The 56,736-nt window shown below is 52.9% G+C and carries 57 protein-coding genes; 8 read left to right on the top strand and 49 right to left on the bottom strand.

Annotation, left to right across the window (positions count from 1 at the left end; all coding sequences use genetic code 11):
* Positions 1 to 255 precede the first annotated feature (255 nt).
* Both RAC65_RS20330 and RAC65_RS20325 read left to right on the top strand, forming a co-directional pair.
* Positions 256 to 1,149 carry a RepB family plasmid replication initiator protein gene (locus RAC65_RS20330; protein ID WP_116585305.1) on the top strand — a complete coding sequence of 298 codons (894 nt, stop codon included), beginning with the start codon at positions 256 to 258 and terminating at the stop codon, positions 1,147 to 1,149.
* Between the two features lie 269 nt (positions 1,150 to 1,418).
* The gene (locus tag RAC65_RS20325; protein ID WP_375097162.1) at positions 1,419 to 2,084 is read left to right on the top strand and encodes an SOS response-associated peptidase family protein; all 666 of its coding nucleotides are present in this window, start codon (positions 1,419 to 1,421) and stop codon (positions 2,082 to 2,084) included.
* 225 nt (positions 2,085 to 2,309) lie between these two features.
* On the opposite strand, the gene RAC65_RS20320 is transcribed toward RAC65_RS20325, so the two are convergent.
* The gene (locus RAC65_RS20320; protein WP_375097141.1) at positions 2,310 to 3,002 is read right to left on the bottom strand and encodes a hypothetical protein; all 693 of its coding nucleotides are present in this window, start codon (positions 3,000 to 3,002) and stop codon (positions 2,310 to 2,312) included.
* 231 nt (positions 3,003 to 3,233) lie between these two features.
* On the opposite strand from RAC65_RS20320, the gene RAC65_RS20315 reads away from it, so the two are divergent.
* Positions 3,234 to 4,058 carry a Zygote formation protein zyg1 gene (locus tag RAC65_RS20315; protein WP_375097140.1) on the top strand — a complete coding sequence of 275 codons (825 nt, stop codon included), beginning with the start codon at positions 3,234 to 3,236 and terminating at the stop codon, positions 4,056 to 4,058.
* Between the two features lie 28 nt (positions 4,059 to 4,086).
* A complete protein-coding gene (locus RAC65_RS20310) occupies positions 4,087 to 4,458 on the top strand; it encodes a hypothetical protein (protein ID WP_375097139.1) in 372 nt (123 codons plus the stop codon).
* Positions 4,459 to 5,828: 1,370 nt separating this feature from the next.
* Here the strand turns inward: RAC65_RS20310 and repA are convergent.
* Entirely contained in the window at positions 5,829 to 6,764 is a 936-nt protein-coding gene (gene repA, locus RAC65_RS20305; protein WP_375097138.1) for a plasmid replication initiator RepA, read from the bottom strand.
* A 641-nt stretch (positions 6,765 to 7,405) separates the two neighbouring features.
* Positions 7,406 to 7,957, bottom strand: coding sequence for a hypothetical protein (locus RAC65_RS20300; RefSeq protein ID WP_375097137.1), 552 nt, complete (start codon positions 7,955 to 7,957; stop codon positions 7,406 to 7,408).
* A gap of 216 nt (positions 7,958 to 8,173) precedes the next feature.
* On the opposite strand from RAC65_RS20300, the gene RAC65_RS20295 reads away from it, so the two are divergent.
* Both RAC65_RS20295 and RAC65_RS20290 read left to right on the top strand, forming a co-directional pair.
* Complete coding sequence (locus tag RAC65_RS20295) at positions 8,174 to 8,551, top strand: Ltp family lipoprotein (protein ID WP_375097136.1); 378 nt, start codon at positions 8,174 to 8,176, stop codon at positions 8,549 to 8,551.
* A 274-nt stretch (positions 8,552 to 8,825) separates the two neighbouring features.
* On the top strand, positions 8,826 to 9,188 hold the full coding sequence (locus RAC65_RS20290) for a hypothetical protein (RefSeq protein WP_375097135.1): 363 nt from the start codon (positions 8,826 to 8,828) through the stop codon (positions 9,186 to 9,188).
* A gap of 205 nt (positions 9,189 to 9,393) precedes the next feature.
* Here the strand turns inward: RAC65_RS20290 and RAC65_RS20285 are convergent, their stop codons facing one another.
* From RAC65_RS20285 to RAC65_RS20075, 43 genes are all read right to left on the bottom strand, one after another.
* Positions 9,394 to 10,191, bottom strand: coding sequence for a DsbA family protein (locus RAC65_RS20285; RefSeq protein ID WP_375097134.1), 798 nt, complete (start codon positions 10,189 to 10,191; stop codon positions 9,394 to 9,396).
* 101 nt (positions 10,192 to 10,292) lie between these two features.
* Entirely contained in the window at positions 10,293 to 16,286 is a 5,994-nt protein-coding gene (gene mobF / locus RAC65_RS20280) for a MobF family relaxase (protein ID WP_375097133.1), read from the bottom strand.
* Positions 16,283 to 18,898, bottom strand: a complete 2,616-nt coding sequence (gene traD, locus RAC65_RS20275) for a type IV conjugative transfer system coupling protein TraD (RefSeq protein ID WP_375097132.1) — start codon at positions 18,896 to 18,898, stop codon at positions 16,283 to 16,285. The genes mobF and traD overlap by 4 nt, the downstream gene beginning before the upstream one ends.
* 136 nt (positions 18,899 to 19,034) lie before the next feature.
* Positions 19,035 to 21,068, bottom strand: a complete 2,034-nt coding sequence (locus RAC65_RS20270; RefSeq protein WP_375097131.1) for a YadA-like family protein — start codon at positions 21,066 to 21,068, stop codon at positions 19,035 to 19,037.
* 81 nt (positions 21,069 to 21,149) lie between these two features.
* Entirely contained in the window at positions 21,150 to 21,512 is a 363-nt protein-coding gene (locus tag RAC65_RS20265) for a hypothetical protein (RefSeq protein WP_375097130.1), read from the bottom strand.
* Between the two features lie 308 nt (positions 21,513 to 21,820).
* Positions 21,821 to 22,555, bottom strand: coding sequence for a complement resistance protein TraT (traT, locus tag RAC65_RS20260; RefSeq protein WP_375097129.1), 735 nt, complete (start codon positions 22,553 to 22,555; stop codon positions 21,821 to 21,823).
* 126 nt (positions 22,556 to 22,681) lie between these two features.
* A complete protein-coding gene (locus RAC65_RS20255) occupies positions 22,682 to 23,251 on the bottom strand; it encodes a hypothetical protein (protein WP_375097128.1) in 570 nt (189 codons plus the stop codon).
* 23 nt (positions 23,252 to 23,274) lie between these two features.
* Positions 23,275 to 26,313 (bottom strand): conjugal transfer mating-pair stabilization protein TraG, encoded by a 3,039-nt coding sequence (gene traG, locus RAC65_RS20250; protein WP_375097127.1) that lies wholly within the window; start codon positions 26,311 to 26,313, stop codon positions 23,275 to 23,277.
* A complete protein-coding gene (gene traH / locus RAC65_RS20245; protein ID WP_375097126.1) occupies positions 26,306 to 27,673 on the bottom strand; it encodes a conjugal transfer pilus assembly protein TraH in 1,368 nt (455 codons plus the stop codon). The genes traG and traH overlap by 8 nt, the downstream gene beginning before the upstream one ends.
* Positions 27,670 to 28,212, bottom strand: coding sequence for a hypothetical protein (locus tag RAC65_RS20240; RefSeq protein ID WP_375097125.1), 543 nt, complete (start codon positions 28,210 to 28,212; stop codon positions 27,670 to 27,672). Before RAC65_RS20240 ends, traH begins: the two co-directional genes overlap by 4 nt.
* Before the next feature lie 297 nt (positions 28,213 to 28,509).
* A complete protein-coding gene (locus tag RAC65_RS20235; protein WP_375097124.1) occupies positions 28,510 to 28,950 on the bottom strand; it encodes a hypothetical protein in 441 nt (146 codons plus the stop codon).
* A 27-nt stretch (positions 28,951 to 28,977) separates the two neighbouring features.
* The gene (locus tag RAC65_RS20230; RefSeq protein WP_375097123.1) at positions 28,978 to 29,472 is read right to left on the bottom strand and encodes an AAA family ATPase; all 495 of its coding nucleotides are present in this window, start codon (positions 29,470 to 29,472) and stop codon (positions 28,978 to 28,980) included.
* A gap of 45 nt (positions 29,473 to 29,517) precedes the next feature.
* A complete protein-coding gene (locus RAC65_RS20225; RefSeq protein WP_375097122.1) occupies positions 29,518 to 29,799 on the bottom strand; it encodes a hypothetical protein in 282 nt (93 codons plus the stop codon).
* A gap of 31 nt (positions 29,800 to 29,830) precedes the next feature.
* Entirely contained in the window at positions 29,831 to 30,460 is a 630-nt protein-coding gene (locus tag RAC65_RS20220; RefSeq protein WP_375097121.1) for a conjugal transfer protein TrbB, read from the bottom strand.
* A complete protein-coding gene (locus RAC65_RS20215) occupies positions 30,457 to 30,666 on the bottom strand; it encodes a hypothetical protein (protein ID WP_375097120.1) in 210 nt (69 codons plus the stop codon). Before RAC65_RS20215 ends, RAC65_RS20220 begins: the two co-directional genes overlap by 4 nt.
* Entirely contained in the window at positions 30,663 to 31,127 is a 465-nt protein-coding gene (locus RAC65_RS20210) for a hypothetical protein (protein ID WP_375097119.1), read from the bottom strand. The genes RAC65_RS20215 and RAC65_RS20210 overlap by 4 nt, the downstream gene beginning before the upstream one ends.
* Positions 31,128 to 31,137: 10 nt before the next feature.
* Complete coding sequence (gene traF, locus RAC65_RS20205; RefSeq protein WP_375097118.1) at positions 31,138 to 31,938, bottom strand: type-F conjugative transfer system pilin assembly protein TraF; 801 nt, start codon at positions 31,936 to 31,938, stop codon at positions 31,138 to 31,140.
* Positions 31,935 to 33,800: a type-F conjugative transfer system mating-pair stabilization protein TraN gene (gene traN, locus RAC65_RS20200; RefSeq protein ID WP_375097117.1), complete on the bottom strand. Its 1,866-nt coding sequence runs from the start codon at positions 33,798 to 33,800 to the stop codon at positions 31,935 to 31,937. Before traN ends, traF begins: the two co-directional genes overlap by 4 nt.
* On the bottom strand, positions 33,797 to 34,417 hold the full coding sequence (gene trbC / locus RAC65_RS20195; RefSeq protein WP_375097116.1) for a type-F conjugative transfer system pilin assembly protein TrbC: 621 nt from the start codon (positions 34,415 to 34,417) through the stop codon (positions 33,797 to 33,799). Before trbC ends, traN begins: the two co-directional genes overlap by 4 nt.
* 43 nt (positions 34,418 to 34,460) lie before the next feature.
* Positions 34,461 to 34,898, bottom strand: a complete 438-nt coding sequence (locus RAC65_RS20190) for an HNH endonuclease (RefSeq protein WP_375097115.1) — start codon at positions 34,896 to 34,898, stop codon at positions 34,461 to 34,463.
* A gap of 20 nt (positions 34,899 to 34,918) precedes the next feature.
* Complete coding sequence (gene traU / locus RAC65_RS20185; RefSeq protein ID WP_375097114.1) at positions 34,919 to 35,911, bottom strand: conjugal transfer pilus assembly protein TraU; 993 nt, start codon at positions 35,909 to 35,911, stop codon at positions 34,919 to 34,921.
* The gene (locus RAC65_RS20180) at positions 35,908 to 36,249 is read right to left on the bottom strand and encodes a hypothetical protein (protein WP_375097113.1); all 342 of its coding nucleotides are present in this window, start codon (positions 36,247 to 36,249) and stop codon (positions 35,908 to 35,910) included. The genes traU and RAC65_RS20180 overlap by 4 nt, the downstream gene beginning before the upstream one ends.
* Before the next feature lie 216 nt (positions 36,250 to 36,465).
* Entirely contained in the window at positions 36,466 to 37,608 is a 1,143-nt protein-coding gene (locus RAC65_RS20175) for a hypothetical protein (protein ID WP_375097112.1), read from the bottom strand.
* A gap of 327 nt (positions 37,609 to 37,935) precedes the next feature.
* Entirely contained in the window at positions 37,936 to 38,193 is a 258-nt protein-coding gene (locus tag RAC65_RS20170; RefSeq protein WP_375097111.1) for a hypothetical protein, read from the bottom strand.
* A gap of 44 nt (positions 38,194 to 38,237) precedes the next feature.
* Positions 38,238 to 38,531 (bottom strand): hypothetical protein, encoded by a 294-nt coding sequence (locus tag RAC65_RS20165; protein ID WP_375097110.1) that lies wholly within the window; start codon positions 38,529 to 38,531, stop codon positions 38,238 to 38,240.
* A 416-nt stretch (positions 38,532 to 38,947) separates the two neighbouring features.
* Entirely contained in the window at positions 38,948 to 39,679 is a 732-nt protein-coding gene (locus RAC65_RS20160; RefSeq protein WP_375097109.1) for a hypothetical protein, read from the bottom strand.
* A gap of 39 nt (positions 39,680 to 39,718) precedes the next feature.
* Positions 39,719 to 40,411 (bottom strand): hypothetical protein, encoded by a 693-nt coding sequence (locus RAC65_RS20155; RefSeq protein WP_375097108.1) that lies wholly within the window; start codon positions 40,409 to 40,411, stop codon positions 39,719 to 39,721.
* Positions 40,404 to 40,691, bottom strand: coding sequence for a hypothetical protein (locus RAC65_RS20150; protein ID WP_375097107.1), 288 nt, complete (start codon positions 40,689 to 40,691; stop codon positions 40,404 to 40,406). Before RAC65_RS20150 ends, RAC65_RS20155 begins: the two co-directional genes overlap by 8 nt.
* Positions 40,688 to 41,308, bottom strand: coding sequence for a type-F conjugative transfer system protein TraW (gene traW, locus RAC65_RS20145; RefSeq protein ID WP_375097106.1), 621 nt, complete (start codon positions 41,306 to 41,308; stop codon positions 40,688 to 40,690). The genes RAC65_RS20150 and traW overlap by 4 nt, the downstream gene beginning before the upstream one ends.
* Positions 41,305 to 41,757 carry a type-F conjugative transfer system protein TrbI gene (trbI, locus tag RAC65_RS20140; RefSeq protein WP_375097105.1) on the bottom strand — a complete coding sequence of 151 codons (453 nt, stop codon included), beginning with the start codon at positions 41,755 to 41,757 and terminating at the stop codon, positions 41,305 to 41,307. Before trbI ends, traW begins: the two co-directional genes overlap by 4 nt.
* Positions 41,750 to 44,422 (bottom strand): type IV secretion system protein TraC, encoded by a 2,673-nt coding sequence (gene traC, locus RAC65_RS20135; RefSeq protein ID WP_375097104.1) that lies wholly within the window; start codon positions 44,420 to 44,422, stop codon positions 41,750 to 41,752. Before traC ends, trbI begins: the two co-directional genes overlap by 8 nt.
* A 2-nt stretch (positions 44,423 to 44,424) precedes the next feature.
* Positions 44,425 to 44,973 carry a type IV conjugative transfer system lipoprotein TraV gene (gene traV / locus RAC65_RS20130; protein WP_375097103.1) on the bottom strand — a complete coding sequence of 183 codons (549 nt, stop codon included), beginning with the start codon at positions 44,971 to 44,973 and terminating at the stop codon, positions 44,425 to 44,427.
* A 298-nt stretch (positions 44,974 to 45,271) separates the two neighbouring features.
* Positions 45,272 to 45,670, bottom strand: a complete 399-nt coding sequence (locus tag RAC65_RS20125) for a hypothetical protein (protein ID WP_375097102.1) — start codon at positions 45,668 to 45,670, stop codon at positions 45,272 to 45,274.
* A gap of 253 nt (positions 45,671 to 45,923) precedes the next feature.
* The gene (locus RAC65_RS20120; protein ID WP_375097101.1) at positions 45,924 to 46,412 is read right to left on the bottom strand and encodes a hypothetical protein; all 489 of its coding nucleotides are present in this window, start codon (positions 46,410 to 46,412) and stop codon (positions 45,924 to 45,926) included.
* On the bottom strand, positions 46,381 to 47,172 hold the full coding sequence (locus RAC65_RS20115) for a hypothetical protein (RefSeq protein ID WP_375097100.1): 792 nt from the start codon (positions 47,170 to 47,172) through the stop codon (positions 46,381 to 46,383). Before RAC65_RS20115 ends, RAC65_RS20120 begins: the two co-directional genes overlap by 32 nt.
* A complete protein-coding gene (locus RAC65_RS20110; protein ID WP_375097099.1) occupies positions 47,169 to 47,912 on the bottom strand; it encodes a hypothetical protein in 744 nt (247 codons plus the stop codon). Before RAC65_RS20110 ends, RAC65_RS20115 begins: the two co-directional genes overlap by 4 nt.
* Before the next feature lie 13 nt (positions 47,913 to 47,925).
* Positions 47,926 to 48,303 (bottom strand): hypothetical protein, encoded by a 378-nt coding sequence (locus RAC65_RS20105; protein ID WP_375097098.1) that lies wholly within the window; start codon positions 48,301 to 48,303, stop codon positions 47,926 to 47,928.
* Positions 48,300 to 48,830 (bottom strand): transcription/translation regulatory transformer protein RfaH, encoded by a 531-nt coding sequence (rfaH, locus tag RAC65_RS20100; RefSeq protein WP_375097097.1) that lies wholly within the window; start codon positions 48,828 to 48,830, stop codon positions 48,300 to 48,302. Before rfaH ends, RAC65_RS20105 begins: the two co-directional genes overlap by 4 nt.
* Positions 48,831 to 48,841: 11 nt before the next feature.
* Positions 48,842 to 50,233: an F-type conjugal transfer pilus assembly protein TraB gene (gene traB / locus RAC65_RS20095; RefSeq protein ID WP_375097096.1), complete on the bottom strand. Its 1,392-nt coding sequence runs from the start codon at positions 50,231 to 50,233 to the stop codon at positions 48,842 to 48,844.
* Positions 50,230 to 50,961, bottom strand: coding sequence for an F-type conjugal transfer protein TraK (traK, locus tag RAC65_RS20090; protein WP_375097095.1), 732 nt, complete (start codon positions 50,959 to 50,961; stop codon positions 50,230 to 50,232). Before traK ends, traB begins: the two co-directional genes overlap by 4 nt.
* Positions 50,958 to 51,617: a TraE/TraK family type IV conjugative transfer system protein gene (locus tag RAC65_RS20085; protein WP_375097094.1), complete on the bottom strand. Its 660-nt coding sequence runs from the start codon at positions 51,615 to 51,617 to the stop codon at positions 50,958 to 50,960. Before RAC65_RS20085 ends, traK begins: the two co-directional genes overlap by 4 nt.
* Before the next feature lie 50 nt (positions 51,618 to 51,667).
* Complete coding sequence (gene traL, locus RAC65_RS20080; protein ID WP_375097093.1) at positions 51,668 to 51,973, bottom strand: type IV conjugative transfer system protein TraL; 306 nt, start codon at positions 51,971 to 51,973, stop codon at positions 51,668 to 51,670.
* A gap of 3 nt (positions 51,974 to 51,976) precedes the next feature.
* The gene (locus RAC65_RS20075; protein WP_375097092.1) at positions 51,977 to 52,402 is read right to left on the bottom strand and encodes a conjugal transfer protein; all 426 of its coding nucleotides are present in this window, start codon (positions 52,400 to 52,402) and stop codon (positions 51,977 to 51,979) included.
* A 210-nt stretch (positions 52,403 to 52,612) separates the two neighbouring features.
* Here RAC65_RS20075 and RAC65_RS20070 point away from each other — a divergent pair, with 210 nt between their 5' ends.
* Entirely contained in the window at positions 52,613 to 53,206 is a 594-nt protein-coding gene (locus tag RAC65_RS20070; protein ID WP_039343344.1) for a hypothetical protein, read from the top strand.
* A 515-nt stretch (positions 53,207 to 53,721) separates the two neighbouring features.
* On the opposite strand, the gene RAC65_RS20065 is transcribed toward RAC65_RS20070, so the two are convergent.
* Positions 53,722 to 54,111: a conjugal transfer protein gene (locus tag RAC65_RS20065; RefSeq protein ID WP_375097091.1), complete on the bottom strand. Its 390-nt coding sequence runs from the start codon at positions 54,109 to 54,111 to the stop codon at positions 53,722 to 53,724.
* A 916-nt stretch (positions 54,112 to 55,027) separates the two neighbouring features.
* On the opposite strand from RAC65_RS20065, the gene RAC65_RS20060 reads away from it, so the two are divergent.
* Entirely contained in the window at positions 55,028 to 55,558 is a 531-nt protein-coding gene (locus tag RAC65_RS20060; RefSeq protein WP_039343338.1) for a lytic transglycosylase domain-containing protein, read from the top strand.
* A gap of 62 nt (positions 55,559 to 55,620) precedes the next feature.
* Here RAC65_RS20060 and RAC65_RS20055 read toward each other — a convergent pair whose 3' ends face one another.
* Together RAC65_RS20055 and RAC65_RS20050 are read right to left on the bottom strand one after the other, a co-directional pair.
* Entirely contained in the window at positions 55,621 to 56,178 is a 558-nt protein-coding gene (locus RAC65_RS20055) for a RadC family protein (RefSeq protein ID WP_272843534.1), read from the bottom strand.
* Entirely contained in the window at positions 56,171 to 56,503 is a 333-nt protein-coding gene (locus tag RAC65_RS20050) for a hypothetical protein (RefSeq protein ID WP_272843533.1), read from the bottom strand. Before RAC65_RS20050 ends, RAC65_RS20055 begins: the two co-directional genes overlap by 8 nt.
* Between the last annotated feature and the right edge of the window lie 233 nt (positions 56,504 to 56,736).

The following is a 56,736-nucleotide window of genomic DNA, read 5'->3' as shown; positions in this document are numbered from 1 at the left end:
CTTATCCACATATCCACTGGATAGATCAATTCTTTAGTTCATATATAGATCACTTTAAGATCAAATAAGATCACAGAGTCTGTAAGTTACTGTCTTTAATGTCAAAATGTAACTTTTAGGCGGTCACTTTCATAAAAAAAGCGGTTATATTCATAAAAAAGGCGTTTACTTTCATAAGTAAGGCGGTTACTTTCATAAATCTGAGGCGGTCACTTTCATAAAACCGGATGTCATTATCATTTTAGGTGTGAGTAAATGGAAAAAGAACAGGAAAACATACACATAGACAGTCCTTTTTCTATTGTAAAAAAAGAATCAAACACAAGTTATGAACTGGTGCCCACCAGTAATAAATCAGTTCAGCCCGTTGCCCTCCTGCGTTTGAGCGTGTTTACACCGGTTGCTCCAAAAGAAAAGGGGAAACGCGACTTTTTAATAGATGCTTCAGAAGAACTCTCCAGCCTGGAAGTAGCACGGCAGGAAGGGTACACAGACATTAAAATTCAGGGTGCTAAGCTCAGTATGTCTACGGACTTCAAGACTTGGGTTGGAATAATTTCTGCCTTTTCTAAATACGGCTACAACAGTGAGAAGATTACATTACCGTTCTCAGAGTTTGCTCGCATGTGTGGTCTGAAGCCTACTGATATCAACGGCCGTGCCAGAGCACGTTTGCACGATTCACTTTTTAACCTATCCAGTGTAACCCTCTCTTTTCGTGGAAAAAATGCAAAGAAATCCCTCGTAACTCACCTTGTGCAGCGAGCTGTCCTCAACTATGAAACCGATCAGGTTGAGATAGTTGGCGACAGCAGTCTGTGGGAACTTTATCGGTATGACCATAAAGTTTTGCTTGGTTTGAAAGCTCTCTCAGAACTGTCAAGGAAAGAGGCTGCTCAGTCTCTCTACGTATATCTTGAAAGTATGCCTGGAGGTACGCTTTACATATCAATGAGAAGATTTCGCGAGCGCCTGGCGCTTGAATCTCAGATAAAAGATCAAAACGCTATCATACGGCGTGCTTTAGCCGATTTAGTCAGAATTGGATATCTTGATTTCAATGAGTACAAAAAAGGTCGTGAAATCATGTTTGTAATCAATAGCAGGTCACCAAAGCTACAGCGCCTGGCGTTAAACAGCGCAGATTAGGCGGTTACTTTCATAACCAGATTCATTCAGGCGTCTACTTTCATAAGTATCATCTTGCTGGATAGGGTTCTTTCATAAAATTACCCTGCTTTAAGACCCTGTAAGGTGCACTGATTATGAAAGTAGACGCTTTTTGCTCTGTCTTTATGAAAGCAGACTACCCTTACATGACATTTGAGCACTGGGTTATGAAAGTAGCCACCAGAGCTGAAGGATCTGGGCATGTGAATGCCATAAGTCTCTCTGGCCAGCTAACTGTGGAGGTTGTTATGTGCGGACGATTTGCCCAGTACAGTAGCAGAGATGAATATTTTGAGGCCGCGGGCATAACGGCCGATGAACTGCCGTTCGACAGTCTGCCTTTGGGGCGTTACAACGTCGCGCCGGGTACACGCGTTCTGACCCTTAATCAGCGTCAGCGAAAGTTGAAATTTGATCCGGTTTTCTGGGGATACAAGCCAGACTGGTGGCATAAAGCGATGCTCATCAATGCAAGAGTAGAAACGGCATCGAAGGGAAGAATGTTTAAGCCCCTGTGGCAGCACGGCAGGGTAGTTGTACCTGCTAATGGCTGGTTTGAATGGGCCAAAACGAAAGAAGGTAAACAGCCTTACTTTATTTACCACAAATCCCGACAACCGGTTTTCTTCGCAGCGATAGGCAAAACGCCGTTTGATAAAGATCATGGTCATGAAGGATTCGTGATTGTGACAGCCAACAGCAATCAGGGAATGATTGATATACATGACAGGAGGCCGGTCGTTTTACCTGCTGGAGTCTTGAGAGAATGGCTCAGTGAAGACACAACTTCCGAGAGGGCAGACGAGATAGTCCATGAGGCTGCACTTCCGGAGGACGACTTTAACTGGCATAAAGTCAGTAAGGCTGTAGGAGATATACACAACAAAGGGGCCGAGCTTATCGATATTGTATAATTCGGAATTATTAATCAGGGGAATCTTTTGTCGGTCAGTTCTTATCCCACAGAAGCCAGAAAGTAACGACTATGACTGTGACCGCAAATATTGCTGTTGAACCCCACGCGTAAGCAGGCCAGTAATTTACGGCAAGCACTCCGAAACCGAGGATGAGTATTGCCGGAATAAGCGTGCTTGCAAAGTATGTCAGCTGCGTGCGCAACCATTTTTTAAAAAAATTAATCATCTGATAATCCGTACAATGTCGTCAGCTATGTCCTTGTCTGTTCGCGAGGAATTTATCCTGTGCGCGTTTCGGCTGATAACGGGTTCAATAATAAAATACAGCATCTCCAGTTTTGCAGCGTAGAGACCGGAATAGTATCTTGGATTTTGGTATTTAAGTCGGTTTGCTGCGTCTGCAGCCAGCTGCACATATCCGTAATAGCTCACAAGGGTTACGCCTGCAGCGGAAACTTTTGCGAGGTTTGTAGTCACGCCCATTCTGATGCCAATACTGTAGCTGGCAGCCATCACGATAGAATAGGCCAGCGCCTGGTTTGTTAACGAACCCGAAGCTATCGTCACTCCCATACCGATGAGTATCTTCCTGATGCGGGTTATGCGTTCTGACGTCAATCCCTGAAGCAGCTGGTTGACGTAAATCTCAAGCATTTTTCTGACAACGTGGTGCTCTTTAACCAGCTGGCCAATGGCTTCCATAAACCTGACATCTTCGGTTTTCTGAGCAGTACATACGTCCTGATAGTTTTCAGTGAAGCAGGATGTATAAAACGCGAGACGTCTTGCTCCGAGCTGAATGCGGCTTGCCTGTGCCAGTACTTCATCTTTCACACCACTCAGAGCCTTATCGAGACGTACTCCGAAAAGACTGTCTGCCTGCATCCTGTTGATGATATCTGTGTTGCTGATCATTTGGTCTCAGGTCCGTGATTTGTCATGACAGGGGTCAGTTTAGATATAGAGAATCATTGTACGGTAAGCCTATTTTTTTTAACAGGCTTGCCTATAGCTATAGGCCGTACTCTCGCGCTATACTGCAAAAGTTCGATTTATTCAACAAAGCCAATTGAACGAACTATACTTCATTTCTCAACAACACAGTTATTTCCCTGCTTTTCATTTTACATTAAAGATGAGGTTTTTATGCGTGAAAACTTTATAGAGTCGGCAATAGATGCAGGTTATAGCACGCTAAAAGAATACGAAGCAGTATCAAAAAGCTCACGACCCAAACGACAATTAAATGCAGTCGATTTTTCTAATGCAGTCGCTGTTTCTGAAGAATCTGAAGGAGATGGCGAGCTGAGAGTAAATTACAGGCTTAACGCAACCGGTAATATTTGGTATTCCACAACCAGCAAAGCTGAATCTCTCAGCGACGAAACCAAAGCGTTATTTAACAGTGTTTCAGTACTTTTTGCGGCCATGACAAAAGCGATGGCCCAAGCGAATAAAAGCCTGTTTGATTTTGATGACTGGAGTAAACTTATTCGAAAGTCCGGGTATTTCATCGAGTCCGGGAAAGTACAAAAACACATATCAATCACGAACTCCACCGTCTCTGTTGATACCCAAATACTGTCTCAATTGCTGCCTGGCATCGACAAAGCGCCTTCTGCCATGCAAATTGGAAAAGATATATTGAGTGCCCTGAATGGTGAATACGGCGGCATGCAGAAAAAAGAAGATGCAAAGATGGCACACCTCCTTTTTATCTGCGAGGAAATATTAGGTGAAGCCTCAGTATCCATTCGTTTATTTTTCGCCGACAGCAAACAGATGGAATTGATGACTAAGTCACCGTGCCATAAAAGCTCCACTGAGTCTTACGAGCAAGAACAGAGAATTGACACATTCCGCTTCGTATCCCCCGAGCAAATTTCAAAATATGCAAAGGACTTCGAGAATGATGACCCGGCATATGTTGCACTTATCAAAAAGCTAACAGACTCCTTAGCAGAGGAATAGCTTAAACCGAATATAAAAGGGTACCATTATGTCTGGTAAAATTATTAAATATGATCTCGACGTTTTCACAAATGATGGTCAGTCAACTGTAGTGGATTTCGCCGGTAAATTAATAAAGGTTGCTGATGACATCAAAAAGGCTGGAGCAATAACTGTTTACTATGGCTTTCATGGTGATGAAAATGGTTATTTACTGAAAGCTTTCTCAGATGACGAACTAAAACAGTCACTCAAAATATCAGAAGCATTCCCGGAAGTTAAAATGGTTAAAGTTCTCGCGCCGAATGATAAAAATATCGACTATGAGAAGCATAACATTGAAGGGAAGGCTCTGTTTACATGGTGTGATAGTGAAAAATACATCAGAAATAATAAATGCTTACCTGATATTGTAAAATAAAATAACAGTACAAAAAGACATTTTATCCGGAATTGCATCAGATATGATGCAATTCTTTTTTCTTTCAGCACCTCATCTACAGGATTGGTTTATTCAGGCTGACGGGCAGGAAGACTTCTTGATCCTACCCACGTATTGTGGACACACCCTATCGCGACAGGCAAACATGTTCAAACAATAGGCTTGCCGTACAATAATTCTCTATATCCAAACTCAACCCTGACATAACGCTATTAAATCGTATTATAACCGCGAGGAAAAATCCGGCTCAGGGCGGAGGGTCCATTAACTGCTCAATCGCAAACATGAGAGCCGGTTCAACCTTATCACTTCGTTCCAGACGTGCCCTCAGCAAAAGGATAAGATCACGTTTGATCTCTTCGCGGCTGATTACGTCACCTTCACTCGCTTTCCTCAGACAGACCATGCCGGCCAGTCTGCACGCTTCCCAGTAAGTTGATCTGGTTTCGTCGTCGTCAACGTGCTGCATGAGGTTATCTCCTGCACTGAATCAGGTTTATGCGCGATAGCGCATGAAGGCGCCAGCTTATGCCCGCCAGGGTGAACTGGCCACATGGCGCCGGTAGCCCGGCGAAGCCGGTTACGGTTTGATAGATTCTGCCTGTCGGGCACTTCGCCCTGATAAGCCAGACCCGCTTACCGCCGCACGACAGCCACTGTACGCCGTCGGAGTGGTCACGACAAGGCGTAGCCGCAGTCGGGGCGTATCTCCGCGTCAGCGGGCCGTCAGGGCCGCTTACGGGCGTGTTCACTGTACCCTGAAGCAACTCCACTCACAGCAATACCAGAGCTATTAGTTACAACACCCATTAATCAGCCACTCCTGTTCCGGCCCGAAGGGCCGGGCGGGGGCGGCTGGTCAGTGGGGGCGATGGGTTTTCAGGTCCGGCTCCGGTCCCTGCCTGGAGGGGCACTCGGGTTGCAGGACTGCGCCGGTGCTGTTTACAGTGAATGAATGTATGCTGTAACTAAAATGACTGGTTTCGGGGCCCGCGTGAGCGGGAGCTACTTCCCGTTCTGAGCGGCGCGGACGCCTGCGGCCGCTGCAAGCGAAGGCCTTATTTATCCACACACGATGCCTGCATGAACACCTTATTTTACTTATGAATATTTCTTTCTGACGTAAGTCAGGAATGTTTTGCGGGTATCTCATGAGTCATGTGCGGCTAACATATTTTTCACGATTGCGGGTAAATGTGGATGAAAATTCCTACGGTCGTGTTTCTGGCCAGCGCCGCTGAATTCGGCGATAAAAACGGGGAGTAGAGTGCGCGAACGTTGCCGGTTTTGCGGCCGGCACAAACGACTTTACCGCCAGTCAAGGCGGTTAAAAGTAGGGGGAGTGTCAGTCAGTGTACGACGTCGGGCGGCGCCGGTTCATAGCCGAGTCCCAGCTCCAGCTGGTTGAGGCTCTGCCAAACCAGACGGTCGAAGCCGTCAGCATCGAGGTTAAAAAGCTCGTGGTTCGGACGGGAACGGATCAGCCAGCTGGCCATCGTCTGCCGGCGTTCGTCCAGCGGCAGACGACTGAGGCGTTTTCTGCGCTTCTCTTTCACGGCCTTTTCACGCCGGTGAAGCAGCGTGGCCATACGCATATTTTCGTACCAGCGCTTACGCGCTGCGCGCACCGATTCATGCGTGCCCGGCTCGATGATGCCTTCCGCCTGGGCCTCAAGGCGAACGTTACGCTGCTGAAGCAGCTTATCCATGTTGACGCCGGAGAGCTTCCAGAAGCGATCGGTGAGGATGATATGCCGGGGCATCCAGTATTTCTCAACCGGGTCCCACTCCAGGCAAGGAAGCTCTATCAGGCCAAAACGTGCAAGTTCCTGAAAAAGCCTGGACAGTCGGCAGGGCTCAACCCGCGTTTCCGGAATGACATTGCCGTTTTCATCTTTCGGGCTCAGCTCTCTGGCCAGCCCGCTGCCGTGAACGGTGACTACCGACGTGGCCATGTCTGCCCGCTGGACAAGCAAAGGTGCGATCGCATCGATGAGGTTTCTGCGCTCCGGCCGGAAATCGCGTTCTCGGCCTGCGGCCTTACGGAGTTTCACAAAATAGGGGTGACGGGAAAGGCGCTGGCGCAGCCGCCACTGGCCGGTAACCTTGTCTTTAACGACATAGTTACGCATGGCGTGGCCATACTCGCCCGGCAACGGGCGGTAGTTTTCTGGAGCGAACCAGACGGGTTCAGGGCACTTGCAGGCAACAGAATGGTCGCCGCGACGACGTCTGTCTTCCTTTGGGGTCGGGCAGTTTAACCCGATTAAAATCTGATCATTCACCCTGTCCCGGACTTATGGCGGGCAGGGCTTGTCTTATGAAATGCATGCGTTATAATCCTTCACAGGCCAGCGCCTGCTTATGAACCCCCTGAATCTGAACCTTCCGCCAAGTTGAGACAGAATCAGGGGGTTTTTGCATTCAGAGTCCGGTGATGTGCCTCGCTCTGTACCCTGGACGTTTTTACGGATACGTCCTATCCGGAGAATTCTTTGCCCTCACCGCGCATGACCGGTTTGGGGTTATGCTTTACCTGCCTTTGACCACCACAGTACCCGGCAAGGATCACACTCGATCGCCGGAACCACCCGGCGAAGTCTGAAAATCATAACCGCAGCCAACCGCTAAATCCAGCACTGAATAATCACTAAGCGTACCGGATGGATAAAAAAAACTCATATTTAGTCGGTCTTTAAGGTTCAGGAAGTACGTATGTGTCCTGATAAATGATCCAACGCATGGCGGTGCGTTCAGACCACGTCCATTTTCGAAAGGCTGTATCTGTTAAGGAAAGGGGTGACGATCGCAATGGATCACACCTAACAGTGAGGGAAATCGTTTGAGTTAGTGCTGAACATATATGCTAACCCCCATTCACGGGGAACGGGGCTGTCTGGACTTTTGTTATAATCGAATAAAGTAATTAATATCGCTTAATTAACTCAATATATTTTCTTCGGATTAAAAGTGGAATCCGAGGATTGAATTCCATTGCTAGCGTATAACCGTCATCTTTTTCAAATTCGTTCAGATGCTGACCAGTCATAAAATTGTTCTGATGATAGTCATGCAGGTAGTTATGAAGCGAGATAAAAAAATCATTAAAATTTATATCGTAATAACATTCTGACATGACTTGCGACTCATAATGATAAGCGCGACGGTTTGGGAACATGTTGTCCAGATAGGCCAAAGCTCCCTCTTCAATTCTTTTAAGCTGCTCTCCCGTTGTGCCTACAAAACATTGAAATGCACAAAAAATGTGATAATTGGGATTGGCCGAGCTATATGAGCGGGATCTCAAATCACCCATGGTAAGCCCTACCTTTGCATAATTGGGGTCCCTTATATCAGCTCCCAGGTAAATCCAGATGTTGGGAGACTCAAAGTTTGCCTTATCACGCCCCTGGACGACGGCCATTTTGTAATCGTCGTCAGGAATATGAAGGTCGTATGTCTGCGTTGGCTTTCTCATAAATTCCTCTTCGTAACCGGCTTATGTCTGTGTTGAGCTTTGTAATACATTTTTCCATTTCTATATGCATTTCAAGCCCGAGCCAATAATATAAATATTTTTAAAGTTTTACCCAAAACTGACCGATAAAACCCGAAGACCTGACACCCTAAAATTTCGTCGCTGAAAGGCCTTCGGGTTCGTTAGAGGAGCCGTATAGATTATGGAGATAATTATATGAAATTTATGAAGATAGTTTTGACTACCTTTTTGTTTGTCTCAGCCCCCACGTGGGCGGGAGATCTGACCGGGCCTCAGAATAATGCCGCCAGAGCCGCGAAGCAGTATCTTTCGATGTCGGGCTTCTCACGAGATGGGCTTATACAACAACTCTCATCGGATGCAGGCGATGGTTTCGATATTTCTGACGCCACAGTAGCAGTAGACAGTCTTAATGTTGACTGGAACCATCAGGCTGTTAAATCGGCGAAGCAGTATCTCAGCATGATGGGCTTCTCGTGCAAAGGCCTCATTAATCAACTTTCTTCAAGTTCCGGAGACCAGTTCACCGTTGACCAGGCCACTTACGGTGCAAAACAATCAGGTGGCTGTTAAAAAACGGCGTGTTTCAAACTTCACCGTGAACGTGACTAAAAGCCAGGCACAAGCACGTCCAGTTCCGTAAACAGTAGTATGGCTTAACCCTGGCAGCACAATTACGACGCCGGGCAATTTTTACTTTCCGGCCGCTTTGTTGATGGCCGGCCGTATGAAGGTTTTACAGAGTAGTCTAGCTGCAATAAATTTTTTAAAAGTACTTAGCGTTAATAGTTATCTGCACAAAAAAAATCGACTTTTCCAACCCCGTAGAAACGACAAGGAGACGCCAATGAAAAGCACTGAAAAATTAGAACTTAACACAAATACGATTTATCACATTGTTAAAGCCTTTTATGGGAAAAACTTTCCCTATCCAACAGCTTTTTCAGCAATCGAAGCAATTAATCTTTCTTTTTCTCAAGGGGCATATGGCAGAGTAGTGCCAGGCAGGTTTGACGTTGATCCTCATGAACATCCGGTATATGTAGGCATGCATAATGAGTACACTCCCGTATTTAATGATCCAAAGAACTGTGCTGACTTGGTAGAAGATGTCAAACAGCTACAAAAATGGCTTCGTATTCATGGCTTTATTTCAGAAAATGTTGCTACAGAAAAACTCATCACAACCAAAGATTTGCCTTTCAGATAATTAACAAAAATCAAATTTCACTCGCTAAGAGTTGACCTTCTCAGTTCAATTCATACTGCAACCTTAAGAGAAGCAAAGCCCGGAAGCTGATTTAGCTTTTCGGGCTCTAAGTTCTGAAAACTTACCTATCCCCTGCAACGCCGGCACCTTTAATAATCCGGCACTGTTGTTTTCAGACAGTACAATCCACCCTGCCAGGAATTTCTTACTTTCCGGCCGCTTTGTTGATGGCCTGCAGCATGACCGCTTCGCTGACAACGCCCGGTATGACGGTTGTGTTCTCCGGGCTGGCATTTTCTGCCGGCATGACGATGATGCCCGGCGTACCCGTCAGCCCCAGCAGCTCTGCCAGAGAATCATTACTGGCAATGAGACTGTCTGATTTTGCATAGTCCTCAGGTTTCTCCGGTCCGGCCCCGGCTTTCTCTGCAGCGGACTGAATGTCTTCAGCCGTCAGCTTGCCCTCATTGTGCCCTGTCCGGTAGATGCCGTTGTGATAAGACATATAGGCCGCAGCGCCATTCTGCCGGAACACGTCAAGACCACGTCGGGAGGCCTGAGTGGACTCCGGAAAACGGGAGGCAAAGATAGTCCAGTCTCGGAATGCAAACCTGACATTCGGATTACTGGCCATAACTTTTTCCATCACTGGCGACATCATGCTGCAGGCAATGCATTCGTAATCAAAAAACTCCGTCACAATGACCTTTGAGTCAGCGGGACCTGTCACCGGCACGCCGTCGAGCTGCATCAGCAGCCGGTGGGCTTTAACGGCCGCACCGACGTAGGCCTTTTGCTTCATCTCTTCCTGCCGCGCCTGAAGCTTTTTACTGACTTCAATCAGGACATCCGGATGCGCAACCAGATAGTCAGCCGCAATTTCGCCGATACGGGCCTGCTGCGCAGGCGTAAAGTCCTCTGCTGCAGCCGTCGGTGCCGCCTGGACAGCACAGCTAATGCCAGTGGCCAGCATCACTGCCGCCAGTTTTACGTGTTTTTTCATAAGGTTCTGTTTTCTCTTTCAGGAATTCAGGTGGATTAACTTGCTGGCTGTTTCGCCAGATTTCGGGAGCTGCAGGGCCGTGATAATGCCCTGCATGCGTATCAGCGCTCTTTCTGAATGTTGCGGGTAATCTCAGGCACAGGTTCTTCACGCTCCCGGCCGCGTCCTTCTGCTGGCAGGGTAGGCTGACTCTGTCTTTCAAGCTCACGCGCCGCGCTGGCAATGGCGCGCTCCGACAGGTCGGCCTGCGCTCTGACAGGGGCCTGCACAGACCGGTCAAGTTCTTCTGTCGCCTTCCGGATGACAGATGCCGGTATGGCACCCGCAGCGCCCGTCTCAGCAGGCAGACGAATATCACCAGGCAGGCCTGCGTTCGCCAGTGCACTGAGCACCGCACTGGCTGAAGCCGCAGTCAGACCTCCCTGCGACGAAAGCTCGCCGGCAGCCTGGCCGATAAGGCGTGCATAATCCGGTTCCTTTTCCCCCGGCAGCGCCGGGATGTGCTGCTTAACCGACTCCATGACGCGTGTCAGAAGTCGCATATTCAGCGTCTCCTTTTCGGCATCCGTTTCCGGCAGTTTTACCACAACCTGAGCCTCAGCCATAAGCTGCTTCGCAAGCTTCTGCATCTCTGCCATTCCGTCCGGCTCTGTTTTTTCGGGTAGCTTTATGTCTTCCCTGGCGGCGTCTGTAGCCAGCTTTCTGGCCAGCGCTTTCATATCGGGCTCTCCAGCCCGCTCTGACCGGTTCGTTTCGGGCAGTGAGAGCGACGCACCATGTGATTTTTCAAGCGCCGCGAGGGCCGCCTGCAGCAGGGCTGACTCGTCGCGGACGGGACCATCCGGAGGCAGGTTTCTGAACATGTCCGTTAACTCATGCTGCACAAGGCTCACCAGCGCAGCGTCGGAACGGTATGCCCGTTCTGGCTGGCCACCGGCGACTTTCAGCATCCTGTCAGTCGGTGTTTTACGGCCGGTCTGAAGGATGACGCCGGTATGGGGATGCGTCCTGGCAGCGTCAAGCCCCTGCCCCAGTGACGTGACTATCATCGTTTCTCCGTTCCGGCTTTTCTGCAGCACAGCAGCCTGCGCTTCGCGGGTAGCCAGCTCCCTGCCCGCACCTGTTGTCATCTGACCAGCGTCCGCACTGATCGGGTAGAGACTGACGCCGGCAGTCTTGCCATTGCCGTCAAAGACCGGCAGGGCAAGGTGGGGTTCCGGATACTTTTTAGTGGGGGGGATAATTCGCACGGTTAACGGACTGTTTTTAAGCCCATGCTCCCGCAGAAAGGCCCGGCCTATGGCCGTTTTTGACGCCGGTTTTCCCATACCCCAGATAAGTCTTGCCTGAGAGCGTTCAGGCTGAGGATCGATGGCGTCGTGCGCCGTTTCAGGGCCGTTATCCCTGTTACGAAGCGTGGCCATCCAGTCTGCCATTCCGTCCGTGTAAATCTGTACGTGGTCAACCGCACGGGAGATGCTGATGTAAAAAGCGCGCATACCGCTCATGCGCTGACGTGCCCCCTCAGTACCTTCAAGCGCAATGACGTACTCTGCACTGGCCCCCTGAGCACCGTATCCCGTTACCGCCCACGCATAGTCAATATGCTGGTCTGCAGTTACCTTCCCCGGCTCTATGACCTTTTCCCCTGCTGCACTCCTCAGTACCACCTCGCCATTATCCCGTAGCGCCTGTACCCGATACTGTTCATGTGCGGTGTGTCCGGCCTGTTTCTGCGTTTTGGTCATGCGCAGACTGTCGCCAACCCGCAGCTCCAGGCTTTTGCGTTCAAAAACCTCGATCTCCGTGGCATTGAGTTCAGCCGGTGAATAAAACTTTGTCCTGCCGTCTTCATCCCGTAACACGATGCGGTTAATACCCGAATCAACAGCCGTCACACTGAGATAGCTGTCGTTCACCATAACCACCTGCCCTGACTTCCAGGATGACGTGCGGTTAAAGTCATGCCTGCCGCCCGTGACACGCTCCAGAACAGGAACGTTTACGGCTTTATTACCCAGCTCCTTCGCCTCAAACAGCCTGTCATGAATGCCCTGATTGATTGCCCGCCTGTCTTCGTTCAGCTGTGCGATGATCAGGGTCTTTTCCCTTGCCCCTGCCGTTCGCCCCATGTAGTCCGCAACGATGGCCTCCACCGGCGCTTTGGTTTCAGTAACAGAACGTTCCGGCTGTACCACGCCGGCTGCACGCGGAACCGCAGAGGGCTGGACCTGCATGATTTTCTCAATCGCAGCCGCTGCCTTGTTCTCGATAACGCTGTAAACCGCAGATTTGAGGTTTTCATCACGCTGACGGACGATTTCTTTCATTACGGCAACGTCGATGGGACTGCGCTCCTGAACCAGCCTGAACGGTGCACCGCTCTCGGGCGAGGTGAACTGCGCGATGTCCCCGACCGACACCGCCCGGCCGTTGCCGGTCGATATGGCCTTGTAAGCCACGGCCGTGTCCTGGTTTCCCAGCATGGAAGACTCATCGATGAGGAAAAGCGTGTTTTCAAAGCGGACGCTTTCACCCGCAGCCGTGCGCTGCTGCCAGTCAACGATGAAAGACTTCAGGGTCTGCGCCTCGATGCCGACGCTGCGCATTTCCTTCACCGCCCGGTGCGTAGGCGCCAGCCCGATTATTTGTGGCCGGGAGCCATCCGGGAGCGTGTCCAGCGCAGCTTTAACCGCCCTGAACTGGGTGGTTTTACCCGTACCGGCATAGCCCTGAACGGCAGTGAACCTGTCCTTACTCTCAAGTATCAGCCGCGTGGCATCAGTCTGGCCAGCCGTCAGTCCCGCCGTCACCGAACCACTGACGTTCTGCATCAGGGCAGGCACTGCATTTTTTCCGTCCGCGATTTCCCTGACGATGGTTTTTTCCATTTCCCAGGTCGCGCGGGCGACGTAGCGGAACTCACCACCAACCTGAACACGTATCAGATCCCTGTCGGCTACCTGCTGGTCAAACTGCTTCTGCAGATCGGGAACGCCTGGCCCGAACTTCATTGCCTCCTTGAGCAGTTCGACCTCAGTAAAAGCCACATCACGCATCTGCTCAACCGCGCGCGAAAACGCCTTCTGCACGTCTGTCTGCAGGCCGCTTTTAAGAGCAGTCAGTGCTTCTGCTGCGTCATCCCTGCCGCTGGCCTGGCGGACCAGAGACAACGGAGAACGGGTTGCACGCATCCGTGCGAGTCGGTCTTCTGCCCGGACAAGAGGCTCCCCCGTAAACACTTCGGCTTCGTGGCCAGAGCGGGCAAGACTGTTCATCATGTTGGCCGTCAGATCGCGGCCGTTGAGGCTGGCCAGAACCATGCCACGGTCATTGTCCTGGCTTCCCGGGGCGGACACATAGGCGTGGGTCAGATAAAGCGGCCGACCGGTTTCAACCCGTACCGGCTTTTTCTGTCCGTCACGCAACAGTGTTATCTGGCCGTCGCTGACGGACTCAACCGTCAGCCGATCGCGCGCCTTAATTCCTGCCGGCTTGTCGCCGGCGACGGCAAAGAGACGCTCGCCGCCAGCGACCTGCAATGATTCACGCTCAAAGAGCCGCCAGTCACCAGTGAGCTTCCGGATGTCCTGTACCGTCTCAACACCATCGGAATCAACCAGTGACAGTTGACGGCTTTTTTCATGAACCCGGTCAATGACGTAATGACGTGTTTCGTTTTTATCCGATCTGTCCTCCAGAACCTGCCCGGGACGGTAGGTACTGGTAAGCTTTCGGGTTTTAGCGGACGTAAAAACAGGAATACGCGCTTCTACGGTCACCTCTTCATGTCCGAGTTTACCGGCATCTTTAAGCGCCGAACGGATCTGATCGTTCAGCTGCTGCTGTTCACGTTCGCCGACGACCGTCGCCGTCAGTGCGGTTTCCGGACCGCTCAGCTCTGCATAACGCGTGGCCAGCGCCTGATAGCGATCGCGCTTGTCCGCGATACTGATAACGCGGGTTTCCAGGCCGGACGACGTTTCGCTCAGGGAAAGCCGCGGCACACCGGACTGTTCAAGAACCGACAATGCGCTGGTTGCCGACGTGCGGCCGGCTCCGTCCAGGAACAGCAACTGCGCATTCTTCTCCAGTGCTTCGCCGGTCAGCACGAGCATTTCTTTCAGGCCCAGTCGCTCGGCACCCTCAACCACAAGCGTGCTCTGTGGCGTAAGGGTAAAGCTGCTGTCCAGAATTCGGCTGCGGTGCATCAGGTTATCTTTGAGTAAATCTGATTTACCGAGTGACAGTGCACGCTCTGCAGAACTGGCCATGACCATCACATCTCGCCCGTGGGCACGTGACAATGTCACCAGCTGTTCAGCGGTTTCACGCTGACGCAGAGCAGATGAGGGGGAATTAAGGATGGCCACCGGTGACTGAAGAGCCTGAACGAAACGCTCAGGGACTTCACTTTTCGGCGTACGGAAGCTGGCCACAACATTTTCTTTGACCGCATCGGCAGCCACAGACTGTAATGACAGCTCATCCAGCAGGTGGATACGAGACGTAAACACGCCCTTTTCCGCATCCAGAGGGACAAGCTCGCCGCTGCTGATCACCTCATCAAGCGCGCGTTTCAAATCCGGTATTTTTTCTTCGTATTCGCCTGCGCTGAACGCGGTCACCAGAAGATCGCCGTAGGTAAAACGCGTCTGACTGTCGCTCAGAACTGAAATCGCTTCCTGTACTGACCAGATCGCATTTTTGCTGATATCCGCCTCGGGTTCAGTCTGCTGCACCTCACGGGACTTCGCCTCACTGATGACTTCCTGAATGTCAAAATCCAGCTTCTCCATCTGGCTTTTCCAGCGCTCCTGAAGACGGCTGCGGCCCCGTTCAGTTTCGGGCTTGGCAATGGGCTCCTCATCCTGAACCGGTGTCATGTCGTGGTTCTTTGTATTGCCCGTTCGGTCATCTGTCAGCGCGGGTTCAGCAAGCATCAGTTCAGTTGTACTGGTTGTGGAATGTTCAGGTCCGTACGCCTTTTCCGGAGAATCATCTCTTCTGGCCAGATTTTCGTTAAGCGGGCCAGTAATAAGCCGTTCTTCAGCGCCGGCAACCTTATCAGGGAGGCCTGAGCCGGAGACGTCCGGCTCGCCGGAATGACTGATGACTTTACCTGCGGCTTCCGGAGAGACACTGTCATCTTTGTTGATACCGCCAGCCTCTTTCAAGGCGTCGGCCTTAACCTGCAGTGGCGTACGCTCATCCCGAACGGCCGGCGTGCTGTTTTCAGGAACCGTTTTAGGGTTTACGTCATCCTCACCATAGCGATCGAGAGACTGTTTTCTCTGGCGGGTATCGAGCGCCGCCACATCGCGGCTTTTCAGGCTGGCCTCGTCCCCTACGCTTTCGCGTATTTCCCTGTGCCGTGAGGAGAATTCTTCCAGCACAGTTTCAGTAAAACCTTTAACCTCCCACATGTCATGCGGTCCGCCAGTCAGCACCGTTTCATAGCCCAACGCTTCGGTTTTCCCCTTCAGCGAGCTGCGGTAAAGCTGGCCAAACTTCACCTGATGCTTGTAAATCGTCTCAATAAATCCCGTTTTGTGAATGTAGTCGGTGGACAGGGCTTTCCACTTGCCCTCATGTTCGGTGGCGTTCACGATCACGGCATGGGTATGAATCAGCGGATCGAGATTGCGCGATGTGTCATGGGTGAACAGTGCCGCCACCATTTTTTCGGTGGGTATAATGCGCGTTATGCCGTCCTTTGTATCCCTGACGCTGATCAGGTTTTCAATCACCCCCAGCGTCTCTTTCACCGCTTCGTGGTGAGCCTCCAGCAGGCGTTTGTCGCCACCGGCGAGAATGAGCATGGATATACTTTTGGGCGCGGAAAACGTCAGATCATGGCCGGGCCGGTGGACGTGGGAACCCTGAACCTCTTTGCCCAGTTCGACGCCGTTCGGCAGTTTACCGTGCAGGACGTCTGTAAACGTCTGCAGGTCCACTGGCCCCTCCAGTCCCAGCTCTTTTGCACCCTCGCCCAGCCACTGACTCTCCAGGTCATCAAGAAAATAGTAATTGTCTTTGCTGCTGTAGTAGCTGGCAGCATCGGCGGCCGAAGCCACCGGCGCAACGGTCATCATCTTTCATGCCCTCCGGGTTCATGATGTTCTCCCATTTCCTGCCAGACCTCGTAATCTTCACGGTGGCGCAGGATGTTCTTTTCATCGTCAGCCATTTTGTAGTTGGCCTGCCGGTACTGATCAGCGTAGGCCTCCTCCCTGCTGTCGGGACCGGTTTTCTGATGGCCAGCCGTATGCACAATCAGCTGACCGGCATCGTCTTTTTCCGCCAGCATTTGCAGATCAGGTGCCTCCCCCTGAGCGGACTCATCAGACGTCGCTGATTCATCACCTGTCGCAGGCTTGCTTGAACGCTGTGCCAGCAATTCAAGCGCGCTCGCCGTTCTGACCGGTGATTTAGCATTTGCGGGAGAAACGGGAGGTTGGGTGGCAGGAAGTACGGTTTTATCTGCCACCGGAACGGACGTCTGAGGACGTGCTCCGGAGCGATCAGCTGCAGCCTCTTTACCGACCGACGCCTGAGAGAAGCGGCCAGGAAAAGCCCTGACGTTGTCCGGCAACCCGCCTGCAGGATTAGGTTCATCGATATTCGGTGTTAAATTGGCTGCGGGTTTACTGACGTTTACGGCACCCGACCGCTGAGGTTCATCCACAGTCACTGAACGCGCTTTCGTCTGTACCGGCTTAACCGGGGTCTGCATTTCGTGCGCGGGTTGCTGCTCACGAGCGTCAGCAGCAGGCGCAGAGGCGACGTTAACTGCATTTGCCGGTTTAGGGTTTTCAGCTGGAAAAATGGTTTCAGCGGTCGGAACTGTCCCCGCTTCCAGATTTTCATCGCCGGTCGGGAAACGAATGCCCAGGCTGGCAGCATCACGCTCGTTCTGACTGATGATTTTTTCAAGCTCAGGACTGAGGTTGTCTTTGAAGTCGCGTTCAATCAGCGCCGGATGGTATTTCTTCTGATTGCGGTACTTCAGGCTCAGTTTCACCACAGGATACTCGCCCGGAAGACGTACAAAAAAACGAAGATTGGGCAACTTCATGATGTTGTCGTAATCAACGATGGGCTCCCTGACCTTGTCCTTGCTGATTGAGATACCGTCACGCTCCTGCGCCAGACCAAAGCTGTTCTGCTCCCGGGCTTCTCGCCGGCGTTGATAGCCCAAATCTTTTTCGACCATCTCTGCCACCTCTGAACTGGGAGAACGGCCGTAAAATCGCGTGTTCAGAAGGTCGAAAATCGACTTGGCCATTTCCCGGCCGTAGACGTTGACCAGCTGAGGCATGTTCTGAATACCCAGCACAAAGCAGGCACCAAACTTACGGCCCTCGGCCATGTGTTCCCCCAGATCCGGGAGTTTTTGCAGGCTCAGAATCTCATCGCCGATAATCCAGACACGTCGTTTGCTGTCTTCGCCCATGCTCTGAAGAAAAATAGTCGCCAGTGAAAGCCACATGGTTATCAGCGGGCGGACGGATTTGCGGTGACGGGCCGTGGTGGAAATAAACAGCCAGCTCCTGTCGTACTGCTTTTCAGTCATCCACTCCCGGATACTGAACTCCGGTTTGCCCTCTTTATCGAGACCCTGCAGGTAGCGCAGAGACTTGGCGTAGTTGGTCAGAACCGAGCGTATTGAGATGGCGGTTTTTTCAATTTTTTCCTCCACCAGGTTGGCGGAGGGCGTGTTCTTCAGAAATTCCCGCAGGCTTTTCAGATCGATGGACAGTAGTGTTTTCAGAAACTTTTCATAATTACGTTGCGGGTCGGGGGCAAACTGCATAGCGGTGTCACTGAAGATAGTCCGGGAAGACGAAACCCAGAACGGGTCCGAATCACCCTCGACCGGCATCAGCGCGGCCGTCATGTTCTCGTAGTCCACCACCTCACGCCCTTCACGCCACAGCACCCAGTTTTCGCAGCGCCTGTCATGCGTATTCAGGATTTTGTCCAGACGTTCGTCATAGTGTGTTTCGACAAATGTACCGCCTGAGTCATAGATGATGGCGCGATCACCCCTCTTACGTATGTAATCCAGCAGCCAGCGAATGAGTGTCGATTTACCGACACCAATGGTGCCGTGAATGAGGAAGTTCATGACCTCGGCATTACGCACCATGTGTAATCCGCCCACCTGCAGGTCAGATTTTTCGCCAGCCTTTTTGAGCAGCCGGTTAATCTCTTTCAGACTATCCGTAAGCTCCATTCCGGATATAAATTCATCCGCACTCTCTTTTTTGCCTATCCGTCCCACATACCAGAATACGACGCTGAAAAGGACCATTGCCGCTACGCCGCACCAGAAGGCACAGTGTTTGAGATTCTGAATAAGCAGCGCACCCTGCTCCTGCATCCAGGGATTTGCGAGCAGCTGAGCGAGGGTAAGGTTAATGGTACATATTCTGTCTGGCTCGCAGTGCCAGCGGATATCCCACACGGGAGGACCGTCGTGCTGCATCAGCCGGATAAATCCGGACTGCATATAGCCCGTCCAGTACCAGAAGCCGTTTCGCAGCGTATCTTCCGGGGTGATGTACCAGAACAGGCCCAGCGTCGTCAGAACAAAAAACAACAACATCCAGTGTGAAATCCACTGGTTGACCTGTATGAACATTCGCAGGCGGTAGGCCGTTATCTGGCCGCCCTGAGTAAGATTTTTAGGTGTAAAACTCATGTATGGCTCCGTATCAGGCGTCAGAAAGTCCTGCGTGGTTATGCAGTCAGGTCAAACAGGAATTCAGATAAAAAAGATGTTCTCAGCCAGTCAGGCCGGTTCAGAAGTGGGACCGACGGACGCCGGGTTTTTAAAATTACCAGCCCATTGCCATGCCGGCAGTCATGCCTGCTCCCTGCCCTGTGTCCCATGTCAGGCTTACGCGCGCGTTTACTGAAGCGGCTAAACGACGCTGATAACCGGCAGCAATGGCCTGCTCGTCCCGGTATGTGCCGAATGCCATACCAAAGCTGTTGTCTACAGAGTTGATCAGATAAGGAATACCTGACATGGCCATTGCCGAAGCGATACCCGCATTGGCCCGGCGTGAAAGCTGATGAACTTTGTTGTCGGTGTAAGAGTTGGCGCTGCCGAGCGTGCGCCGGTCACCCTCATCTCTTGCCTGACTTTCTGCAGAAAGCGCACTGTCAGTATGCTGCAGAATGGCGGCCTCGCGCTCATCGGTATAGCCATTTGCACTGCTCAGTACACGCGCCTCTCCCTGCGTACGTGCCTGTCTTTCGTCAGAAATCGCACTGTCAGTGTACTGATTTGCCGCCATTTCCCGCTGGTCAGTGTAGGTGTTAGCGCTCTGCAGCATATGTTGTTCACCCTGAGTACGTGCCGCTCTTTCTTGTGAAAACAGCGTGTCGGTCCGGGTGCTGATGGCACGCTCGCGCGTGTCGGTATAGCTGTTTGCTGAGGTGAGGGTTTGTGCCTCACCCAGAATGCGTTGCGATTTTTCATCAGCAACAAGCCCGTTAGTCCTGCTGTTGATTGCCTGTTCCCGTGCATCGGTATAGCTGTTTGACGTGGCTATCGCCGCCGCTGTCTGACGGTCCGTATAATTGCCAGACTTGGCCAGCGCATCAGCCTCCCCTGAGATACGCGCACTCTGCTGCGAAGCGGAGTAAGACTGCATTTTGCTGTTGAGGACCTGCTCTCGGGAATCTGTGTAGGCTTTCGCACTCGACAACGTAGAGGCATCTCCGTCCTGTCGGGCCTGCTGCTCAGAGGCCATCAGGCTGTCAGTGCGGGTATTTATTGCCTGTTCACGGTTTGTGGTAAAGGTTTCCGCACTGCTCAGCGTCGAGGCATCCCCTGAAGAACGGGCCTGCTGCTCCGTGGCTATCAGACCGTCAGTCCGGCTGTTAATGGCGGCTTCCCGCGTGTCCGTATAGCCTCTGGCGCTGCTGAGTGTTGCCGCATCACCGTCCTGCATTTGTCTGACGTTACTGGCATCCGTACCCGCTGTCCCTGCAGCAATATGCGTCAGACGGCGCTGGACGTTCTGACTACCAAAAGAGACTTCGTCTCCCTGTGAGGAAACAGAACCGTACCCCACTGATATGCCTCCGTTTGAGGCCTGTGCGCCCGAACCAAAAACGAGACTGTTAGCCCCCGTTGCGCTTGATCCATTGCCGATAACCATTCCGTTCAGCGCACTGGTCAGTGTGTTACCTGAACCAATCTCAATACCGCCAGAGTCCGTGTCTGCACCGGTGTTGGTGTTCCCGTTCCCCAGCGTGATAGCGTACGGGCCCGTCTCTAAGGTATTCCCGTTGCCGGTAACGTTTGCAAAGGGTGAAGCAGTGACCTTGTTAGATGAGCCGAAAACGTTGATCTGGTTGCCGGAGATATTATTACTGTAACCAGTGGTGTTATTTTCGTCACCACTTGAGGTATTGCCGTTCCCGGTGATGGTTGAGTAATTTCCGGTAATGGATGAACCCGAACCAAAGATATTATCTCCGTTCCCGCTCAGGGATGAACCATTACCGAAGATATTCACGAACTGCCGGGTTCCGGTTTTGGCATTGTTCCCGTCCCCGAATATGTTGCCGTAGCCTCCAGTGATGCTGTTACTCTGCCCGAAAATCGACATATCTGAACCGTCTGTGAAGTTGGTGTCTCCGAAAACGGTGGTGGCATAGGAGTTTTTCAAATCATTATTAACGCCATAAATATCAATTTGAAAGTTCTGACAGCAGTCAGGGGTGCCGGTCACGGAGTTACCGTCACCCGTGATAAGCGTGCTGGTGTAACCGGGACCTACAGTGTTGGCAGCATTAGCGCAAAAGCATAAGGCACCGATGATGATCGGTGCTATTTTAAAGTATGTGGCCTTCATTGAGATTCTCGTAAATGACTGATGAGGCTACAGGTGGGTCCGCTGCGAACGGACCCGCCACCCTTTTTCTTAATACGGTATTTAACTTTCTGAAGAGACTTTCCCTTTAGCGCTGATTAACCCGGTTCGTCTGAGCAGCCAGCTCCCTGTAAGCACTGGCAGACCGCAGGCAAAAAAGATTAGATTCCAGCTGAGCAGCGTAAGTACTGACAGCACAGCACCGGCCGTCAGCGTCAGTAGTGCCATCAGGAAAGGGATCATTCCCTGCGGCGTCAGACCGGCTTGTGTGCTCCTTATGGCAACGTCATATGCGAAGAAGTCGCTGTGCGACATGATGTACTGAATCATTGGCTGGCCGAACTGGCACAGAACAAACGCACTCCAGGCAAGAAAAAAAGTAAACCAGGTAATGAGGGTGCGCGGTGCGCCGTTGAATTGCAGCATAGGTATCGCCTTATTATCGAAGTTGAATGGTAGGTTTGAGAACGTCGTTTTTAATGCAGCGCCCGCCGCAGGCGCTGGCTGAGTAAGCCGGCGCGAGGAGGCGAAACGTTTGTGGAACGACATGAGGCACGTACGCCCGGAGTATGAAAATTTGGGCGTTTTGAGTAAGTACAGATGAACTGGCAGGTTCAGGATTGGAACGACATGCGCCCGGTTGTCAGGAGAGACGGTTTATTGTCGTCCACAGACGCATGACGTTGGTCTTATTAAAAGCCGCGGTGAACGCGGCTTTCACAATTATGATGCGGTTACGGCAGAATGTTCGTAATTGATTTTGCCAGTTGGGCTTCAAGCACCGGCTTGGCTTCTTCAAACTTCAGGTTAACTTTGTTGGCATTGGAAACCACGCGGGTCTGATATTTCATGCGGTTGCCCTGCTCGCTGCTGGTCTGCAGTTTGATTCCGGATGTTCCCTGACGCAGAGCTGCAACGTTATCAGTTGTTACGGCCGCTTTACTGCGCTCAGAAATCTGCAGATCGGTCACCATCGTATAGTTAACGTCTTCCACCATTGCATCTGCTGCCATGCCTAAAAGACCTACTGCAAGACCTGCGCCGAGTACAGCGCCACCTGAATTGCCGTTATAAGCAGTGATACCGGCGCCCAGAGCTGCGCCTGCAGCTCCACCTTCGTAACCACTGGTCAGAAAGCCCTGAGCCTGACGTAGGTCCATTTTATCTGCTTTTAGTACGTTGGCCTGAACCCAGTAGAATGCCGTGTCAGGGCTGCTGGACAGGCTATAGCCTTTTGCCCGAAGGTCGTTGGAGATCATGGTCTGCAGGTCACTCATGTCTTTATCAGAAGTATTTCGCACCTGAACCCAGACTGTTTTTTCACTTGAAGGCTCCATCCAGACCGTCTGACTCATCTGAGTCTTCACATCGAGATTACGCTTTTTAATTGCTGTGCTCATTGCACCGCAACCAGACAGCACAAGACATGCAGCAGCAATAGCCGCCACAAAAAATGAACGGTTTTTCATTTCAGTATCCTTGTTAAACGAAAAAAAGGGCACAGTTGCCCGTTGGTTATGTCTTCAGAGGGATTCTTTAGCTGTGATCCCTTCCGTCAGAAAGACGGAAGGTTTATCGGCTGGATGGTTTGAAACTTAAATCTTTTTGATGAACTTTGATATTTTCTCAATGGCGAATCCTGCGCCTAACCGGTTTATTTCCGCTCCAACCAAAAGGTTTACAACAAACAATAAAGCGAATAGTAGTCCAGAAATTGAGAAAGCAAACCAATTCGAATAACCTGACAAAATGGTTGCTAAAATCATAAGAGTTACAAAAAAAGCGACTGTTTTTTTTGCGATCTTCCTCAAATGCGCAATAACCAATGACTTCTTACGAACATTTTCTGGAACACTCATGTATAAGAGCACATTGTTATAAGCCATCAAAGTAAACAACAAACCGATTGGAATAGTGGGTGCTACGATGATCCAACCATCTGTCATGAAGTAGCTGACGAACCCCTGCAAATCCATCTGCGGCTTGTAGCCAGTGAAGTAGACAATAGCTGAGCTTATTATGCTAAGAATTACTGTTATAGCAGGGATTGAAAGACTTTTTTTCAGCATACTAGAGGAGGAAGGAATCATCCTTGTGTCAGAACTGAATCCATCCACTAACATAGATAAATCAGCACTTATGTCCGACGCCATAATACTTTTCATATTCCATCCCCCTCAGAACTGAATTAAGAAGCTTTATTTTGAGATCGTCTCAACTGTTCAAGTTTATCCTTGAACATATCGTTTTTTTCCATTTCTGTACCATAATTGGTCTGTTTTATATCTTCTTCAGTACGGCCAATTCTTTGGTTGTTGACGGCTCCCTGATGTTCTCTTTTGAGTATATCACTGGATGCCTGAACAGTGCTTTTATTTTTGCTTATTTCCCGGTCAATGTCTCCTATTTTTCCCGTATTTTCAAAGTTTCTGTCTGCCACTTTATCAGCGATGTTTTGTGGCGTATTCAGTGAGCCAGCCTGTTCATTCACACGGCTTACGCCTGAGTTGTAATCCTGTGCAATCGCCGGTGAGGTTACGCTACCTCGGGGAGTAATATTCCGCTCGTTTACGGCCTGGCTGTTTTCGCCATGCCCACTATTGCGACCATGAGAGGTGCTCCCCTGGTGGACTGCCCTCGCTGATTCGTTTTGACCTCGCTGATTTACCTGTACCGGATCATGTGACGTAGCCTGACTGTTATTACCTGTGGATGTAGGTAACGTACCTGAAGGCGTCAGCGCCTGTGATGCAGTCTGCTCTGTCCTGCCTGCATAGTTCTGCATGATCTCCGGTTCCAGACGTTCTTTCATGAATTCTGTAGCTGCAGTCTGCGCCGTATTCACGTTAGTCAGGACATGCTGTGCATCGCTGCCGTACTTGGCTGTAGTCCAGTCCACAAACTCCTGATTGTAATTGGCGTCCAGACTGGCACTCTGGTTCTGCGCGAGCGTGGCCATCCTGCTGAATTCCTGACTCCGCGTGGTGCTGTCTGTGTACTGATGATACTGACTCTTGGAATCATTAAGCGTGGCAGCGAACTGTTGCACTTTCGAATCCGATTCGTTGTTGCTGTGGCTTCCCGACTCGCTCAGGCGCGTTGAGGTAACCATATCCATACCCTGACGGAAATCTTTCGCTTCCTGGCTGTTTTGGTCCTTACGGAAGTCATGACCTTCAGCATGGCTGTCCTGCGTACCGTGAGAACTGCCTGAAGAGTGGCGCCAGTCAGCATTGAGGTTAACCTCACCTCCAGCACTGAGGCCGGTTGCCCATTTACCCAGTTTTCCTGCAAGCTGGTCACCCGAATCGAACTTGCCGTATACCCTTCCACCGGCTCCCGCGCTGCCCTGATTGGTAATGTCCATGAGTTGGTTGTAAGCCTGCTGCTCAGAAATGTTGTGCGATTTTGCATAGCTTTCCACCGCAGACTGCATCTGGCTGGCACCGCGCGAAACGTTTGAGGCGACACTGTTATCACTGCCCTTCGTCAGCGTGTCACTGGAACCACTCTGATGACTGAACTGCTGCATCTGCTGGAAGCCACTGGTTACGCTGTGGTTGTAACCGTCCAGAGCCGTCTGCGCCTGTTGCTGGGCCTGACGTGACTGTTCAGAGAAACCGCTGCTTGCCAGCGAACTGAGTTTCAGATTAACCGGCAGATTTGAGATGGCCCCACTGGTGTCGTAAACATTATGGCCATCGGCCGTCTGGGTGTGCATTGCGCCATTGCTGGTCTGGAAAGCCTGCTGACCGGAGCGCTGCATGACGTTGGTGTCGAACTTGTTGGCACTCACGTTATCCATCGACATGTTGTTGAAAGACCAGTTGCCGTCTGCTGTCGTGGATGCCTGCCCGCCCGTTGAGAACGCGCCGGAACTGATAACACCGCCGACCACCTGAGACGCCACCGAAGCCGCCCCCTTCGTCAGGAAGAACGACATCGCAGGTATTGAGGCACTGAGGTAGCCCGCGATGTTGGCCGCATCCGAGTGCTGAAGCGCGACCTGATCGGCGTTGGCCAGTACCAGAGGCGTTGCACCGGTTTTCGACTGCAGGTAGAAGTTCATCATTGAATTCAGAATGGCGTACATGACTGGCCACATCTGAAAGTACAGAAAGCCACCGGCATACATTTTCAGCGTATTTACCCCGAAAATGGTGTGGTTGGTCAGAGCAAGCGCAACAACCAGCGGAAAAAGCCCAATCAGGATCAGCATCATCAGCGACTGGAAGATGGGCAGTGTGCGTCCGATGACGACACCAAAAGAGGCCCAGCTGAGTCGTTGTTTGGTCATGCTGGATTCTGTGGCCAGATTCACCAGGTTTGCCGTATCAGACGAACGCGCCGCAAAGCCTTTCCATCCATCACGGATAGCGGCATTGGTCACGTTGTTTCGCATAATCTGCGCTGCGCTCTGTCCACCTGAATAGAAAAAGCCATAGCTGTCGTTCATGGCATTGCCCAGGAGCGTGTCTGCGCTGACTCGGTTGCCGAAAATCCGCGTGGCCAGAGTGTGCCAGCTGAGCCCTCCAACACGAATATCGTCGTTCATCAGCGAACGCATGGTGACGGATGCCTGCTGGCAGGTTACAAACTGCCGGCCATTACCGGTATCCTGAAAAATCCCCCTTAACTGGCTTGGGTTACTGGTGATAAGCGTCAGCGGGTCGGTACTGTTGAGCAACTGTGAAATGGTGTACTTGTTGTTCAGCATGATGTCACCGATTACGCAGTTTTCTACGTAGTCGGTAAGCAGCGCGGCCAGCTGAGGATTCTGCGTGCGGAAGTCCGACGACTGAGCGACGACTTGCGAACCAAAAAGCATGCCCGATTTGGTATAGGTCAGAGAATCAGGCCGCGCCAGAGTATAGTCATACAGCTGGGCCATCCCGAACCCCGTTCCTGTCGTCAGGCCTGCAATCATCGCCAGCCCCACCGGCACGTTATCCACTTCATACACCGCTGCCGGATCGGTAATATCGATAATCTGCACACTGCGCTTGGGCACCAGAAGGACGGAGGTGATCAGCATGAAAATACCCAGCCAGTGGAGAAACGCCATCGGGTTTCGCGTTTTGATAAAGGTGACCATTACGCCCAGGATGCTGAACGTGCCCACGATATGAAGTACCGTGGTGAATGTATCCGAGCCCAGTATGGTGACGACGCCGTTAAACATCTGCCGCCACATGTCTCCGCCGTAGATCGTGTAAACCTCAGTCATTGCCGTTTCCCCAGCGATAGTTACTCTGATAGGAGGTCGAGATAATGGTGGACACCTGCTGCTGCAGGTACTGCATGTTCCGGTCGATGCCGTCGAGTGCGTTCTGATCCGCTGCTGACTGCAGTTTCATCTGCGCCAGGAGAGACTGAGCATTCAGGACATTGCCACGAAGTTCACCTGCCGCCTGTTCCGGATAGTTTTTACCTGCAAGCGACTGACTGGCCTGCTTAACCAGTTCCTGCAGGTACTGAATCATCATGTCCTGCGCAATGAAGTCTGCGACCTGAAGCAGATAGGTCGGGCTCATGCCCATGCTGCGGGAGTTGGTCAGGTATTTGAGTACCGGCACCGACGTCGTGTTGATAAAACCCTTTTCACGATCAGTCAGTCCGGTATCAGCCGTGAGTTTACTGTCGATAGACAGCATGATGTTGCGTACCTGCGTCACCAGTGCAGCGTCACTGCTGATGTTAACCGTCCCTACCGTGGGACCGAGGCACAGATCCATCGTGTCACAGCCATAGATTTTTGCACTTCCGCCCCGCATAAGTACGGTGATGATGTCCCGGTTATCCACCATTGGGGTCAGAATGGTGACCTGCCCCTGCGCGTTAAAAACGATTGAGCCCACGATGCTCATCACCAGTTCTTTCAGCTCGTTGTTACCGTCAAACAGGTGGTTTCGGCCCAGCGCGTCCCAGATCAGGTTTTTGTTCTTAAGAACCATGTCTTTCATCTGGTCGGAGGCGCGACTTGTGACGCTGTCCCCCTGCCCACCGACCGTACAGCCCTGCCGGGATGCCGCCCAGTCTGCGAAAATATTGCTCTCACCGGCAATGTCCTGGCAGATCTTCTGGTTTGATACCTGCGACACGGGCCACAGCCCCCCGATGATGCCCTGCGCCGCCTGACAGGAACTCATGTTTGCTGAGTTGACGTCTGAGGCCAGTTTCTGCAAAAAGTCCTTAGCCTGCTTGAGTTCCGGGACCATCGTCTGCAGTGCCAGGTCAAAGGCATAACCGGCTGCGTTACTCATGATCTGCTTTACGAAACGCTGCAGTTCAGCGCCGTTGATGTAAGAGAACGCGCCCAGATAGGCATCGATGCCTCCGCAGCCCGCGTTGAGTGAAGGCACCTGCATGGAGATTAGCTGAACCTGTTTAACTGGGTTGCGCAGGTAAATTGAGCCACCCGTGATATAGCCCGCAGCCTGCCCCTGCCAGGCCTGTGCCTGAGAGACATTGCCATCAAAGCCGAGGCTGCTGAAATAGCCGTTCAGGTCCCCCTGCACGTCGGCAAGAACCGGGCTGCTGATCGTCAGCGCAGCAAGCATGGAAAGGAGTAACTTTCTCAGTTTCATTGTTTTTGTTCCCCGTTAACCCGGCTTTCAAGCATCTGCCACACAACCGGATATTCCGGCCAGTCTTGTTCTACCACGACGCAGGAAAGGTCTTTCTTCCCCGCCCTGCGCCTTCCTTCCCTGACTTTCTGTACCGTAGCCGCCAGCTGGATTACTTCTTCAGCGCTCAGCGCGTGCTGCACGTCTGTTTCCTTGAGGACCGTGTACCGTTCTTCAGCACTGAAGCAGACTCCGCTGCTTCTTTTCCTGCCTGACCGTTTAGTGGGGAAACTGAACAGCAAAGAGGGGTTGATAAGGGCCACTATCAGCAACATGGCCAAAAACAGCCCTAAGCCCACCACATAGAGCATCCATACAGGCACATGCCATAAAAGCGAAAACAACAGGGGATGTGTGCGGAATACCGGCGTGTCCGTCAGAGCATCAAAGAATTTGCCTCCGGCGAGATCCCAGATTAGGCCTGCGCACATGAGCGCAAAACCGGTAGCGGCCATTACAGCAGCAAGATGTTTGATAAACTGCCTGTTGGTGTCGTTCATAATGTTTTCTGCCTGTGTGCAATCAAAGTCAGTGCCCGTAAAGCGTCGTCGGGCATATCGTTCAGTGTCATCGTTAAGTCCGTTAAGTCGTTAAGCATCTGCCAGTGCGGTGCAGGGAATGCTCAGCAAATGAAACAGAAGGTGGCGAAACAGAGGGACGGGCATGCCGTCGCCCTGTTTTGGTATTTTCAGAAACAGTGAGGTATCGGGACTGAAAGGATTAATGAAGCCTGCCATTGCCCCGCATGTAACCTGAGCTTCAGGGGGAGCTTTAACAGGAACTACGGGTATTCTGTTTCATCTTTCTGAACGATTACGGAATGCACAAAGCAACCCCAAAATTGTCCATAAAAGTAAGTAAGAAAGGGAGCCGCCTTCCGTCATGACAGCCGGATAATTCCGCTGGCTGTAAATCCTGAACGCGACACACAGGCTGACGGCGGCAATGAAACCATAGCGTCTCAGCCAGCCGGCAGGAGCCGGAAGCACGCCGTAACGCTTATAGTCCAGCCAGAGGCACCACAACGGAATTTGCGCCAGCAGCCAGCCTGAAAGGTTCAGCATTCTGATGTCCATCAGAAAACGTGCAACCTGAGGCGGTGGCAGAGGCGGCTCAGTGACTGGCGAGAACAGAAACAGCCACCCCGTTACGATCACCCAGACAAACGCACCGAAGATGACCGCTGCCTCCGTGACGGTTCGGGTTGTTTTGCTTTTCATTCTGCTTTGTATTTTCATCAGTCGGCTCCTGATGGCCTGCGACGTTTACTGCACCAGAGAGAGGGTGACGGGACTGCCGGACTGTCTGTCATAGCGAAGTTCAGCGATCTTGTTAAATTCCCGCGTAAGAAGATATGCATCCGGACCGCCCTCAGTCAGCGGCTCCTGGGAAAAAACGAACAGGCTCAGGCCTTTTTTCCTGAGTTTTCCCAGCAGATGACTCATTGTCTTTTCAGCGACTGACGGGAAAAAACCATCAAGGACGATGACCGGCCTGTCACTCACCTCCAGTCTCGCCATGATTTCCTTTAACCCGGCGTTGTATTCGTCTGATGTCAGCAGTTCACAGCTGAAATAATCTCCGTTAAGACGTGCAGCAAGTTCACGGCCGACCACCGATTTACCGGTGCCTGTCGATCCCTGCACGTAAAAATGCCCTTTACGTTCACGAAATAAACTCGTCAGTTTTTCCACATGTTCTTCAGCGTTCAGCCACAGCCGCTTTTCAGGCGACAGCCCTGCGTTTGTCATATCGGTCATTTGTACTCCTGTGATTCAGGGTGAATAGGTTTGTTTTCATGGTTGTCAGACAGCATGACGGTCGGCCATAAATCCATACCGGCGCAGCGTGATACTGATTAGCGCACCACAACCTGAACCCCCGGCCAGGGAAAACAGAAAGAGCAGCGGAAAGTCCCGGACGGCGCTGAGCAATCCGGCATCCGGCCCTGCTGTCAGAATCAGCAAGCCGCCTTCCGTAAACTCACAGACAAGCCAGGCATAAAGCCCGGACGCTGCCAGAAGCGAGGCGCAGATAAGCAGTAACGCTGTCTCCAGCCCGGAGAGCGTCAGGGGATGTTCAGTCATGATTTTTTTCCGTAGGTGACAGCGCGTCGGGTTACTGAGGTGTCATTAACCCGCTGTTGGGAACCGGCCCTAATGTGTCCGGAGAAAGGTGGTCGATATCAGCCTCAATCATCAGTGTCAGCCGCTGGCTTATGGTGGCCATGTCAGCCTCCCCCTGATAAAGCGGATAAGCCACGTTGGTGTTCACGTTAACCATAAATGTGGTTGGGGTTGCTATCGGCAGCCCGTTACCGAAGAACGTAAGTATTTCACCGGCAATCGGCTCGTTTGGCCCTGCCTTACGGGGTATCAGCACGATCGGAAATGAACTGTCACCGTATCCGTCCAGCGTATAGGGATAGACCTTTATGCCTGCGTCATCCGCCCATGCCTTCAGCAGCGGGTCAAATTTGGCGCTGTGCGTGCAGCTGCGTTGCATAAAAACGACCACCGCATAATCATTCAGGTTTGCCGTTCTGCCGTCAGGCAGCGTGATCGGATTAGGCGGCCTGGGCGCAGCGCGCCGCAGCGGCGTAGCGGCCGGGAGTCCGAAATCCGGTAATACCGCTCCTCGCTGCGCCTTTGTCTTCTCCATCGCGGCAATCTGATCCGCAACGGTAATGGCGCTGGCGGCAAACGACAGCCCCAGCAAGAGGGAACCCAGCAGGATATAACCTTTCATTGTCCGGTTACTCCCGGCTGTCTGGAGCGCCTGAGTGCCTGAACGAATGAAAATATCCCCAGCACACCGGCAATGGAGCCGCAGGTTACGGCTCCCGTCATCAGCACATCAAGAGTGAGTGCGGCAGAGTAATTTAGAAGCATTCGCAGGCAGTTGAAGATGACTGCCGACATGAAAAATATGGCGATAACTGGCAGATGATTCATGATTTTTTTCCTTTTGCATGTCCCCGATATCCCCATACGCAAATGCTCAGGCTGAGAGAAAGTAATACGCCGGACTTGTAGAGCATCCAGAACATGTTATTGGTCTGTTCAACCCATGCATCACGGCTCACCGGCTCCCTCTTGCACATAACCGGAACCGGAGCGGGCTTCAGCTCTGTAAACTTTTCAGTGGAGCCTGTTTTCGCTGTGCCGGATAAGTCAGGAGGCATGGGTTTCGGGGACGGGTGACATCCCCAGACCTGCGAGGCCGGCGCATCGCGCACCAGGCTTTCTGCAGAGTTCAGGAGCATCTGGCCGCCGCTGCCGCCCTTCGCCGACATCCACAAAAACAACAGAAAGAAAAGCAGCGCAGGATGTATCACAAGCGTCTGCAGAACGAGATTTGCCATACGGCGGACAGCAGCAACGCGCCCGTGCCAGACAGGTGAGAGTGCCAGCATAATGATGTCCTCAGAAATTGGGTTTAAAGCCAGTGGCCACGTTGAGAAAACGCTTTGCCAGGTCGTCCTGGGTCATGAACCCATAGGCGAGCGGCCGGAAGTTTTTTGATTTCGGGTCCACGAGGAAAAGTGCCGGATAATGCGTGATCCCCATGCGTGCACTTTGTCCGTCATCATGACGGCTGTCAGGAACCTGCGGTGAGACATTCCCGTCCACACTGACCGGTATCAGCGAAATGTGCCGCAGGTGCGCGAAATCAGCCACCACGCCAGCCATCTGTGCGTCGATCGGCTCACCGCCCCGGTAGAAATAAAACAGACCGTACTGTCCGGAAAGTTTTGTGATGGCTTCGTTCTGCTCTTCCTGATCCCGCACCTGCTGAAGCGGGGCCGTACTGTTGTAGTGCGGATGCTCCAGGTTGTAATCAAGATCCGGATACTTGAGCTGTGCCACAGCAAAAGACTGGCTGAACATCGAGGCGCGGTCAGTCCAGAACTTCTGCCAGCGCAAAAACGTTGCCGTGTTTTCCGCCGAGGGGTGCAGAATAGCGTTCGCCTTCGCCTCCTTCGTGTACTCTTTCAGTACGTCCGCCTGCTGAGAGGGCGACAGCTTGCTGAAATCCGGTATCCTGGGCGGTGCCGGCGTGAGTTTAGGTGCCGGTGCGTCAGGCTTCTTTTTGGGTTCGTTGTACCAGTGCCATCCGGTAAAGGGTTCAGCGGGCGTCACCACTGCATCAGCAGGGACATCATCATCGGCAAAGGCCGGTAAAACACCTGCCAGTAACAGGCAGGCCAGCAGCGTCCGTTTCATTGTTTACCTCCCGTCTGAGACTGAACCTGTGCCGCAATTCTGTCTTTTGCCTGTTTTACCATTGCGTCCGCGTTGGGGATTTTCTGGTTGGCCATCAGGTCGCTGTAAAAGTCCTGGAAGTTAATCAGGTCGAAGTTGATGCTCTGCAGTTCAGGAACCGTGATGCCACGACAGTTCGGCGAATCCCCGCTGCCGAAGTCCACGTGCAGCTGGTCACGACGGCCCTGCTCCTGAATAATGCGGCTCAGTTTGCCGCCAAATACGCAGTAAACCTGACTTTTCTGCACACAGACACCCAGTACGGCGTGGTCACACTTGTCGCCCACGTACACCGTCACCTTTTTCGCTTTCGCCTTGCCGATGGCCATCTCCTCGCTGTTGCAGTTAGCCAGTCCGGAGCTGTTACCCCAGCCGGTATCCACGCAGCAGTTAGAAAAGCCTGCAACGGCCTTACGGCACGACATGGCCTGGCCGGTAAAGGCCCGGATGTCGATCTGACTGCCGTTTTTCACGTCGTCACCGGCAGAGGCCAGTCCCGCGAGCTTTGAGACGGCCATGTCGAAACCGTTGTCACCCGTACCATCGGTATCGCTGCAGTCCCCGGTCTGACAGAAGTATTTTCCACCACACATCAGTCCCTGCGACGAGTATGTGGTCTGACACTGATACGTGTCGTTTTCATGCATACAGGCACCCGCCTCAGACTGTGAGCAGCTTCGTCCGGCCAGCGTGCAGTTGCGGTTGTTGATGAGCTGATCGCAGTTGCCCGTTGAGTTAACTGGCACGATATAGGCGTCTGAGTACTGCCAGCAGTCACTGTACTGGGTGTAATCCCGACCGTTCTGGTTGATGGTGCGGTTTCCTCCCGGATCAACGCACTGAGATCCTGCACCGCCGGTTGCTGTTGATTTGTCAAAGGGGCAGCTTTCGGTCCAGACCACGCGCGAGGAGGTGGTGTCGCGCTCCGCGGTCATGGCCAGTGTGATATTCAGTACCAGTGTGCCGTCTGCGAGGCTTCGCTTATTTCCGTCACGGCCTGACTCATAGTGCCCGTCCGTGTTGTAGTGATACCAGAGCGAAACCACCTGACCTTTCGTTACATGCTGCGGAGAAATATCGAAGTTCCCTGAATAGTTCTGGAAAGTAGTGATCGTCGTTCCGAACGCCCGGAATGACCAGTTGAGACGCGGGCTATGGTAGTTAGGCGCTCCGGGTTGTCGAAAATCCCATGACCCGCTGCTCAGCGTGCCATCGTCCGGTATCGTAAAGTCATAACGAATCCACCAGTCGGGCTCGTTAATTCCCGTTGAGTTACGGGGGTTCATCACAAACTGCGTGGTGTAGGTTTCTTTAGAGCCCGTAACCTGAATACTTGCCGTCCTTGCGCAGGTCTGAATCTGGTTTACGTCTCTGTCGCAGCTGTAGTTCTCAAACACTGATTTGGATACGACCTTCTGGCTGCAGTTGGCGTTAGAGCCGTCAACAATGCTTCCGCCGTTGGCCTCGGCGTTTTTACCGTTCTGAATGAAGTCCGCATTGGGATCGATTTTTGTTGCGGGGTTTCTGGTACTGGAATCATTCACCGTCTGACCGGCTTCATTCTGGCCGAGCGACGTCTGACCTTTATCCGCAATGCCACCATCACCGCCCCGCACGCCACCGTAGTACCCACTCTGAGAAGGGCTGGACGTGTAGCCGGGGATCACGGCCGAAGGGTCTGTTCCGCTGGCCACCGACGTGCCCTGACTTTTATTGTTCTGACCAAAGTTACTTGCATCGTTGAAGGCGTCACTGTTGGCGTCAGCGTAAACACCCCGGACGCCGGTAAGCAGCAGAAGCGCAACCAGACAGAAGCGTTTCATCGTCCCTTCTCCCCTTCCTGCAGCATCTGCGCTGCCGTGGCGCTGCAGTCACCGCGTTGCTTCACTTCTTCCAGCGCCTGTTTAAGCGTCAGGCTGCCATAAAGAACATCGAATTTCTGGCCGCAGGTCACCACCAGTGCCGGCACGGCTTTGATGCCGTACTTCTGATAGAGCGTCGGGTCAATCTGCACGCCTGCCTGCTTATCCTTTTTTGACAGTTCGAACATCGTCTCGGCCGTCTTGCGAAAGTCGTTGTCCAGCAGCCCGCGAAGCGTTGCCGGAATACCGAAGCGCCGCGCATCCTGAAGCATCGGCAGCAGGCCTTCTTCAGGAATGCCCAGACTCACGAAATAAACGGCACGCGGCGTCGGACGATCGGCACTGTTCTCCTCCGCCTGCGAAGCGGCAATCTCGTTCTGAAACTGATTAACACGTCCCTGCTGCATATCCGGGAGGGCGATATTTGCGCCCTGCAGTTGCTGCTTGAATTGCTCCAGTTCCCGCTGCTGCTGTTTCATATACGCCATATCGTTGTCCGCGATAACGGGCTGTTCAGCGGCGTGCGTGCAGGAGGCTGCGATGCTGAAAGCCAGCACCGCCATCTGTATGTTTTTCATGAGAATTCCTAAAAAATAGAGGTAAGTTCTGGCCGGCGCAGCCTCACGTCCGTACGGTTCCGGCCTGCCCGCAGTCCTGATAGCGCTCAAACCAGAACACTACCGGTTGAGCCGTTACCTGAAGCTGCCCGAACCGTTCAGCAGTGCGGAAATTGACGCTGGATGCTCTGGCCCTCTCCACCTGCCTGGCGATTTGCTCCCTGAACGTCTCAATGCTGTAGGTCGCTTTAAACAGATTGCACGGGGCGCACGCCGGGAAATGATTTTCCAGGCTGTCATGCTGTTCATAAGTCAGCTTTCCGGTGGCTTTCAGTTTCCACACGCCTTTCTGGCGCGCCTTCTCATCCACCTCGGAAATACGCAGAACCGGCTCCACGTGGTCGGCGTGCCATCCCTTTTCGGGTAACACTTCACCGCAGTAGGCACAACGGCCACCAAACTTCAGGCGCAGTGCTGCACGCTGTGTTTTAGTCAGTTTCACGGTAATCGGGCTCCTGAACGTCAGAGGTATACGCAGTTCCGCTTTCGCCAGAGCAGCCAGCCAAAGTTCTTTTTGGTGGCAGGCGTGTTGTGGGTACTGCCCCAGAGCTGCGTCGAAGTGCCAAAGGGATGACAGTCACTCGGCTCCGGATACATGTTGACCATCTGATATCGCCAGCGGGATTTTGGGATGATCGGGGACGGGTATTCATAACAGACCGCCACATCCGCCCCGACCGTCTCCATCACCAGGCCCTCACGGTGAAGCTTGAAGGCCATTCGCTCCGTCACAAGCAGTGACGCCTCCAGCGGTGAAAATTCGTTACTGGTGTAGCCCGTGAACGGGTACATTGAACCCTGAGCGCCGGCACACCAGAAAAGCGGGTCCAGCGGCAGACCTGCGGTGGAGGAAATGGAATCGGCTGCACAGGCTCCCTGCGCAAGCAGGTTATTGAACAGCGCGACTTCCGGATTGATGATCATCGAAAGCGTACTGTCGTTCCAGAGCGGATCAACTTCCGAAAGATAGGCAATATCCATATCTCCGACCTGCATACAGCCGGTACTGGTGATGATGTTCAGCCAGAACAGAAGCGGATATTTGTACCAGTGAACGTGATAAAAACTCCCTGGCGTGGGGGCGTCACTCTGCCCGGCCCGGCCTGTACCGGTTTTGCCCAGATTGATTTTAAAGCCCCCCATATTCACCATGACACCAGGCTCACGGGTCACATCGGCCAGGGCGAGAGGTTCCCAGAATCCGATGGCCAGCCCAAGACGGTAAAAGATGCCGTAGGGGCATAACTGAATGGGGGATGCCGGATTTGGCGTATCCGGATGCGCGCCTGACGCCAGCTGGATACTGCCGAGTGACATGGGAAACAGACACTTCCAGCAGACATCGCTGATGGGGTTCACCCAGCGCCCGTCACCGGCATTGTCACCACCTGCAAGGGCCGGTCTGGCTGCAATGACTGACAGCAGCAGGCACAGCGTCAGCAATAATCTTTTCATTCATCCGCCTTTTCAGCCAGCGGACAGAGCCACACACAAACCGGGCCGTCGTCAGTGTCATGAATACTGCCTGTAAACCAGCCTTCCCCGAGCGGTCTCACCGGCTCCCAGTCACTGCAGTTACCGGTTTTCCAGTAGCGTTTCATCTGCGACGGATCAGCGTCAATTTCCATCCAGGAAGTCGCAGATTTCAGTCGGTGCGCGTTGAGCCAGGCACTGAAATCGTCAGAAGCGGCAAATTCATTCCCGTCAACGGAGGTAAAATAGTCAGGATGGGTCCAGTGTCCCCAGCGATCGCGCACAACATCGCGCGCTGAGATTTCAGCGTGAACTGTCATAAAAGGAATTCCGTGATTGTGGCAGCAGCGCTGCCGGCGTCAGTTAATCAGGCCTGCCTGCGGAATGCAGGCTGAGGCGTACCGCAGCAGGGCGAGGAACGAACAGCCTGTGTGCCGCGGGCGGAGGATGTCAGAATATCAGGGGGAGAATGCTGGCCAGCACGATGAAGCCTGCGCTCATCAATATTGACAGCGTCACTAAAAATTCGATCCTGTTCATAAACCGGCCTCGGGTCTGATCGGGTCCTGTAATGAGGCTTTGAATGTTCTGAAAGCCCAGCCGCCAACAGCGTGCTTTTCTGCTTTTTCCGTGATGCCCTGCTCCAGTGCGGTGGCCAGCTCCGTGAAGAGTCCGACAAGCTCCTCCTTCCGGCGCCAGGCATCCGCCTCCAGCACGATCCACAGGTGGTCCTGCGTCATATCGCGGCCACCGCTCAGGTTTTCATGCCAGGCCCATGCGACAGGCTCCACGCAACCGTCCTGTGTTTCGGGCAGGAAGAAAGGGGACGTATACGTCATCTCACAGGTGTTGCCTGACCAGAGGACGGGCTCACTTCCGCGTCCACGAGCCTCCTCCTGTTTCCGAAAGGTCTCCAGTGTTTTCCCGAACAGGTGAGAGTCCGGACGCGTTTCAGGAAGCCTGCAGGGACCGCCGTACGTGCAGTCAATGCTGCTGACGTGGTCGTTCCAGAAAAAATATTCGAAGAAGTCGAAGTTTCTGAGAAATGCCGGAATGACCGAATGAAGCTTGCCGGCCGCCACGCTGCAGGTCAGCGTGACCTGACGCAGGGGCTCATGGCCTTCACCTTCCTCCGGTAGGGCCGGATAAGCGCAGTAGCACATTCCGCACTTTTCATGCATCACCACGCGGTGGCGTTCGGGGAAGTGACTCATCCTGACATTGACCTGATGCAGGAAAAAAGACAGGTCGCGGTCATGCATTCCGCTGTCGGTCTGTATCAGTACGACCAGCCAGTCCCGGTCCTGACCGGGTCTGAAATCTTTGAGAGCGTCTATCCAGTTCATCGTCCCGACCATCCAGAAATTCTCTCTGCAAAACCTGAAACGGCTCCCGGGCCCTTCCTGCAGTTGCCAGCTCACACCGCCCTCACTGCCGCGCAGTTCGCCTTCTGACTCTGCGAGCGGATGCCCTTCCAGCCTTTCTGACATTGCCTCTATCACATCGGGAATGCCCCTCTGCAGCCCCCCGGGTGCAGCCGATAAAATCAGCCTGTAGTGAGTCAGTTTGCCTGTTTCCTCGCCCTCACTGCAGGCGTCATTGTCATTCTTCAGTTGAATGCGTGTCGCTGCATTGCTTAAACAGGCATGATTAAGTGAATCAGGTGGGATCTGAGTCATAACGGGTTATCTCCAGAATAGCGTTAAGCCGCCAGAGAATTCCGCGGCCTGAAAAATGAGAGTGAGTTCGCGCTGCCGGCTTACTTCGCGCCGGCAGATTTTGCGGTAAATGCACGAAGGGCGTACTCCGTCAGGGACGGGAACAGTCAACAAGTGTGAATCGTGAAGGAAAACTTCAGATGTTCAGAAGAAAACTCTTATTTCGCAAAGGCGCGCACAGCAATATCACGCTCAATACCCTTCGGTATTCATTCATGAGCTGAGCTTTTACAGCGCGCAGAGAAGTTTGTAGCGCACGTTGTGATTAATGGGGGACAGGCCATGAAACTAATCACCACCCCCGCCACCATGACCACCTCCACAGTGACCACCCATATCGGATGAGCCACAACCGACATCATGCCCTCCGGTATACGTGTCACTCATCAGAACGGACGTATTTACACTGCTGTCATCGCCTGAGTTGTTTGTTGAATGCGTCCGGCCCTGTGAGCCGGATTCAGATAAACGGGAGATAAAGTGATAGATCAACCACGGCAGGGTTGCCACGCCGAAAAGGACCAGTAGGATTTTTGCTGTATACATGATTCAGGTTTCCTTTCAGAAGCCCGCACTTTCTGGCGGGGTGATTAAATGCTGGCCGGCGTTGCGGGATAGGCACGAAAGGCGTAGCCACTGTCATCATCGTGATCGCCTGCGGCCACCTCACCTTTTTCAATGCGGCTGGCCGTCTGCTCCAGAAACCAGACTGTTTCCTTTTCTGAAGTATGGCGGGTCAGCTGCAGCAGCACCAACAGATTATCCTGGTCAGATACGTCACACGGCTCTCCAAACACCGCTGTCCAGACCTCCGGGACAACGTGACCGCCACATCCCGCGGTGCCAAAGTAAGACGGCTTGTCGGCGTTCGTCCTGGCAGTCATAAGTACGCTTACGTTGTGGTCTGAGAAAAAACGCGTCATTTCTGCGCCGGGCGAACACAACTGTGATACCGGAAGGGTACGCAGCAGTGAGGGTAAAGATGTCTTCAGGGTTCCGCGCGGCGCTGATATGTGCAGGCTAATCTGGCGTACGGGCCAGGCCTTCTTATACCAACTCAGGTGCCTGCCGAGGCTCTCTGCCAGCCTGCTGAGTTTTTTATCTTCTTCACTCTCCTCAATCCTTGTCCAGTGCTTTCTTAAAAGGTTCATTTCTTCCGGGTCGTTGTAAAGCCCGTGAATTTTCTGTTGCACCCAATTCAGTTCTGTCCGCAGTTTTCTTACCAACAGATACAGAAACAGACTAAGTCCTGCAGCCATCATGAGCCCCGCGTACAGCAGATTTCGTTCATGTATCATCGTCATCCTCCCTGTTGTGACATGGCCCCGACCGTCCAGTCGTCTTTCACACTGGCTGACTGTAAGGGGCGTGCATGTCGTGATGGACAGGTAATAAAAGCCCAGCCGGTATAACCGTCGTTAACGCCATACTGGATGATCCCTTTTTCAATCTGCTCAGCGACAGACCGGAGAAAATGCGGCAATGTTTCAGGCGCGGTCTGGTGCGTCCCCTGCAGCAGTACCACCACCAGTTCCCTGTCCGGCATCGGCATATGAGGGCCAAAAACCTGCGTATAGGCTCCCGGCTGCGCGGCTCCCCCAAAAGAATCAGGACCAAAAAAGGAGGGGCTGTCAGCGGTGATGTCCGACTCCATGTGCCAGCGTAAAACACCGTCCCCGCCGAGTTTCCCGCCGGTCGTCGTCCCTTTTTCTTTACGGAGGAAGCGGGCCAGCTGACGCAGGCCATCAGGAATGTCCCGCTGCAGCGTGCCTGGTGAGCCCCAGCACATGATGCTGACCTGCTGCAGTGGCCACATATCCTGCAGCCAGCCTGAATGCACATCACGCCGGTTCAAAAACGACTGAGGGGTGATGGCCATCTGAGTATCAGCGTGCTGCGGGGTATTACGTCCGTCGGCCCGGTCTGCCAGCGCTTTTAGCGTCTGCTGACGCACCTTTTTTCCGACGATCACAGCCAGCCACACAGTGAGGGCAAGTGCCCCCGCTGCGAACAGCACATTCAGTTTTTCCACCTTGCATCTCCCGTTGAGAAGGGCTGTTCCGGTGCATCGTTAATGAGGTGTGTTCTGGAGTTCCTGGTCTGTCATGCATGGCGCTTCTCCTTTCCAGACCACAAACCAGCCCGCTGCTTCTGCACCTCTCCGGCACATTTCTGTCCAGCCGGTTGCATGACCATCCTCAGTTGCGGAAGCCAGCCGCCTCTCTGCAACTTCATCTGACTGAAACGGTGCCAGATAGCGCTCCCTTGCCATAAAAACTTCCGCACCTACACGCTGGCGTACATAAAAGGGAAGCTCTGCAGCCGACTTCGCATCGGTTCGCAGCGTATATCCCTCTTTTTCCAGCGCTCCGCCAAACGCCGCCAGCAGGAACTGCCAGTAACGAATGTTTTCGCTCTCAGCCATATAAGCAGCCATCTTTCGGCTTCCGAGCTGCGGTGGGGAAAACACGGTGAACGTTTCTTCCGGCTGCAGCGTATTCTCCTTCCGGGGCGAAAATGGCCGGACAAAGCGGCGCAGAATCAACGCAAACGTCAGGAGAAGCAGAAACATACCGGCTGCAGGAAGATGATCGATAAGCGCCCCCAGCGCCCGTATACTTTCCGGCGCGATGACGATTTCTGACCGGCAGCTCTGCAGTGGCTGGACGTCAGCCATCGGGTGACCGCTGACAGGCTCAGCCACCATCGGGACGGGATTTTCAAAGGAACCGTCTGGTACGGCGGTGAGTGTTCGTTCAGTCATCTTCACTGCCCTCAGCGGTCAGATGCGCCATACCCTGCTGACGCATGACTTCCCCCACATCCCTGTCGGTCAGTGACGCAAGCACAATGGCCGAGCGGGCAGATCCACTGCACGCAAGCAGGGCCTGTAGGCCTGCGCGGAGAATGACGGACTCGGAATAAAGCGGGAACTCATCAACCAGCCTGCGAAGGCCAATTTTGTCATTATCATCCAGGCGAACCTGAGAGTTATGACGCTTGATTTTTTCAGGGGGCATCGGCCCCCTAGTGATGTGACTCATCTCAGTGCCACCTCCTCCACCCTGAGCGCCCTGTCAGCACGCGTTATCCGCACCGGGGTGTGCTCAAAGCCGAATTTTGTTGTTAACGTTCCGTACTGGTCGAAATACACCGGCTCATCGAGCGCCACGCTGCTGTCGTGAATGTTGCCCCTGACCAGAATGACTTTGAAATTCTGCTGGCCTCTGACCTGCGTTTTAATCCACGCCATCTGTAAAGGGTTATCACCGTCAATGAAATAAAGCGTTTCGCTGTAGGGCACCTTATCCAGCGGGTTAACTTTGTCTCCCGCTCTGGCTATGACGTTTCCGTGTATATCGCGCACGGTTTCACGAACCGTAAACGTCGGGTCGTAGAGAAAAGCCCGATCCTTAATGGCGGGCGTCAGCCCGGCAACCGGCGCAGGCCTCACAGCATGCGCTTTCACCCGCGCTTCAGCTTCACGCTGAATACGGGCCATTTCGCCGCTGTCCTGCATCGATTTCAGACGCTGCGCGATAAATGTCAGCAGATCCGGTTCAGCAATCTGAAACAGGTGGCCGATACTGCCCAAATCTTTCGCGCTGGCCGGTAATGAAACCAGCGCGCAGATCACAAGCGCGACCAGCCGCCTTTTCATTGTGCCCCCTGCATTTGCCGGGCGATGTCAGACTGGATTTCCGGTGTGATGTCCTGTGCACCGCTGACAACGGCACCTTTCACCAGGATTATCCCGCCGTGTTTCTGCCTCCATGCGTTCAGGCTGCTTTCAAGGGCCGAACTGAAACGGCGGGTCAGCACCTCAGCCGTTTCTTTGGTTAGTTGCGCCTGTGAACTCTGCTGTTTGAAGGTGTCGATGGTGCCTTTCATGTCGAATTCGACCGTCTCCTGCTGGTAGCTTGCAGAAACCAGCATGCTGATACCGGCATTCAGCCCCAGCAGAAGTAATACAGCGAGTGAAATCACTAAAAACCGCCGCTGTAACAGCGGCGCCATTCTGCTGCCCTTTTTCACTGCCTGCCCTTTTTGTTCCGTTGTGGCCAGAGGCGCATCGTCTGCGCCGGTGTCCATCGCTTCATCGTTATGCATGTTCTTCCTCCTTCAGGCCTTCGGGTTTCGTCATCCCCGCCCAGAGTTTCAGTTTTTCCATCTCGTCCTGGTACATGTCGGGTTCCGAAGCAAGCAGCCACGCGGCTTCCTCACTGGTCGCACCCTCATCCTGAGCATCACTCATGTACTGGTAATCTGAGCCTCTTGTGCTGAACATTGCCCGCGAGACCGGGTCCACAAACACCCGATAGAACGAACTCAGTTCACCCGTTGAAATCATCACTGAGCCGTAGCCTGTATTGCCTGCCTTCTCAAATCCGCGAATGATTTCCGTTTCCATTTCGCTGAACTGGTCAGGGTTGGCGTTAAGGTAGGTCGTCAGGGCCTTACGGTCCTGAAGCAGCGTAATCTTGGTGCCGCTGTTGTCCCACGCGGCAGCCGCCGCTGACGGAGCCGGTTTTTCAGGAAGTCCGGTGAAGTCTTTCATGCCCTGAGTGATCGTAATGAACGCGCCTTCATGCCGGCGCACGGTGCGATAACCGGTTTCGATGAAGCGTGCAGCGTGCGGGTTCTGTCCACTGAAAAGCCGCCAGGCCTCATCGATAATGGCCAGTTTTTTGACATATCGAGACGATTTGTACATTTTTTCCTGAATCGCGAGGATCAGGGAGTAGAGCACGGCTGACAGCAGATTTGGTCTGTTTTCAAGGCTTAACAACTCCAGCACGGTGAAGCGTGTTTCGCTATCGAGGGTCGGCGCATCGGAGTTAAAGTATTCCCCGTCACTCCCCCAGGTGCACCAGCGGTCAAGCAGCAGAATCAGTTCATGCATACGGTTCATGATCGTCGGCTGAGTGCCATACTCGCGCTGTACCTCTTCCGACTTCAGGTAATTCACGACGTCGTCGATGCGTGCACGGTTTTGCCGTGACGCATAGGCCGCCACCACGCCTTTTTGCAGTATGGCCTCGCTGATTTCATCGAGCCGGCCCTGCGGGCTGGCCAGAACGGCCAGCAGACCGGTGATCCCTTCGGCAGACTCACTGATGTCTGTGACGTTGGCAAACGGGTTAAAGCGCAGTGTTTCTCCTTCAAGGTAGGAACCGCCCGCCTGTCTGCAGAAGTTTTTGTAACTCCCGCCCATATCAATGACGAAGCCGTAACCGCCTGTATTGAGCACCTCACGCAGTACGTTCTGGATAAGAAAACTCTTTCCTGCCCCCGAGATGCCGGTGACCGCCCAGTTAAAGTTGCTTGCCTCATTATCTTTGTCATACATGTCCAGGAACGTCAGCTGATTCCGGTAGGTGACCAGCGGTATTCCTTTCTTGGACAGCTTGCGTTCAGCAACCACAGGCATCATGTTGACGGCATTGAAACTTTTACAGCGCAGTGTGGCACCCATGTGCTTCATGTCATCCCACAGCCCCTCCTGCATAAGGAAAGGCAGCGTGGTGAGCCAGTTGCGCAACTGCTGATAGCGGGGAGCGGAGATTTCGAGATCGTTTTTGCGGAACACGTTGACTGCCGCATCTTCACACCGCTGCTGCTCTCCCGCATTGTCCGGGGTAAACAGCGTCAGGTTCAGGCTGAAATCACACATGGCAATTTCATTGTTAACCAGCCCCTGTCGCAGTTCACGCCATTCCTGATAGGCACGTTCCGTACCGGGGAAAAGTTTGGCGTAAGAGGTGGCCGCTTTTTTGCCGAGATCCTGCTCTTTATGGAAGGCGTCGTTCTGGCTTTTTACCTGATCCTCCACACAAATCGTCCAGCTCAGAATAAACGGGCAGGGAATACCGAGGTCGGGGTAGCGCATGTTCTGCAGGTTATCTGATGCCTGCCACAGCGCAAACCGCGCCGGTGGCTTCGTCAGCTGCATACTGACAATGCGGGTGCTGGCCACGGCGTCATCCTCGCCCTCACTCAGTTTTCTGTCCTCCGGCTGGCGTGCTGTCGTCATGCGGAGGTAACTCGGATAGACTTCAAGCTCAGTACTGTGGTCTACGCTCTGACGGTGCAGCTCCTGCTCTGTGTTCCAGTGTGAATCACTGGCCGTCACCTGTCCGGGGCGGTAGTTCAGCTGTTCACGCATGACGGACAGGAATTCTTCGGGACCAACTGGCTTCGAATCCATATGTGCAGCCTGCAGCGAAATCCGGAGGGTTTCACGCAACTGAGTGACCGCATCCATCGCCTGAATCCCGCCTCTGCCCGCCTGGCCGTAAACCAGAAAAACGCGGTAGTTACGCAGATACAGTGGATAATCTCGCCTGTTGCTCAGACCACACAGTGACGCGCGCTCCCAGAACGCTTTAGTAATGCTGTTCAGCCGGGGGGCCATGCTGCCTTTCCACATGTCCTTGCTCAGCCCCGCATCAAGCATATCGCCCACACATTTACTGGCCACCATCAGAACGGTGACGGGTGTCTTGCGCGGCATTTTTTTACGGAGCAGGTCATCCAGCCCCTGAACCACTTCCTTGTTTGCCCCGGCCAGCGGGGAGACTTCCATAATGAAACCCAGGGAATGGCTGTTGATGTACAACTCGGTTTTGTCATCATACATTCGCCAGGGGAGCAGGCTGGTCAGTTTGGGGTAGCTGAAATGATTACGCAGCATGCTTTGTGCGGCCTTCGCGCCACCTTCATGTTTGCTGCCGGTTAAAAGACCTGAAAGCTGATTAAGGAGGGATTCAATCATGGTCATTCCCCTTCACTGATAACGCGATAGTCATCGTCCCAGCGGGATTTTTTCTTCACAAATTCCACGACTGCGGGCTGATGAAAACTGTCCTGTTCATCCACCCAGGGCGCGATCCACAGACGCTGCGTTGCGTCAGGGATACGTCGGGCGTCTACCTGTCCGGGGCCGTTACTGTCTGCTGCTGTTACGGTGCCGGCAGGCAGTGATGATGCACGTACAGGAACCGTTGACGCTGTTATTGTGCCTGCCGTCACTGCCTGACCTGATACCGGACGCGGGGCAAGCGTTGCGACACTGACAGTACGGTGGGGGTTAATGGCGGGCTTCACATTGCCGGGCGTCGCCAGCGCCTCAGCGGCAGCCTTTGGGGCGGCGTCCTTTTGCGCGGTCAGGTCATCCAGACTTTTACCCTTGTCAGCCAGATGACTGGCTTCGGACATCGTCAGGCACTGGTCAGTCGCGGTTTTGTTGCAGTCGAAATCAGTGTTCATACCGGCGCAGCCGGTGAGCGCAGCGCACAGCAGTGCGCACGCAAACAGTTTTTGCATGGTGAAGTCCTCTGGTGCGGCGGTGCCGCGGATAAGGGTGTGAATGTGAAAAGTGGCGGTGAGAATGACCTGTCGGATTAAACGGGTTTCACCCAACGGGGCTAACTGGCTTCCTTCTCCCTGATAAGAGTCTGGAGCCTGGCCGGGGTCTGGGGGACGCTGCTGCTGAGCAGCGACTGCGTGGCCTGGGGCATTACCGCGCCCGGCCACACGCTACATATACAGATGAAAGTTATAGCCCGGCAGAAGCACTGACGCGTTCACGAACAAAACGCCTCAGTAAAACATGCCTGGTTCCTCAGTTGTTTTCCTTGTCCGTGCGTTCATAACAAATATCATTAACACACCAGTATTTTCCAATATCCCGACCGTCCGTTGTGAGAGTGGTTATCGGCTCCATCACTGCTGTGCCGGGATCGGCATTAACACAGCCGCTGACTGTCACCACGTAACCACTGGTCATCTCCAGCACAGAAACATCATCATCGTGGTGAAAGAAGCCGTGGCAGTTGTTTTTCACCATCGCCAGCGAGCCAGTCTGTTGCAGTTTATTTTCACTTTTAGCATGGAGCATCATCGGCATCCCATACAGCACGCCCACCGACAGTAACCCGCAAAACCCTGCGAGTAAGAGGAGTGAGAGCAGAAATTCAGTATTCTTCGATGATCGGTTATTTGACACCTTACTGGTCGTCATATTCTGTCACTCCTTACCGCGTCATATCGCCGCTTACTTATTAGCTTCAGGAATTCGCTGAGCATTCGCTGTTCCTCTTTCGTGACAGTTGTGGTCTGCTGACATCCGGGGTTCTTGCTCAGTGTCACGACAGTTCAGCGACTGGTTGAGAGATTCAATGGCCGTCAGCAGTGAAGCCAGGGTATTACTGTCTGCCTGTGAGCGCCATGCCTGACGATACCGGACGCGGAGAGAGCAGAGCCGGATACGTTCTTCACGACTGCTGTGCGTTGTCATGATATCGGTCCTCTGTGTCACGTCCCTTTTTGCGTTTATTCCGTATTGCACGTTCTTCCTCTCTTACCCATTCATCCAGCATGTACAGATCAAGGCGGCCCTCCTTTAAAATACTCTGCTGCAGTCTGGCAAAAGCATCATGATCCGTGGGCACGTAGGAAACCAGTTCACCTGAAATAAGGTCAGGCCAGTTATGCGGTTTCTTTTTCCAGCGAAGCCATAACACAGCCGACGAAACGACTGAGGCCAGACCTGCCGTCAGGAGTACAGGACGGATTGGCCCCACAAAAAAAACCTCCAGATTGATAACAACGATTAAGGCAGTCAAAGCCCACACCGCAAAAGTTTCAATATGAGGTGGATGTCTTACCAACCATCCGCGATGCATCATACTGATACGATTAAACTGTTTTCGCTGCTTTCTGAAAGTAGCTTCAGTCTGTTTCAGGTTCAGGTTCAGGTTCACTTTCCCCTCCACTCATTTGAGAAACGGTCAGCAGGCGCTGGTCCACCCAGCCCTCTGCACTGCAGGTTGCCACAGCAGAAAACGTATTTTCCGGCGTCCAGTTCAGCACCGCCGCGTTGTTTTCCGGCACGCTCTTTACATCGCCGAGTTCACAGGAAGGCAAAACCACTTTCCCTTGACGAAACGCCGTCACCACGATTTTTACCGGCTGGCCACTCACAATCTGTGCCGGAACGGCCCACTGAAAACTCACGTCAGACTCCCCGGCTGCGGGGGCTGGCGGCTCACTGCTGCTGCCGCTGTCAGTTTCACGCAGCCGGCTGTTTATCCATTCGCGATCGCTGGAAGACAAATCGTGCTGACTGAGTAACCATACCAGCGCAGCCGTGCCCATCCAGCCGGGGCCACTGGCCTCTTTCTCCCTGATGATGGTCTGAAGCCGTGGTGAGGGCTGAGGCCCGTTGCTGTTCAGCAGAGACTGCCGGTTAGTGGGTGAAGGCCGGTATCCCGGAGACGTGCCGTTAACCCGGCCCGCTGGACTGCCGTTTCCTCCGGCAGATGTCGCGCCGCTGCCCGATTCAGGCCTGAAGCTTTTGTAGGCGGGCGCGCTGCCTGTTGAGGAGGGCCGGTACGACGGACTGCGGGCGGCAAAGCCTGATGAAGATTTAAAAGATGATCGGGAAGAGAAACCGACCGCCATAACGGGCAGCGTCTGCAGAAGGCAAAGCGCGACAAGCGTCCCCCTGACGAGAATGTTCATTTTGCCTCCCAGTTTACCTGCCCGTTCACGGTGATAATGCTTCGGTCTTTAGCAAGGGACTGAATGCGCAGAATCTCTCTCGGGCTCATCGTCTCGGCGTCATCGGTTATCATGAGCCTGTTGTAACACTCGCCGATACAGCGCAGCCGCCACAGCAGTGCACTGGCATTATCGTGCTGATCGTTGTAAAGACGGCTGAGACTGGCGGGTGCCCTTGTGTCGCCTGCAAGCCAGGCCTGAGCAAAAAAGGCAGCGGCACGGACGCTGTCTTTCTGCACCCACTGCCCCTTTTCTAATGTGTGAGCTGCTGCAGCCAGAACATTCGCTGACGCCCTGTCACCGGCAGAATGACTGGCAAGCGTAATCAGTTCTTTAGCAAGTTCAGGCATCTGTGATTCAAGCTCGTCTGGCGGGTCATCCCGTATGAACAGGTCAGCAAAGGCGTCCGGAGAGTGTCGCTTAAGCGCTGAACGATAGAGTGAAATTGCAAGGTCGTGGTACTCATTCATAATATGGTTTGAACACGTCGGCCTCAGCTCCAGAAATCCGTCGGGGCAGTTTTCCTCCGCATCCTTATTCAGCTGCTGCCAGGCCTGAAAGGGATCGGGATTCTGCAGTGCTCTGGTCCGGGCCTCGTCAAACTGGCTGTCACTAAACTCACATCCGGCCAGCAGCATCACGGACAGCAGCACAAGCGATCTGATTACCTTCACAGCGGGTATAGATTTGTTTATCAACACAAAAATCTCCTGTCTAACGACCTCGCGATGGATTCAGTGCCGCCATCACAGTGAAGGCAAACGTAATCAGGACGCTTACGGACAGTGCAAAAAACAGAAACCCTGGGCTGTGTGTCAGCGAATGGTTTCCCGAAACGGCATCAAAGATGTACATTCCGGCTATCACCAACCAGCACCAAAAACCGTACTGAGTCGCAGAAGAAACCAGTTCGCTGTCAGGGTTTGTCAAATGCAGGAGCAGCGTCACAACCGAGGCTGACGCCATCACGCCCCACACTGACCATGACAGGCCAAACCCGCGTGACATAAACAAGGCCATCACGCTCAGGTTCACAGTCAGCAGCGCGAGTGTCGCCATAAACACGACCCACTTTTTTTTAGTTACGTTCATGTCCTGTACTCCCTGCAGCTTTTGTGACGGAACCTGACGCCTTCCTTACGCAGTTTCCGCAAATCCAGCTCAACGATGCGGCCCATGAGTGTGACCAGCATGACCGCCCGCTTGGTGCCGTTTGGCTCATGCCAGACGGCTTCAAAACCCTCAAAAACGCCGCTTTCCAGAATGACCGTGTCGCCGTGAGCCGGGGGTTTTTCCTTTGTTTCCACAACCTCGCCCGTCATTTCCTTCAGCGCGTCCATCTGCCTGTCGCTCATGACGGCCAGACGTTCACCGAACCGGACAATCTGCGAGACGCCACGCGTTGCCTTGATGGTTGTGGTGTGGATTTCCTCCGGATCGAAGCGCGCAAAACCGTAGCCAGGAAACAGCGGCGTCGGCTTAAGGGAGGTTACTTTTCCCTCAGCCAGTCGTCTGCCGGTGTAAAGAGGAAACCAGCACTCCACTTCCTGATTAACCAGATGCGCTTCAGCCCGCTTTTCCTGGGCAAAGAGAGTTTTCAGTACGTACCACTGTTTCATCGCGAGTCCTTTCAGTTGATGGTGTCGCCGAGCCGCAGCTGGCTGGCCTGCCTGAGCACTTCATCCGGGTTCAGAACGGTTGAATCAGAACCCCCTTTTGGGCTGTTAGCCGCAGTGGTGGCCGCCGTCTGCTGGACCTGATTTGCCGGGGCCTCTTTCTTCTCTTTCTCAGCCTCTTCCTGCTCGATCGTTTTCAGCCGGAAACCCTGCTGGAAGACCACGGTGACCGCGTTACCCGCCCCGATATCGATAACCGGGTGATACTGCTCTGCACGCTTGATGTAATACTGACTGAGCGTATCGGCCGCTTTGCTGGCACCGCCGCCGAGGCCCTGTTTGAAAATGTCACCGGCACCAATCGTTGTCGCACCGCCCAGTCCGACCATAGGGGTGGCGGCAGACTTGAAGCCGTCGCCCAGGCCAGACAGGAAGCCCGCCCCGCCCGCATTCATCAGAATTTGTCCGTTACGCATCACCGGTTTTCCCCGAATGCCGACCTTACCCTGATAGGACACGTGCCCTTCAAAAGGCATATCGATGTGGTCGCCGTTTTTCAGGATACAGCTGATGTTTTTGGTCCGGACGTCACCGCGCTCGCTGGAGATGTCACCGTAGATTTCGCCGGTCACGCGACACTTGTCCATGTTGTAGGTCCGTCCGTTCGGCATGGAGACGTCGCCGAGCAGCGTAATGACCACGGGCGAGGTGTTCTGCTGACCGGTCACGCTGGCGTTAGCGTCAGCTCCCTCAATCATGGTTGCCTCGGAGAACGAACCCGACGGAATCCACGGCAGGGTGTACTTTGGTTTCTGCAGCGCGGCATAGGTGAACGTGTCACGCTTCAGCCCTCCGGGGCGTACGGTTCCGCTGCCGGGATAAAAACCCTGTCGTTCTTTTGAGGGATAGAACTGACCACCCTGACCGGATGCCGGCCCGTTGGCCGGATCGGTCACCTGCCACTGCGCAGGGCCTGCCGGCCCTTTTGACAGCGGGCCGTTTGCGGGCATCCCGGCACTGCTTTGTGTGCCAGTGTTATTGCCGGCTGAAGGCGGTTTGTCCGCCTGATTCTGGAGTTTTTCAAGCGCGCTGCTAATCTGCTCCAGTTTTCGGGTCATGGCTTCATTCTGCGAACTGACCGCGCTGGACAGTGTATCCAGGCCCTTTTCCAGCGTGGCCGTTTTGTTCTGCTGCTGAGTCAGCACGGAGTTGGTCACGGTTTCGGTAAAGTTGGAGGTGACCAGTCCGTGTCCGGTCAGGTCCACCTTCACCGGCGCAGGTTTTTTCAGCTCCTCCTGATGATGTCTGTACCACCAGACACCCGTGCCGATGGCCGCTGCAACGGCCACCGTAATCCCCGTTATCACCCACTGACGGCGGCGGGTTGCCGTGTTGATGTTGCTCATTGCGAACCCTCCGCGTCAGTGGAGAAAATCACCCAGGCGTAGCCCTGCCCACCGGCGTAAAGCGTGCGAGTGGACAGCATCACGGCGCGTACCCCTTTCTGCCAGAACTGCCTTTCGCTCAGCTCGCGCGTCACATAGCCGGTGTTGCTCATGCGATAGCGCATGACGCGCAGATGGGAACCGGCAAGCTGACGCTCGGGCGTCAGCGTCACGCCGGCAGCGGGCGTGTATGCCGGTCCCCGGTCGGCGCTCAGCTCGGTATAGGTATCCGGTACGCCACCGTTCACGACGGTACGGGCGACGCTGACAAGCGTCTTCTCCCACGGCTGACTTTCTTCCCAGGCTTTCGCGTCAGGATTGGCTTTGAATTTTGTTACGGCAGGGATGAGGCGCAGTGTGCGCCCGTTCCCCGGACGGGGTGACACATCGAGTGAGGCGCTGATGCCGCTCGCCGTTTCCAGGAAAATGGTGAAGTCCTGGCCGGTCGTGGGCGTAATCAGCAGCGCGCCGTCCGCGGTGGTGTCGCGGTTGTAGGCATTCTCAGGGCCGGTTACGCCCGTGATGAGTTCGCCGTCGATAATGACTTTATTGGGACTGGTGTTGCTCATCTGCGCCTTCAGGTGGGCATTGTTTTCAAACACCGTTCCCGTGGGGCCGCTGACGGCTGCCATCGCGCTGCTGGTCAGGCAGGCTCCGGCAACAAGTAGCGCGGTAAAGGTCAGTTTCATGATTTTTTCCCTGAGTCGTCAGCGTCAAAGGCGGCTGGCCACTTCACTTCGGAGAAGTCTGTCAGGCGGATAAGACCGTCAACGTAGTGAAGATTAAAGCGGTAGGCCTTTCTGGCATCCGGAAGGTCAATCCTGTCCTTGTCACTGGCGGCTCTGACGCGACGTGCATCAGGCGTGACGAGGTTAAGACTGCCGTTGGTGGTGCTGGCATGAAGCGTGCCGCCGACTGTGATTTCACCGGTGGTGGTGTCGGTGAATTCATGCTCGATACTGAACACGCTGGAAATGCCGTTTTTCTTGATGTAGTCGGTCTCAACCGCAAGGGTTTTCTTCATTTCGGAGCGCTGCTCCGGGGGAACCCAGCTGAGTAAACGCGCGTACTGGCTGTCTACCGTTTCTGGCGTCACGTTCAGGCGGAGGCTGGCGAGAGAGCGAACCAGCATGCTGTTCAGGTTCGCATCGCCTCCGGTGGCCGTTGAGCTGAATGCACGGTCAAACATCATCGGAACGGTGATGGTTTTCTGTGTGCTGTAAAAATGCCACGCAAGACCGCCGGTAATACAGTTGCCGGCGACGCTGAGCGCCAGAAGGCCGCCCAGTCCACCCAGCAGTGCCACCGTCAGTCTGTTTCGCGTCTCTTTTACACGAAGTTTCATTATCCCTCCCGCGTGGGGAAAAGGTGCCGCCCCGAAGGGCGGCAGGGTCATTACTGCATCCAGTGCCGGTTGGCTGAATCAGGCACGCGCCGGAACTGCACCCGAAACAGCATTGTCGGCAGATACCAGTACAAGAGGTTCAGAAGCCACCAGGAGCCCTGCCCTTTCTTGAGGTGCCGGATGAAAAGCCAGAGCACCGCCCCGACAACGAGCATCACGATGAACATGTCGATGTAAAAGCCGAGCAGACCACAACCGAGGAGGATAAAAGCCTCTTCAGGCGGCAGCCCTATCCATCGTTTCTGCTGGTTCAGTGTTTCCGGGAAGCGATATTTGGATGATTCCCGCTCGTCCACGATTCAGTTCGCAATCAGTGGGTAGAGCGTACGGGTGGCGATAATCAGGAGGACCAGGCCGCCGAGGACCATCGGGTTGCGGGTTTTGACGTAAAGCCACAGACAGGAGAGGAACTCAGTGACATAAATAATCCACTCGACCGTACCGCCGTGGCCGAAGGTGTCATTGATGTCGGTTTTCTGCCCTGCCAGCAAATCCTGCGCACTTGAAATCTGAGGGAATGCAGAGAGCAGAAGCATTACCCCGGAAAAAATGAGAATACGCTGCATAAACGGGCTGGACTTAACGAGCAGGAAAAACGCGGAGGACTTCAGTTTAAAGCGGGCGGAGAGCTGGCCGATAACACTGCGTTCAGGTGGTCTGACACCGTCCGGTAATGCTACCGCCACCGCCCCTTTTTCAAGGGGGGTTAAAACATCTGGCTTCATTGTAATTAATCCTTGATTTGAGTTAAGGAAATGTCATTGCGCGTAAACGGATGTAACGCTGCGTAAGTGTACATTTTCTCAAAAAAAAAAAATCTGTGACGCATGTCACACTTTTACATGACTGTTCAGTTAATTTTAAGATTAATCCTGAATGCCGTTGGCGTAGGCTTGGGCCCTGACAAGGGAACGCCTCGTAAGGAGGACAGCGGTATGAAAGTTAAAGAAAAATTGGGCGAACGCAGAGGAAGGCCCAGAAAGTACGCTCAGGGTGAAATGCAGTACCGGAAACTGTGGCTGCCAGAGAACTTACTGACCGAGCTGCGCATTGCGGCAAGGGTTCGCGGATATACAACGAACGACGAAATCATCAGCAGATTAATTACCTCCCTGCAGTTCTCTCCACGAAGGCCGGTTATAAAAACAGGCGAAGGTCAGAGGCTGGTCGCGCTGGCCAGGCTGTTTGATGAATTTATACAGAGCCGCCTGGAAGTTATCCGGCAGCAATATGCCGCAGAGTTAAAGAACCAGGAGGATAAAAAAGTATTTGTACCCGGCCAGAAGCGCGCATTCAGCAGCAGTTTTCCGGTTAATTTAAAGAGGGATATCGGCATAAGCGCCCGGTTTAATAAGCAGAGCATGAACGAGGAAATTATGCAGCGACTGCTGGGTTCACTGAATTACCTGACTGAACATCAGCTACCCGAGAATGAAGAGGTTCACAGACTGAGAGAGCTGGCCGTTTTGTTTGATGAATTTATAACAGAAAAAGTCAGCCGGGCAGAGAACCCTCTCATATCCGGTTAGACCTGCATTCTCATCACGCCGTTTTATTTTCACCTTAACGATTAACTGATTTCTGTACACTGATATTCTGTGTGCGCAGCACAGTTGCATCCCTGACACAGTGAAAGGGACTATCGCGGGTCATTTAAATCAGCACAGGTTTATCCCTTAAAGGGAAAAAGACTTAACACAGCGGAGATTAAGGGCGAACCAAAAAGAGCTTTCTGTCTTAATGCATTCGCCCTTAAATCACTTCAGATACTTTTATCCTGCATGCCTGATGAACCTACAAATTACACATTCCTCCCTGCCGGAGATTATCCCGCCTGCACAGAAAGCGCCACAGTCACGCCGTGATAAAGTGAAGCGCTTCCCGGGCGGAATATCACGCATGAAAGAAAGGATATGGCTTAACCGGATGGAGGTGAATTAACGGGTCGGGAACAGCAGGAAGGATAAGGCGGGGAACGGGCGCAGTCAGAATGCAACCGGAAAGAAAATGAGTCGGGATTTACCCGACTCACTCAGTAAAGTGATTACTCTTTCTGGATGAAGTGTTTGCTCTCCGCGTCATATTCCGCCTGACTGATTGCCGAAAGATTTTGATTCAGCAACTCGCTCAGTCTGTCGTCTGAGTTTTCACCGCGCATATGCAAATACATTTCGGTCATCATGGCCGTCATAATGCTGATACCTTCACGCACGCCAGCCACTTTCCGGATTAGGTCACGGTTATAACCTTCTTCATCAAAAGTGTTCCCCTCCCCCTGATGTTTTTTGATAATCAGACCAATCCCGACCAGCTCATTAACCATTGAGGAAAAGTTAATTTCCCCGTGCGTGGCACCGTTCTGAATCTCAATCTCAACGAGTTCCTGAACATCCCTTTCCGTTTTTTCTTTAAAGTAAATATTTCTTCTGGCCATGTCTCATTCCTGAATGCCGCTGATATAAATACGGGCAAAGCGTTAGCTTAATGCGGATTTAAGTTTTGCTGTTCCTGACCACGAAAGCGGTGTAAAACAGGTGTGGGTTTCTTTTTATTATTCGGCTGTTTTTAACTGTGTGTCAATCAGGCACTGTAATTTTATTTTTGAGCTGATTTTAATCATAAAAGACACCTCTGTGCGGAAAGCCATTTTACAGAAAAACGGGTGCTTTTTAGCCGTTTTTCAGTGTGTTAATCCGGCACTGTGGCCTGAAAACAGCGCAAAGAAAGCCCTTTAAGAGCCCGTTTCAGGTGTGTTAATCCGGCACTACAGGGCCATTTTGTGTGTGTTAATTCGGCACTACAGGGCGATTTTATGTGTGTTAATCCGGCACCATCGCAGAATAAAACTCACTTAAGTTAATGATTAAATTAAACAACCACAATTAACACACACGACAGTGCCGGTAGCAGTGCCTTTTTGACACACAATCCGGCACTGCATCAACACACAATCCGGCACCTTAAAAACACACAATCAGGCACTGCATTAACACACAATCCGGCACTGACATGTCATCTAATCCGGCACTGCAAAGTGTGTTAATTAACACACAATTTAGTTTTAACCTCAAAAAAAACATAATATTTGAAGCCTAACTCCATGTTTTAAAAAAACAAAACCGCAAGATGAAATCTTGCGTGGGGTGTGATGAAAGAGAAACTATAAAAGCGGCTTGTTGAATATGTGTCTTAAGTGGAATTTAATTAACCCCGGCCTGGCACTGACAACACACATCAAGCGCAGAGTGCGCGCCTGTAACGAATTATCTTGCACAGGATGATCTGAGAAGGTATTTTTTGCGCAGACACAGCACGGCGCATTTTGCGCACGCACATGAGATTCCATAAATATGAAGTGGTTACCCGCCGCCGTCCTTTTTATCGCATTTACCGTTCAGGCTGAGCCAGAAATGTGTTTCACGAAAGCCGGACATGATTTCGGTATTGATCCGCGTTTACTCATGGCACATTCCATTCAGGAGTCGCATATGCGTAATAACGCGATAAACAACAAAAGCGCACGAAAAAGCACTGACGTATGCAATATGCAAATCAACAGTTCAAACTTCAATGCGTTAAAGAAATTCAATATTACGCGGGAACGTTTACTGGCTGATCCGTGTATTTGCATTTATACCGGCGCATGGATCGAGGCGAGCAATTTTAAAAAGTATGGCAGGACGTGGGATACGGTCGGTATGTATAACACCGGACCGAACCCGAAGTTAATTAAACAGCGCAGGGAATATGCAGCGATAATCAAGAGCATATACCGCGTATTGCTGGCACGGGATATGATTTACAGCAAGAGGCATCCGGAGCAGGAAACCATTACTGGCAGCCACCTGACACAGAATATTGAAATGCCGCTGGATAAATAAAAGCGATCCCCGAACATTCAGAGGATCGCATCAATATCATTCCGGAACTAACCCCCGCATTCTCAGACAGCGTGCAACATACCCGTTTCCGCCATTGAGGTGCATTCATTACCCGCCACAATAATATGGTCAAGTAAAGCGATATTAACCAGTGCCAGCGCCTGATTTATTATCTGGGTGATATGCTTATCCTGCCGTGAGGGTAAAACACTCCCGCCCGGATGATTATGGCTGAGTATTACGGCAGCCGCGTTGTGTTTCAGCGCCGCTTTTAGAACCTCACGCGGATGGACTTCTACGGATGCAATACTCCCGTAAAAAATCTCCTCCCAGCAAATCAGCTCATTCTGGTTGTTGAGAAAAGCTGCGCCAAATACTTCACGCTCAAGACCTGCCAGTTTCGCCTGGAAAAAATCCCGTGTATCACGACTGGTTGTTAACGTTATCCCTTTTTGAAATTTCACGTCTATTGCACGGCGCGCTTCCTGCAATATTTCTTCCACCGTTGCCATGCGGTATTCGCCGTCTGCGCCGCGAACCTGAAGCGCAGAAAAAAATGCCACCTCCCGCACCTCCGCGCAACGAAAAAAATCCGGACTGGCAACGGGCGAATTATTCATGACTACCCCCTGCCAGGTCAGACAGCAGTTTTTTTGCTTCAACCGTTACGGTATAGCCGAGGTCGAATTCATACAGCGCAACCGGCCAGTGATTAAGGGTAAATATCTTACGGGTTTCGTTATCTTCGCAGGGATCAATAATTTCCTCGAAATATATTAAATCCCGCCATGACAGACCGCAGGGGCCGATGAATTGCCCGTTGTCGATAACAAATTTGCAGACGTCCTGAAACTGATCCGCTGTCAGTCCGGTGTTGACTTTTGTCCCTTCAACCCGTGTTTCGGTAGATTCAGAAGCGGCGGTCTTGACGTTGTGTGTGTTCATGCTGGTACTCCTCTGTCGGTTGCTGTTAACCATGTTTCGGTGAGTTCATCGCGGCGAAGGGCAAAGTGGCGCCGGCGAAGTGAGGACAACCAGGGGCGAAGACAAAAAGTTTTTGCGGGGGTATGCAAAAAGTTTTTGGCTGAGTGCATTTCACCCCTGATTGTCTGAGCTGACGGTGGTACTGTCAGCCCTCCGCGGTGGACCTCCGGAACAGAACAGCCGCACGGGATGAA

This window comes from Pantoea sp. BS_8 (assembly GCF_041954965.1).
GTDB lineage: Bacteria > Pseudomonadota > Gammaproteobacteria > Enterobacterales > Enterobacteriaceae > Pantoea > Pantoea stewartii.
Note: the sequence above shows the minus strand (reverse complement) of the source record. Positions and strands in the feature narration are given on the sequence as shown.

What these genes read in the sequence shown, in the direction of transcription:
- traH (WP_375097126.1), bottom strand. Translation starts at nt 27,673, where the DNA reads ATGAAACTGAGAAAGTTACTCCTTTCCATGCTTGCTGCGCTGACGATC.
- RAC65_RS20075 (WP_375097092.1), bottom strand. Translation starts at nt 52,402, where the DNA reads ATGAAGCCAGATGTTTTAACCCCCCTTGAAAAAGGGGCGGTGGCGGTA.
- traT (WP_375097129.1), bottom strand. Translation starts at nt 22,555, where the DNA reads ATGAAAAACCGTTCATTTTTTGTGGCGGCTATTGCTGCTGCATGTCTT.
- RAC65_RS20180 (WP_375097113.1), bottom strand. Translation starts at nt 36,249, where the DNA reads ATGACAGTTCACGCTGAAATCTCAGCGCGCGATGTTGTGCGCGATCGC.
- traD (WP_375097132.1), bottom strand. Translation starts at nt 18,898, where the DNA reads ATGAGTTTTACACCTAAAAATCTTACTCAGGGCGGCCAGATAACGGCC.
- traG (WP_375097127.1), bottom strand. Translation starts at nt 26,313, where the DNA reads ATGACTGAGGTTTACACGATCTACGGCGGAGACATGTGGCGGCAGATG.
- RAC65_RS20150 (WP_375097107.1), bottom strand. Translation starts at nt 40,691, where the DNA reads ATGAGTCACATCACTAGGGGGCCGATGCCCCCTGAAAAAATCAAGCGT.
- trbI (WP_375097105.1), bottom strand. Translation starts at nt 41,757, where the DNA reads ATGCATAACGATGAAGCGATGGACACCGGCGCAGACGATGCGCCTCTG.
- traW (WP_375097106.1), bottom strand. Translation starts at nt 41,308, where the DNA reads ATGAAAAGGCGGCTGGTCGCGCTTGTGATCTGCGCGCTGGTTTCATTA.
- RAC65_RS20265 (WP_375097130.1), bottom strand. Translation starts at nt 21,512, where the DNA reads ATGCTGCAATTCAACGGCGCACCGCGCACCCTCATTACCTGGTTTACT.
- RAC65_RS20105 (WP_375097098.1), bottom strand. Translation starts at nt 48,303, where the DNA reads ATGAACGTAACTAAAAAAAAGTGGGTCGTGTTTATGGCGACACTCGCG.
- RAC65_RS20175 (WP_375097112.1), bottom strand. Translation starts at nt 37,608, where the DNA reads ATGACTCAGATCCCACCTGATTCACTTAATCATGCCTGTTTAAGCAAT.
- RAC65_RS20290 (WP_375097135.1), top strand. Translation starts at nt 8,826, where the DNA reads ATGAAAAGCACTGAAAAATTAGAACTTAACACAAATACGATTTATCAC.
- RAC65_RS20165 (WP_375097110.1), bottom strand. Translation starts at nt 38,531, where the DNA reads ATGACTGCCAGGACGAACGCCGACAAGCCGTCTTACTTTGGCACCGCG.
- rfaH (WP_375097097.1), bottom strand. Translation starts at nt 48,830, where the DNA reads ATGAAACAGTGGTACGTACTGAAAACTCTCTTTGCCCAGGAAAAGCGG.
- traB (WP_375097096.1), bottom strand. Translation starts at nt 50,233, where the DNA reads ATGAGCAACATCAACACGGCAACCCGCCGCCGTCAGTGGGTGATAACG.
- RAC65_RS20070 (WP_039343344.1), top strand. Translation starts at nt 52,613, where the DNA reads ATGAAAGTTAAAGAAAAATTGGGCGAACGCAGAGGAAGGCCCAGAAAG.
- RAC65_RS20230 (WP_375097123.1), bottom strand. Translation starts at nt 29,472, where the DNA reads ATGACCGATATGACAAACGCAGGGCTGTCGCCTGAAAAGCGGCTGTGG.
- RAC65_RS20060 (WP_039343338.1), top strand. Translation starts at nt 55,028, where the DNA reads ATGAAGTGGTTACCCGCCGCCGTCCTTTTTATCGCATTTACCGTTCAG.
- RAC65_RS20065 (WP_375097091.1), bottom strand. Translation starts at nt 54,111, where the DNA reads ATGGCCAGAAGAAATATTTACTTTAAAGAAAAAACGGAAAGGGATGTT.
- RAC65_RS20055 (WP_272843534.1), bottom strand. Translation starts at nt 56,178, where the DNA reads ATGAATAATTCGCCCGTTGCCAGTCCGGATTTTTTTCGTTGCGCGGAG.
- RAC65_RS20125 (WP_375097102.1), bottom strand. Translation starts at nt 45,670, where the DNA reads ATGACGACCAGTAAGGTGTCAAATAACCGATCATCGAAGAATACTGAA.
- traU (WP_375097114.1), bottom strand. Translation starts at nt 35,911, where the DNA reads ATGAAAAGATTATTGCTGACGCTGTGCCTGCTGCTGTCAGTCATTGCA.
- mobF (WP_375097133.1), bottom strand. Translation starts at nt 16,286, where the DNA reads ATGATGACCGTTGCGCCGGTGGCTTCGGCCGCCGATGCTGCCAGCTAC.
- RAC65_RS20210 (WP_375097119.1), bottom strand. Translation starts at nt 31,127, where the DNA reads ATGCTGGCACTCTCACCTGTCTGGCACGGGCGCGTTGCTGCTGTCCGC.
- RAC65_RS20220 (WP_375097121.1), bottom strand. Translation starts at nt 30,460, where the DNA reads ATGAAAGGTTATATCCTGCTGGGTTCCCTCTTGCTGGGGCTGTCGTTT.
- traN (WP_375097117.1), bottom strand. Translation starts at nt 33,800, where the DNA reads ATGAAACGCTTCTGTCTGGTTGCGCTTCTGCTGCTTACCGGCGTCCGG.
- RAC65_RS20225 (WP_375097122.1), bottom strand. Translation starts at nt 29,799, where the DNA reads ATGACTGAACATCCCCTGACGCTCTCCGGGCTGGAGACAGCGTTACTG.
- RAC65_RS20170 (WP_375097111.1), bottom strand. Translation starts at nt 38,193, where the DNA reads ATGTATACAGCAAAAATCCTACTGGTCCTTTTCGGCGTGGCAACCCTG.
- RAC65_RS20155 (WP_375097108.1), bottom strand. Translation starts at nt 40,411, where the DNA reads ATGACTGAACGAACACTCACCGCCGTACCAGACGGTTCCTTTGAAAAT.
- traV (WP_375097103.1), bottom strand. Translation starts at nt 44,973, where the DNA reads ATGCAAAAACTGTTTGCGTGCGCACTGCTGTGCGCTGCGCTCACCGGC.
- RAC65_RS20310 (WP_375097139.1), top strand. Translation starts at nt 4,087, where the DNA reads ATGTCTGGTAAAATTATTAAATATGATCTCGACGTTTTCACAAATGAT.
- RAC65_RS20315 (WP_375097140.1), top strand. Translation starts at nt 3,234, where the DNA reads ATGCGTGAAAACTTTATAGAGTCGGCAATAGATGCAGGTTATAGCACG.
- traK (WP_375097095.1), bottom strand. Translation starts at nt 50,961, where the DNA reads ATGAAACTGACCTTTACCGCGCTACTTGTTGCCGGAGCCTGCCTGACC.
- RAC65_RS20115 (WP_375097100.1), bottom strand. Translation starts at nt 47,172, where the DNA reads ATGAACATTCTCGTCAGGGGGACGCTTGTCGCGCTTTGCCTTCTGCAG.
- RAC65_RS20285 (WP_375097134.1), bottom strand. Translation starts at nt 10,191, where the DNA reads ATGAAAAAACACGTAAAACTGGCGGCAGTGATGCTGGCCACTGGCATT.
- RAC65_RS20320 (WP_375097141.1), bottom strand. Translation starts at nt 3,002, where the DNA reads ATGATCAGCAACACAGATATCATCAACAGGATGCAGGCAGACAGTCTT.
- RAC65_RS20325 (WP_375097162.1), top strand. Translation starts at nt 1,419, where the DNA reads ATGTGCGGACGATTTGCCCAGTACAGTAGCAGAGATGAATATTTTGAG.
- RAC65_RS20240 (WP_375097125.1), bottom strand. Translation starts at nt 28,212, where the DNA reads ATGAACGACACCAACAGGCAGTTTATCAAACATCTTGCTGCTGTAATG.
- RAC65_RS20330 (WP_116585305.1), top strand. Translation starts at nt 256, where the DNA reads ATGGAAAAAGAACAGGAAAACATACACATAGACAGTCCTTTTTCTATT.
- RAC65_RS20050 (WP_272843533.1), bottom strand. Translation starts at nt 56,503, where the DNA reads ATGAACACACACAACGTCAAGACCGCCGCTTCTGAATCTACCGAAACA.
- traF (WP_375097118.1), bottom strand. Translation starts at nt 31,938, where the DNA reads ATGAAACGGACGCTGCTGGCCTGCCTGTTACTGGCAGGTGTTTTACCG.
- RAC65_RS20215 (WP_375097120.1), bottom strand. Translation starts at nt 30,666, where the DNA reads ATGAATCATCTGCCAGTTATCGCCATATTTTTCATGTCGGCAGTCATC.
- RAC65_RS20270 (WP_375097131.1), bottom strand. Translation starts at nt 21,068, where the DNA reads ATGAAGGCCACATACTTTAAAATAGCACCGATCATCATCGGTGCCTTA.
- RAC65_RS20235 (WP_375097124.1), bottom strand. Translation starts at nt 28,950, where the DNA reads ATGAAAATACAAAGCAGAATGAAAAGCAAAACAACCCGAACCGTCACG.
- RAC65_RS20085 (WP_375097094.1), bottom strand. Translation starts at nt 51,617, where the DNA reads ATGAAACTTCGTGTAAAAGAGACGCGAAACAGACTGACGGTGGCACTG.
- RAC65_RS20295 (WP_375097136.1), top strand. Translation starts at nt 8,174, where the DNA reads ATGAAATTTATGAAGATAGTTTTGACTACCTTTTTGTTTGTCTCAGCC.
- RAC65_RS20255 (WP_375097128.1), bottom strand. Translation starts at nt 23,251, where the DNA reads ATGAAAAGTATTATGGCGTCGGACATAAGTGCTGATTTATCTATGTTA.
- traC (WP_375097104.1), bottom strand. Translation starts at nt 44,422, where the DNA reads ATGATTGAATCCCTCCTTAATCAGCTTTCAGGTCTTTTAACCGGCAGC.
- RAC65_RS20300 (WP_375097137.1), bottom strand. Translation starts at nt 7,957, where the DNA reads ATGAGAAAGCCAACGCAGACATACGACCTTCATATTCCTGACGACGAT.
- trbC (WP_375097116.1), bottom strand. Translation starts at nt 34,417, where the DNA reads ATGAAAAACATACAGATGGCGGTGCTGGCTTTCAGCATCGCAGCCTCC.